Source organism: Streptomyces sp. NPDC017993, assembly GCF_044328065.1.
GTDB lineage: Bacteria > Actinomycetota > Actinomycetes > Streptomycetales > Streptomycetaceae > Streptomyces.
On sequence record NZ_JBIRGO010000001.1, the window covers coordinates 363,524 to 418,713 of the forward strand.

General features: G+C 70.3%; 57 protein-coding genes, 1 tRNA gene and 2 pseudogenes. 32 read left to right on the forward strand and 28 right to left on the reverse strand.

The genetic code is table 11. The features are described from left to right. Positions 1-309 precede the first annotated feature (309 nt). On the reverse strand, positions 310-1,086 hold the full coding sequence (locus ACH4FH_RS01750) for a GPP34 family phosphoprotein (protein ID WP_398553720.1): 777 nt from the start codon (positions 1,084-1,086) through the stop codon (positions 310-312). Between the two features lie 239 nt (positions 1,087-1,325). Here ACH4FH_RS01750 and ACH4FH_RS01755 point away from each other — a divergent pair, with 239 nt between their 5' ends. Then, entirely contained in the window at positions 1,326-4,574 is a 3,249-nt protein-coding gene (locus tag ACH4FH_RS01755) for a D-alanyl-D-alanine carboxypeptidase (RefSeq protein WP_398553721.1), read from the forward strand. Positions 4,575-4,655: 81 nt separating this feature from the next. On the opposite strand, the gene ACH4FH_RS01760 is transcribed toward ACH4FH_RS01755, so the two are convergent. Then, positions 4,656-4,844, reverse strand: a complete 189-nt coding sequence (locus tag ACH4FH_RS01760) for a hypothetical protein (RefSeq protein ID WP_398553722.1) — start codon at positions 4,842-4,844, stop codon at positions 4,656-4,658. Positions 4,845-5,096: 252 nt separating this feature from the next. Here ACH4FH_RS01760 and ACH4FH_RS01765 point away from each other — a divergent pair, with 252 nt between their 5' ends. Next, positions 5,097-6,524: a glycosyltransferase family 39 protein gene (locus tag ACH4FH_RS01765; RefSeq protein ID WP_398553972.1), complete on the forward strand. Its 1,428-nt coding sequence runs from the start codon at positions 5,097-5,099 to the stop codon at positions 6,522-6,524. Positions 6,525-6,530: 6 nt separating this feature from the next. Here ACH4FH_RS01765 and ACH4FH_RS01770 read toward each other — a convergent pair whose 3' ends face one another. Further along, positions 6,531-7,250 (reverse strand): ArsR/SmtB family transcription factor, encoded by a 720-nt coding sequence (locus ACH4FH_RS01770; RefSeq protein ID WP_398553723.1) that lies wholly within the window; start codon positions 7,248-7,250, stop codon positions 6,531-6,533. A gap of 198 nt (positions 7,251-7,448) precedes the next feature. Here ACH4FH_RS01770 and ACH4FH_RS01775 point away from each other — a divergent pair, with 198 nt between their 5' ends. Then, a complete protein-coding gene (locus tag ACH4FH_RS01775; protein ID WP_398553724.1) occupies positions 7,449-8,330 on the forward strand; it encodes an isocitrate lyase/phosphoenolpyruvate mutase family protein in 882 nt (293 codons plus the stop codon). An 81-nt stretch (positions 8,331-8,411) separates the two neighbouring features. Here the strand turns inward: ACH4FH_RS01775 and ACH4FH_RS01780 are convergent, their stop codons facing one another. Continuing rightward, entirely contained in the window at positions 8,412-8,732 is a 321-nt protein-coding gene (locus tag ACH4FH_RS01780; protein WP_398553725.1) for a hypothetical protein, read from the reverse strand. Positions 8,733-9,175: 443 nt separating this feature from the next. On the opposite strand from ACH4FH_RS01780, the gene ACH4FH_RS01785 reads away from it, so the two are divergent. The 3 genes from ACH4FH_RS01785 (at position 9,176) to ACH4FH_RS01795 (ending at position 12,851) form a co-directional block, all read left to right on the forward strand. Beyond that, positions 9,176-9,994, forward strand: a complete 819-nt coding sequence (locus ACH4FH_RS01785) for a hypothetical protein (protein ID WP_398553726.1) — start codon at positions 9,176-9,178, stop codon at positions 9,992-9,994. Continuing rightward, the gene (locus tag ACH4FH_RS01790) at positions 9,991-11,298 is read left to right on the forward strand and encodes a sensor histidine kinase (RefSeq protein ID WP_398553727.1); all 1,308 of its coding nucleotides are present in this window, start codon (positions 9,991-9,993) and stop codon (positions 11,296-11,298) included. Before ACH4FH_RS01785 ends, ACH4FH_RS01790 begins: the two co-directional genes overlap by 4 nt. 323 nt (positions 11,299-11,621) lie before the next feature. After that, positions 11,622-12,851, forward strand: a complete 1,230-nt coding sequence (locus ACH4FH_RS01795) for an RNA-guided endonuclease InsQ/TnpB family protein (protein ID WP_398553728.1) — start codon at positions 11,622-11,624, stop codon at positions 12,849-12,851. Positions 12,852-12,916: 65 nt separating this feature from the next. Here the strand turns inward: ACH4FH_RS01795 and recQ are convergent, their stop codons facing one another. Next, positions 12,917-14,983, reverse strand: coding sequence for a DNA helicase RecQ (gene recQ / locus ACH4FH_RS01800; RefSeq protein ID WP_398553973.1), 2,067 nt, complete (start codon positions 14,981-14,983; stop codon positions 12,917-12,919). A gap of 422 nt (positions 14,984-15,405) precedes the next feature. Here recQ and ACH4FH_RS01805 point away from each other — a divergent pair, with 422 nt between their 5' ends. From ACH4FH_RS01805 to ACH4FH_RS01815, 3 genes are all read left to right on the forward strand, one after another. After that, positions 15,406-17,160 (forward strand): PP2C family protein-serine/threonine phosphatase, encoded by a 1,755-nt coding sequence (locus ACH4FH_RS01805; protein ID WP_398553729.1) that lies wholly within the window; start codon positions 15,406-15,408, stop codon positions 17,158-17,160. Continuing rightward, positions 17,157-18,203, forward strand: a complete 1,047-nt coding sequence (locus tag ACH4FH_RS01810) for a B12-binding domain-containing protein (protein ID WP_398553730.1) — start codon at positions 17,157-17,159, stop codon at positions 18,201-18,203. The genes ACH4FH_RS01805 and ACH4FH_RS01810 overlap by 4 nt, the downstream gene beginning before the upstream one ends. 189 nt (positions 18,204-18,392) lie before the next feature. Further along, positions 18,393-19,337 carry a hypothetical protein gene (locus ACH4FH_RS01815; protein WP_398553731.1) on the forward strand — a complete coding sequence of 315 codons (945 nt, stop codon included), beginning with the start codon at positions 18,393-18,395 and terminating at the stop codon, positions 19,335-19,337. Between the two features lie 51 nt (positions 19,338-19,388). Here the strand turns inward: ACH4FH_RS01815 and ACH4FH_RS01820 are convergent, their stop codons facing one another. From ACH4FH_RS01820 to ACH4FH_RS01835, 4 genes are all read right to left on the reverse strand, one after another. Beyond that, the gene (locus ACH4FH_RS01820; protein WP_398553732.1) at positions 19,389-19,676 is read right to left on the reverse strand and encodes a hypothetical protein; all 288 of its coding nucleotides are present in this window, start codon (positions 19,674-19,676) and stop codon (positions 19,389-19,391) included. Then, a complete protein-coding gene (locus ACH4FH_RS01825; RefSeq protein WP_398553733.1) occupies positions 19,676-20,329 on the reverse strand; it encodes a DUF1524 domain-containing protein in 654 nt (217 codons plus the stop codon). The genes ACH4FH_RS01820 and ACH4FH_RS01825 overlap by 1 nt, the downstream gene beginning before the upstream one ends. A 447-nt stretch (positions 20,330-20,776) precedes the next feature. Continuing rightward, positions 20,777-21,742: an aldo/keto reductase gene (locus ACH4FH_RS01830; protein WP_398553734.1), complete on the reverse strand. Its 966-nt coding sequence runs from the start codon at positions 21,740-21,742 to the stop codon at positions 20,777-20,779. Positions 21,743-21,896: 154 nt separating this feature from the next. Then, positions 21,897-22,490: an isochorismatase family protein gene (locus ACH4FH_RS01835; RefSeq protein WP_398553735.1), complete on the reverse strand. Its 594-nt coding sequence runs from the start codon at positions 22,488-22,490 to the stop codon at positions 21,897-21,899. A 476-nt stretch (positions 22,491-22,966) separates the two neighbouring features. Between ACH4FH_RS01835 and ACH4FH_RS01840 the strand changes: the two genes are divergently transcribed. After that, a complete protein-coding gene (locus ACH4FH_RS01840; RefSeq protein WP_398553736.1) occupies positions 22,967-23,377 on the forward strand; it encodes a hypothetical protein in 411 nt (136 codons plus the stop codon). 709 nt (positions 23,378-24,086) lie between these two features. Then, positions 24,087-24,389, forward strand: coding sequence for a hypothetical protein (locus ACH4FH_RS01845; protein ID WP_398553737.1), 303 nt, complete (start codon positions 24,087-24,089; stop codon positions 24,387-24,389). 968 nt (positions 24,390-25,357) lie between these two features. Here ACH4FH_RS01845 and ACH4FH_RS01850 read toward each other — a convergent pair. Further along, complete coding sequence (locus tag ACH4FH_RS01850) at positions 25,358-25,819, reverse strand: NUDIX hydrolase (protein WP_398553738.1); 462 nt, start codon at positions 25,817-25,819, stop codon at positions 25,358-25,360. A 17-nt stretch (positions 25,820-25,836) separates the two neighbouring features. On the opposite strand from ACH4FH_RS01850, the gene ACH4FH_RS01855 reads away from it, so the two are divergent. From ACH4FH_RS01855 to ACH4FH_RS01915, 13 genes are all read left to right on the forward strand, one after another. Further along, positions 25,837-26,616, forward strand: coding sequence for a GntR family transcriptional regulator (locus ACH4FH_RS01855; protein ID WP_398553739.1), 780 nt, complete (start codon positions 25,837-25,839; stop codon positions 26,614-26,616). A 135-nt stretch (positions 26,617-26,751) separates the two neighbouring features. After that, a complete protein-coding gene (locus tag ACH4FH_RS01860; protein WP_398553740.1) occupies positions 26,752-27,081 on the forward strand; it encodes a hypothetical protein in 330 nt (109 codons plus the stop codon). A 2-nt stretch (positions 27,082-27,083) separates the two neighbouring features. Further along, positions 27,084-28,424 carry an FtsK/SpoIIIE domain-containing protein gene (locus tag ACH4FH_RS01865; RefSeq protein ID WP_398553741.1) on the forward strand — a complete coding sequence of 447 codons (1,341 nt, stop codon included), beginning with the start codon at positions 27,084-27,086 and terminating at the stop codon, positions 28,422-28,424. An 86-nt stretch (positions 28,425-28,510) separates the two neighbouring features. Then, the gene (locus tag ACH4FH_RS01870; protein WP_398553742.1) at positions 28,511-28,687 is read left to right on the forward strand and encodes a hypothetical protein; all 177 of its coding nucleotides are present in this window, start codon (positions 28,511-28,513) and stop codon (positions 28,685-28,687) included. A 60-nt stretch (positions 28,688-28,747) separates the two neighbouring features. Then, positions 28,748-29,467 carry a DUF2637 domain-containing protein gene (locus tag ACH4FH_RS01875; RefSeq protein WP_398553743.1) on the forward strand — a complete coding sequence of 240 codons (720 nt, stop codon included), beginning with the start codon at positions 28,748-28,750 and terminating at the stop codon, positions 29,465-29,467. Between the two features lie 15 nt (positions 29,468-29,482). After that, positions 29,483-29,671, forward strand: coding sequence for a mobile element transfer protein (locus ACH4FH_RS01880; protein ID WP_398553744.1), 189 nt, complete (start codon positions 29,483-29,485; stop codon positions 29,669-29,671). Positions 29,672-29,680: 9 nt separating this feature from the next. Then, entirely contained in the window at positions 29,681-29,836 is a 156-nt protein-coding gene (locus tag ACH4FH_RS01885; RefSeq protein ID WP_398553745.1) for a hypothetical protein, read from the forward strand. Positions 29,837-29,860: 24 nt separating this feature from the next. After that, on the forward strand, positions 29,861-30,139 hold the full coding sequence (locus ACH4FH_RS01890) for a hypothetical protein (protein WP_398553746.1): 279 nt from the start codon (positions 29,861-29,863) through the stop codon (positions 30,137-30,139). Positions 30,140-30,153: 14 nt separating this feature from the next. Then, positions 30,154-30,393, forward strand: a complete 240-nt coding sequence (locus ACH4FH_RS01895) for a hypothetical protein (RefSeq protein ID WP_398553747.1) — start codon at positions 30,154-30,156, stop codon at positions 30,391-30,393. Positions 30,394-30,483: 90 nt separating this feature from the next. Then, on the forward strand, positions 30,484-30,675 hold the full coding sequence (locus ACH4FH_RS01900) for a hypothetical protein (RefSeq protein WP_398553748.1): 192 nt from the start codon (positions 30,484-30,486) through the stop codon (positions 30,673-30,675). After that, positions 30,672-32,153 carry a replication initiator gene (locus ACH4FH_RS01905; RefSeq protein ID WP_398553749.1) on the forward strand — a complete coding sequence of 494 codons (1,482 nt, stop codon included), beginning with the start codon at positions 30,672-30,674 and terminating at the stop codon, positions 32,151-32,153. Before ACH4FH_RS01900 ends, ACH4FH_RS01905 begins: the two co-directional genes overlap by 4 nt. 2 nt (positions 32,154-32,155) lie before the next feature. Next, the gene (locus ACH4FH_RS01910; RefSeq protein WP_398553750.1) at positions 32,156-32,368 is read left to right on the forward strand and encodes an excisionase family DNA-binding protein; all 213 of its coding nucleotides are present in this window, start codon (positions 32,156-32,158) and stop codon (positions 32,366-32,368) included. Next, positions 32,368-33,492 carry a tyrosine-type recombinase/integrase gene (locus tag ACH4FH_RS01915; RefSeq protein WP_398553751.1) on the forward strand — a complete coding sequence of 375 codons (1,125 nt, stop codon included), beginning with the start codon at positions 32,368-32,370 and terminating at the stop codon, positions 33,490-33,492. Before ACH4FH_RS01910 ends, ACH4FH_RS01915 begins: the two co-directional genes overlap by 1 nt. 90 nt (positions 33,493-33,582) lie before the next feature. Here the strand turns inward: ACH4FH_RS01915 and ACH4FH_RS01920 are convergent. After that, positions 33,583-33,655 (reverse strand) — tRNA-Arg (locus tag ACH4FH_RS01920). 580 nt (positions 33,656-34,235) lie between these two features. Here ACH4FH_RS01920 and ACH4FH_RS01925 point away from each other — a divergent pair. Further along, positions 34,236-34,397 (forward strand): hypothetical protein, encoded by a 162-nt coding sequence (locus ACH4FH_RS01925; RefSeq protein WP_398553752.1) that lies wholly within the window; start codon positions 34,236-34,238, stop codon positions 34,395-34,397. A gap of 93 nt (positions 34,398-34,490) precedes the next feature. Here ACH4FH_RS01925 and ACH4FH_RS01930 read toward each other — a convergent pair whose 3' ends face one another. Then, positions 34,491-35,372 (reverse strand): helix-turn-helix transcriptional regulator, encoded by an 882-nt coding sequence (locus ACH4FH_RS01930; RefSeq protein WP_398553753.1) that lies wholly within the window; start codon positions 35,370-35,372, stop codon positions 34,491-34,493. 103 nt (positions 35,373-35,475) lie between these two features. On the opposite strand from ACH4FH_RS01930, the gene ACH4FH_RS01935 reads away from it, so the two are divergent. Beyond that, positions 35,476-36,999 (forward strand): MFS transporter, encoded by a 1,524-nt coding sequence (locus tag ACH4FH_RS01935; RefSeq protein ID WP_398553754.1) that lies wholly within the window; start codon positions 35,476-35,478, stop codon positions 36,997-36,999. Positions 37,000-37,150: 151 nt separating this feature from the next. Here the strand turns inward: ACH4FH_RS01935 and ACH4FH_RS01940 are convergent. The 11 genes and pseudogenes from ACH4FH_RS01940 to ACH4FH_RS01990 form a co-directional block, all read right to left on the reverse strand. Beyond that, positions 37,151-37,534: pseudogene (locus ACH4FH_RS01940) on the reverse strand (GDSL-type esterase/lipase family protein); the annotation flags it as partial. Between the two features lie 10 nt (positions 37,535-37,544). Then, on the reverse strand, positions 37,545-38,054 hold the full coding sequence (locus ACH4FH_RS01945) for a hypothetical protein (protein WP_398553755.1): 510 nt from the start codon (positions 38,052-38,054) through the stop codon (positions 37,545-37,547). 64 nt (positions 38,055-38,118) lie between these two features. Continuing rightward, positions 38,119-39,717 carry an ABC transporter permease gene (locus ACH4FH_RS01950; protein WP_398553756.1) on the reverse strand — a complete coding sequence of 533 codons (1,599 nt, stop codon included), beginning with the start codon at positions 39,715-39,717 and terminating at the stop codon, positions 38,119-38,121. Positions 39,718-39,730: 13 nt separating this feature from the next. Beyond that, entirely contained in the window at positions 39,731-40,651 is a 921-nt protein-coding gene (locus tag ACH4FH_RS01955; RefSeq protein WP_398553757.1) for an ABC transporter ATP-binding protein, read from the reverse strand. A 2-nt stretch (positions 40,652-40,653) separates the two neighbouring features. Beyond that, positions 40,654-41,052 (reverse strand): hypothetical protein, encoded by a 399-nt coding sequence (locus ACH4FH_RS01960; protein ID WP_398553758.1) that lies wholly within the window; start codon positions 41,050-41,052, stop codon positions 40,654-40,656. 88 nt (positions 41,053-41,140) lie between these two features. Beyond that, positions 41,141-42,229 carry a sensor histidine kinase gene (locus ACH4FH_RS01965; RefSeq protein WP_398553759.1) on the reverse strand — a complete coding sequence of 363 codons (1,089 nt, stop codon included), beginning with the start codon at positions 42,227-42,229 and terminating at the stop codon, positions 41,141-41,143. A gap of 260 nt (positions 42,230-42,489) precedes the next feature. Then, positions 42,490-43,158: a response regulator gene (locus tag ACH4FH_RS01970; RefSeq protein ID WP_398553760.1), complete on the reverse strand. Its 669-nt coding sequence runs from the start codon at positions 43,156-43,158 to the stop codon at positions 42,490-42,492. A 127-nt stretch (positions 43,159-43,285) separates the two neighbouring features. Continuing rightward, entirely contained in the window at positions 43,286-43,501 is a 216-nt protein-coding gene (locus ACH4FH_RS01975; RefSeq protein ID WP_398553761.1) for an MbtH family protein, read from the reverse strand. Positions 43,502-43,562: 61 nt separating this feature from the next. After that, positions 43,563-43,847 (reverse strand): annotated as a pseudogene (locus ACH4FH_RS01980) (ArsR/SmtB family transcription factor); the annotation flags it as partial. Between the two features lie 359 nt (positions 43,848-44,206). Then, entirely contained in the window at positions 44,207-44,605 is a 399-nt protein-coding gene (locus ACH4FH_RS01985; protein ID WP_398553762.1) for a hypothetical protein, read from the reverse strand. Beyond that, a complete protein-coding gene (locus tag ACH4FH_RS01990) occupies positions 44,602-44,781 on the reverse strand; it encodes a hypothetical protein (protein ID WP_398553990.1) in 180 nt (59 codons plus the stop codon). Before ACH4FH_RS01990 ends, ACH4FH_RS01985 begins: the two co-directional genes overlap by 4 nt. An 86-nt stretch (positions 44,782-44,867) precedes the next feature. Here ACH4FH_RS01990 and ACH4FH_RS01995 point away from each other — a divergent pair, with 86 nt between their 5' ends. After that, positions 44,868-45,584, forward strand: a complete 717-nt coding sequence (locus ACH4FH_RS01995) for a TetR family transcriptional regulator (protein ID WP_398553763.1) — start codon at positions 44,868-44,870, stop codon at positions 45,582-45,584. A 9-nt stretch (positions 45,585-45,593) separates the two neighbouring features. Here the strand turns inward: ACH4FH_RS01995 and ACH4FH_RS02000 are convergent, their stop codons facing one another. Both ACH4FH_RS02000 and ACH4FH_RS02005 read right to left on the reverse strand, forming a co-directional pair. Then, positions 45,594-46,841, reverse strand: coding sequence for a M6 family metalloprotease domain-containing protein (locus ACH4FH_RS02000; RefSeq protein WP_398553764.1), 1,248 nt, complete (start codon positions 46,839-46,841; stop codon positions 45,594-45,596). Between the two features lie 72 nt (positions 46,842-46,913). Continuing rightward, a complete protein-coding gene (locus ACH4FH_RS02005; protein WP_398553765.1) occupies positions 46,914-47,807 on the reverse strand; it encodes a rhomboid-like protein in 894 nt (297 codons plus the stop codon). A 313-nt stretch (positions 47,808-48,120) separates the two neighbouring features. Between ACH4FH_RS02005 and ACH4FH_RS02010 the strand changes: the two genes are divergently transcribed. Together ACH4FH_RS02010 and ACH4FH_RS02015 are read left to right on the forward strand one after the other, a co-directional pair. Next, positions 48,121-48,771 carry a TetR/AcrR family transcriptional regulator gene (locus ACH4FH_RS02010; protein WP_398553766.1) on the forward strand — a complete coding sequence of 217 codons (651 nt, stop codon included), beginning with the start codon at positions 48,121-48,123 and terminating at the stop codon, positions 48,769-48,771. Positions 48,772-48,959: 188 nt separating this feature from the next. Beyond that, positions 48,960-50,483 carry an MFS transporter gene (locus ACH4FH_RS02015; protein WP_398553767.1) on the forward strand — a complete coding sequence of 508 codons (1,524 nt, stop codon included), beginning with the start codon at positions 48,960-48,962 and terminating at the stop codon, positions 50,481-50,483. A gap of 118 nt (positions 50,484-50,601) precedes the next feature. On the opposite strand, the gene ACH4FH_RS02020 is transcribed toward ACH4FH_RS02015, so the two are convergent. After that, entirely contained in the window at positions 50,602-51,099 is a 498-nt protein-coding gene (locus ACH4FH_RS02020; protein ID WP_398553768.1) for a MarR family winged helix-turn-helix transcriptional regulator, read from the reverse strand. Positions 51,100-51,226: 127 nt separating this feature from the next. Between ACH4FH_RS02020 and ACH4FH_RS02025 the strand changes: the two genes are divergently transcribed. Beyond that, entirely contained in the window at positions 51,227-51,994 is a 768-nt protein-coding gene (locus ACH4FH_RS02025) for a dioxygenase (protein WP_398553974.1), read from the forward strand. Between the two features lie 42 nt (positions 51,995-52,036). Here the strand turns inward: ACH4FH_RS02025 and ACH4FH_RS02030 are convergent, their stop codons facing one another. Then, the gene (locus ACH4FH_RS02030; RefSeq protein WP_398553769.1) at positions 52,037-53,086 is read right to left on the reverse strand and encodes a questin oxidase family protein; all 1,050 of its coding nucleotides are present in this window, start codon (positions 53,084-53,086) and stop codon (positions 52,037-52,039) included. Between the two features lie 221 nt (positions 53,087-53,307). Here ACH4FH_RS02030 and ACH4FH_RS02035 point away from each other — a divergent pair, with 221 nt between their 5' ends. After that, positions 53,308-53,733 (forward strand): pyridoxamine 5'-phosphate oxidase family protein, encoded by a 426-nt coding sequence (locus ACH4FH_RS02035; RefSeq protein ID WP_398553770.1) that lies wholly within the window; start codon positions 53,308-53,310, stop codon positions 53,731-53,733. A 91-nt stretch (positions 53,734-53,824) separates the two neighbouring features. Then, complete coding sequence (locus tag ACH4FH_RS02040) at positions 53,825-54,385, forward strand: pyridoxamine 5'-phosphate oxidase family protein (protein WP_398553771.1); 561 nt, start codon at positions 53,825-53,827, stop codon at positions 54,383-54,385. 27 nt (positions 54,386-54,412) lie between these two features. Here the strand turns inward: ACH4FH_RS02040 and ACH4FH_RS02045 are convergent, their stop codons facing one another. Next, positions 54,413-55,168 carry a YoaK family protein gene (locus tag ACH4FH_RS02045; RefSeq protein ID WP_398553772.1) on the reverse strand — a complete coding sequence of 252 codons (756 nt, stop codon included), beginning with the start codon at positions 55,166-55,168 and terminating at the stop codon, positions 54,413-54,415. Between the last annotated feature and the right edge of the window lie 22 nt (positions 55,169-55,190).

Consider the following 55,190-nt stretch of genomic DNA (forward strand, 5'->3'; position numbering starts at 1 on the left):
CGGTTGGGGGGGGGGGGGGGGGGGGGGGGGGGGGCGGGGGGGGGGGGGGGGCGGCCCCCCCCCCCCCCCACCCCGCGCGTTCTTGCTGCGGCTCCCGAAGGGGACGGTGGGGACGGTGGTGCGGGCACGTTCACGCACGCGCGCCCGCACCCGCCGGCGCGCCCCCCTGTTACGGGGTGCGTGCGGCGGGTGGAGCGAGTCGTGCGGCCGTGCTCGGTGGTGCGTGTGTGCCCTGATCGATGGTGCGGCCGTGCTCGGTGGTGCACCGCGCGGGCTTGTGGTGCGCGGCGTCGTGCGCGGTGGCGTACGTCAGCGGGCGCCGACGCGCGCCATGCTGCCGTGGCCGTGCCGAGACGGGCCCGGCATACCGGCCGGTTCCGCCGTGGCCCGGGCCGCCGGCTGCCGGACGGGTCCCGGAGCTGCGCCCGCTACCGCGGCGGCCTGTGCCCGCCGTGGCTGCGCGCCCACTCCGTTCTGCACATCCATGACGGCGTGCGCGACCAGCCCGCCCATCGGGTCGTGCCGGATCAGATCCCGGAGGCGGGAGCGCGATGAACGCCCTTCGTTCCCCGGGTAGAGGTGCTTACCGAGTCCGACCGCATGGGCCAGCGCGGCGAGCGCCGCGGTCCGCGGGTCCGGTGGTACGCCGGTGCGGATCGCGTTGTCCAGCCGGGCCCTGATTTCCCGGCTGATGGCCGTCTCCGTCGCTTGGTAGCGCGTCGTCGGCAGCACCCCGCACATCTGTCCCGCCACGGCATGCACCATGCCGCACCGCTCCAGGTGCGTGAGATACGTCTGGCGCAGCCCCAGTCGGGGCCCGCCGATCCAGTGGACCGCGCGTACCGGACTGCCGCGTCGGCGCAGCAGTTCGAGTGCGGAGTCCAGGGTCGGATCTCCTGTCGGCCGTGGCATCACCACGGCGATACGATCCCCGTCTGGGGCTATCCGTCCTGCCAGAGCCAGCTCTACTAGCTGGGCCCCGGCCAGGCCGAGGTCGAGCGACTGCGGCTGCGCTGTGGTGCCCGTTGTCGGGTCCAAAGCGAGCAGCAGAAGCTCCTCCGGAATTGTTCTGCGGCTCCTGCCCATCCATGCCTCCCCGCGTGGATGAATGACAGGGTGACCCCTCTCACATTCATCTGTCGAGGGTGCGTGGGGGGTTCGATAGGGAACCGGTAGGTATGTCGTTCTCGTCTAGCACGTCGGCGACAACTTCCGTGGGGTGCGGCAGGGACTGGTTTCGCGTGGCGGCGAGGCGGCGCCACGCGTACACAGGACACTTGGGAACACTGGGCCAGGCAGCAGTGCGACGTACGAAGGAGACATCGGTGGCGGGCGAGTCCCCCGACAAGTCGGACAAGAAGCAGTCGTCGGGGGAGACGGCGCGGAGCGCACGCGATCCGCGCCTGACCGTCTTCCGCGGGGAGCCGGACGAACCGGCGGAGCAGGCGGAGGCCGAGCCGGCAGCCGGGGAGTCCGCTGAGCGCTCGAAGGGCGCCGACGATGCGGACAAGAGCGCGTCCTCGGCGAACGGCGTGTCCTCGGACGGCCGGGCGGGCGAGCAGGACGGGGCGGAGAAGGCGTCTGAGCCGTCTCAGGCGGCCGAGGGCGACGAGAGCGGCCCGGGAGGCGGCGACGACCGTCTGCGGGACGCAGTGGCTGCCTGGGTCGCACGCAAGGGTGACGAGGACGCCGAGCCGGCCGGAGAGGCCGGTCGTGCCGACGCGGACGCCGACGCAGACGCAGATGCAGGCGGAGACGTCGACGCCGACGCACGCGCCGATGTTGATGCCGAGCCCGGGTCCGGCGGCTCGGATGATGCCGGCGGTGCCGACGCAAAGGCGGGGGCGAAGTCGGGGGGCAAGGCGGATGCGACGGCGGCTGCCGCTTCGGGCGCGGGTGAGGGCTCGGGCGTGAGCTCGGGTGCGAATGTGCGTGCGAGTGCGAAGTCGGCTGCAAAGCCTGATGCCAAGGGGCAGGTGGAAGGCGGGGCCTCGGTCGCGGCCGAGGCTGAGCCCGTGGTCGAGGCGGGACCCGGGAAGGGAAAGCCGAAGGCTGGGGGCAAGGCGAAGGCGGGCGGTGCGGCGAAGTCCGGCGGTGCGGGGAAGTCCGCTCGCGGGGCGAAGGCCAAGGCCGACCCCAACGCCACCTCCAAGGCTGACCTCAAGGCCGACTCCAAGGCGGACTCCAAGGCTGGGGTCACGGGCGATGCCGATCGTGCGTCCGGGGATGCCTCCCAGTCCGAGCCCAAGGCCGAGCCCAAGGCCGAGCCCAAGGCTGACCCCGAGGCCGAGCCGGAGTCTCGAACCGGTTCTGGGTCCAAGGCTGTGGATCAGCCGACGGCTGTGTTCAAGACCGTCGGGACCCAGAAGAGCAAGAGCAGCAGCGCCGAGGGCAGCACCAAGGACAGCGCCAAGGGTGGCGACGCCAAGGGCGGCCCCAAGGGTGGTGGCACCGGCGGCGCCGACGGTGGCGACGAGGCCGAGGGCGAGGCCGAGGTCGAGGGGTCGGCGGTCGATGAGGCGACGCGTGTGTTCGCGATCGCGAAGTCCAAGGTGGCGTCCGCGGGTGACCGCGCCGTCGACCAGCCCACCACCGCCTTCAAGATCGCCCCGCCCGCTGACGGCCGCACGAGCACCGGCAGCACCAGCAAGAGCGAGGCCGATGCCGCTCTCGAGTCTGAGCCCGAGGCCGAGGCCGAGGCTGGGAGTCAGGCCAAGGGCGCAGGGGACGGCAAGGGCGCGGCCGCTGGGACGGGCGGCAGCAAGCCCGACACCGGCGACAAGAGCAGCGCCAAGGCCGCCGGTGAGACGGGCACCGAGGCCGGCGGTAAGGACAGCGACAAGGGCAGCGAAAAGGCCGGCGACAAGGTCGGCGACGCGAGCGAGGCCGGGAAGGACTCCGAGGACGAGGCCGGGAAGGACTCCGAGGCGAAGGGCGCTCGGCCGGCGGAGCGGGAAGTCGAGCGCACCAGCCAGTTCGTGGCGCTGAAGTCGACGGACGCCGGTGCGGCGGAGAAGTCGCTCGGCAAGACGGCGGACCGGACGCCTGCCCGTGCCCCGGGCAAGAGCCCCGACAAGGCCGCCGACAAGGCCCCCGAGAAAGCCCCCGACAAGGCCGCCGGGGCAGGGGTTCCGCTCCCCGCGGAGGCCGAGCCTGCCAAGCCCGCCCGCCCCAGCTCCCCGCCGACCGCGGGCGCCGCCGCGAGCACCGGAGCCACCGCTGCCCCGCCCCAGGCCGAGCCAGGTGCTCTCCCGGAGTCCGAGAGGACCCGGCAGGAGCCGCTGCCGCCGCTCGATCTGCTGGCGCGGCTGACCAACACCCCGCCGCCGCCGGAGACCCCGCTGCGGACGGTCGTACGCCGGTTCAAGATCTGGACCCCCCTGGTGATCCTGATGGGCATCATCTTCGTGGTCGCCCAGTCGGCGCGCCCGCTGCCCGCACCGGAGCTCGCCGTCGGTTCTTCGACGGCGTTCACCTTCGAGGGCGGCAAGCTGTCGGTGCCGTGGCCCGACCAGGGACAGACCGCGACGGAGGTCGTCGGTGTCGGGAGCCTGGGTACGTCCGGCAAGGCGAAGCCCGTACCGACCGCGAGCGTCGCCAAGGTGATGACCGCCTACGTCATCCTGCGTGATCACCCGCTGAAGAAGGACGAGAAGGGCGAGACGATCCGCATCGACCCCGAGGCCGAGGCCGACTCGAAGAAGAAGGACGAGTCGCGGGTGCCGCTCAGGGCGGGGCAGCAGTTCAACCAGTACCAGATGCTGCAGATGCTCATGATCCCGTCCGGCAACAACGTCGCCCGGCAGCTCGCGCGTTGGGACTCCGACACCGAGGAGGCGTTCGTCAAGAAGATGAACGCCGCCGCCAAGGAACTGGGGATGACCAACACGACCTACACCGACCCCAGCGGCCTGGACCAGGCGACCGTGAGCACCGCCGTCGACCAGCTCAAGCTCGCTGAAGTGGTGATGAAGAACGACGCGTTCCGCGCGGTCGTCGCCACCGAGAACGTCAAGATCGACGGTCTGCCGACGACGCTCTACAACAACAACAGCCTGCTGACGACGATGCCGGGCGTGGTGCGCGGCATCAAGACCGGGTCGAGTTCGCCGGCCGGTGGCGCGTTCATGTGGGCCGCGTACCGGACCGTCGGCGGCAAGGACCAGCTGCTGCTCGGCGTGATGATGGATCAGCGCACCAACAGCCCCGACTCCAACGCCCACCTCAAGCTGGTGCTGCAGAACAGCGCGAAGGTGATCACCGCGACGCGGGACGCGCTGGTGTCGGACAAGGTGGTGAAGAAGGGTCAGGTCGTCGGCTACGTCGATGACGGCCTCGGTGGCCGGACTCCGGTCGTCGCCACCAAGGACCTGTCGGCGGTCGGCTGGCCCGGGATGAAGGCCAAGTTCTCCATGAGCGACGGCGGCAAGGCCGTTCCGCACACGGCGAAGGCCGGGACGCGGGTCGGCGTGCTCACGGTCGGCAACGGCGCGAGCCTGCAGAAGGTGCCGGTGGCGCTCCAGAAGGACCTGACCGAGCCGACGTTCGGGTCGAAGCTGACGCGGATCGGGTGACCGAATGGCTCCGGGCCGCGCCGGCAGGCTCATCCGGCCCGGAGCCCCCCCGACCGCCTCGGCGATCCATTTCTCCAGGGTTCACCGCACCACCGCCCCCACCGCACCACCACCCCCACCGCACGGCAGAAGCAGCAGCCGTGCACGTCGTACCGGCTGTGCCAGTCGTACCAGCGGTGTCGGCTGTACCAGCAGCGCCGGCCGTACCAGCGGAAACCAGCAGAACCAGCAGAACCAGTACGACAGCGCCGGCCGCAGCATCACCGGCACCAGTAACCCCAGCAGCCCCGCGCCACCGGGCAGTACCGGCTGCCGACGCTCCCCGAGGCAGCAGCACTTCCGGCAGTATCTGTGGTTCCAGCGGTCCTGCCGATCCTGGCGGTCCCGCTGTCCCCGCCGTCCCCCAGCAGTGCGTCCCGTACGTGACCGGAGACCGTCATCGACGTAGCGCAGGCCCAGAAGACGTTCGCGCCCCCCGAAACCGCCCCTGGCACATGGGCGGCGCAGGGCGCCGTGGTGCTGATGCCCTCGGGGCTGATGTTTTTCCTGGGATCCTGGGGTGTGCGCCGTCAGGACGCCATATGGCGGGACGAGGTGGTCACCTACGACATGGCGCACCGCAGCCTGGCCGACCTGTGGCCGACGTTGCAGCACGTCGACGTCGTACACGGCCTGTACTACGCGCTGATGCACCTCTGGTTCCTCGGCTACGACGCCACTCTCGGCGGCACCCTCGGCGGGGCGATCGGCCTCCGGCTGCCGTCCGTTGTCGCCATGACGCTGGCCGCCGCGGGCATCGCGCTACTGGGGCAGCGACTGGTCGGACGCCGCGCGGGGCTGTGTGCGGGTCTCGCCTTCGCGCTGATCCCCGTCGTCCAGCAGTACGCGCAGGAGGGGCGCTCGTACGCGACGGTCTGCGCGCTGGTCGTCTGGTCCACCTACCTCTTGGTCCTGGCTGCCGCCCGCCCCCGCCCGCGGCTGTGGATCGGCTACACGGCGCTGATGCTGTTCGCCTGCCTGCTGCACGAGTTCGCTTCGCTGGCGCTGCCCGCCCACGGAGCCGCCCTGGTCCTCGCGCGGATGCCGCGCCGGGTCCTGCGCGCCTGGGCCCTCGCCTCCGTCACCGTACTCGCCGGACCGGCCCCGCTGGTGGTCTTCAGCACCCGGCAGTCGGCGCAGATCAGCTGGCTCATGTGGCCGGACCCCATCCAGCTGCTGACCTTCGCCGTGCTCGCGGTCCTCGGTGTCGCCTGCGCCCGCGTCCCGGTGCGCTCCCGCGGCCCGGTCGGACTGCGCGCCATCGGCATTCCGCTGCTGCTGCTCCCCACTCTGCTCCTGCTGCTCCTCTCCCACGTCGAACCGGCCTACGTCGACCGCTACGTCCTCTACTACGTCGCGGGCTTCGCGTTGCTCGCCGGCGCCGCGCTGGCCCGGTTGCTGCGCCCGATCGGCGAACGGGGCCAGACCCGCCGGCGGCAGGTGCGGTGGGCGACGGTGCTCGTCCTCGTCCTGGCCGCGCTGCTGCCCGTCAACGTCCACCTGCGCAGCCCGGACAGCCGGGTCGACGACGTCACTGCCATCGCGCGGACCGTGGGGGAGGTGGCGCGGCCCGGCGACGGTCTGCTGTTCATGCCCTCACGGCGCCGGATCTGGGCCGCGGCGCACCCGGACGGCTTCCGCGGGCTGCACGATCTCGCCGTGGCCAAGACCCCGTTGGCCTCACACACCCTCTACGGCACCGAGCGGTCCGGTGACGCGATCCGCGACCGGATGCTGGCGGCCCGCCGGATCGTCGTCGCGGGCGACCCGGACGGCCAGCCGGTCGATGCCAACGACCAGGAAATCGCCAAACGCGCCACCCTGCGCGACGCGTTCGCGGTGTGCAGCAGCCGCCAGGTCCACGGCGCGCGGATCACGGTGTACGCGCGGCCGGGGGCGTGCGGGGGATAGCCCCGTTCACACCAGGCCCGCGGCCCCGCCGTCGATGCCGAGGAGGTCGTGCAGGGCGGTCGCGCCCTCCGGGGTGAGGCGGACGGCCCGGCCGCTGCCGATACGCCGGACCCATCGTCGGTCGAGCAGCTGTTCACACAGCCGGGCACCCGCGGTTCCCGCGAGGTGCCGGCGTCGCTCGGTCCAGTCGACACACCCACGGGCCTGCGGGCGGCGGCCGCTGCGCAGTCCCGCCGGTGGAATGCCGAGGCCGTCGGAGAACCAGTCCCGACCGGCGTCCGTGAGGGCGAAGCCGCCGTCCTGGTCGAGCAGCCCGCGCCCGGTCATGGCATCGGTGATCGTGACGCCGATTCGCCCGGCCAGATGGTCGTAACACGTCCGGCCACGGGCCAGCGCCGCGGAGACGTTAGCGGCGCGCAGCCCGCTCGGCCGCGGCGCCGGCGGATCGAGGTGGGCGGTCAGCGATTCCAGCAGCTCCGCGACGCGGGGGCCCGCGAGCTGCACATAGCGGTGACGCCCCTGGCGCCGCTCGACGAGCAGTCCGCCCTCGGTCAGCCGGGTCAGATGTTCGCTCGCCGTCGAGGGCGCGACCTGCGCGTACGCCGCCAGCTCACCGGCGGTCCAGGCCCGGCCGTCCAGCAGCGCGAGGCAGAACGCGGCCCGGGTGCGGTCGGCGAGCAGTGCCGCCAACCGGGCGAGTTCGAGGCTGTAGGGCGGAGTGGTCATGAGTCCATTGTCCGCCGCGACGCTTCGGCGTTCACCGAAGCGACTCGGCTCTACGGTGCGCGCATGATCCTCTCGGAACCCTCTTCCCGTCCTGGCCCCGGCCCTGCCGCCCGGTGTGCGGGCCCTGCCGACCAGGCTGCCGACTCTGCCGGCCCCCGTGCTGCCGGGGACTCGGCGTCCCGGGCGGTCGCGCCTCACGTGGCCGCCTTCCGCGCCCTGCACCACGCCGACGAGCCGCTGCTGCTGCCCAACGCCTGGGACGTCGCCTCGGCCGCCGCGCTCGCCGACGCCGGCTACGCGGCCGTCGGCACGACGAGCCTGGGGATCGCGTCGGCGCACGGGTACCTCGACGGCCAGGGACTCGTCGAGGTACGGGAAGCGACACTGTCGCTGGCGCGACGCCTCGCGCGCCGGTTGCCGTGCCCGTACACGGTCGACATCGAGGGCGGATTCGGCGGCGAAGCCGCGTGGAGTGCCCGGAGCGGGGGGCTCGGTCGGAGCGAGCAAGTCGGTTCGCTGGCAGCCGAGTTGGTGGCTGCCGGGGCCGCGGGGGTCAACCTGGAGGACGGGCTGCCGGGAGGAGCCGGTTTGCAGGACCCTTCCCGGCAGGCGGAGTTGATCGAAGCCGTGAAGGAACGGGCCCCGGACGCGTTCCTCAACGCCCGCATCGACACACACTGGTTGACGGACGATCCGCCGCCCCTGTCGGTGACGCTCGCGCGGGCCGAGCGCTATCTGGCCGCGGGCGCGGGCGGTGTCTTCGTGCCGGGGGTGGTCGCGGACGAGGACGTGGCCGCGCTGGTCGCCGCGATTCCGGCTCCGGTGAACATTCTCTTCGCCCCGGGACGACACACCGTCAGTCGTCTGGCGGACCTCGGGGTACGCCGCATCAGCACCGGCTCGCTGCTCTTCCGTACGGCGCTGCAGGCGACCCTCGCGGCGGCGGAGTCCGTCCGTGCCGGGGCGAGGCCTCACGCGGCGGAGGGGGCGGAGGGGACGGACGAGGTGGAGCGGCCGGGCGAAAGGGCGGGCCGCGGCGTTCCCGGTTACGAGGACGTGCAGCGTCTGGCGGGACTTTGACGACACGGCCCAGGGGAACGCGTGGAGCGAACGCGCCAAGGGCGGCGGCGGGTCGCGCCGTGCGCCGATCGAGGGTTCGTGTCAGGCGCGCTGAGCGCGGCCGCTCCGCGGTGCCCCGGGGGTCGCGGTCGTGCCATCGCCCTGGCGCCGGCGGTGCAGGGCGATGCCCACGCCCGCGGCGCCCAGTACGCCCGCGCCACCGATCAGGCCCGCCTTGGGCAGTTGCCCGGCCTTCTCGGCCAGTCCGGCCAGCCCGTGGTCGGGCAGCATGATCGATGTCCGGTCGTCGGTGGGCGCGGTGGAGTCGGCGGCGAAGGCGGCGCTCGCGGGAAGCAGCAGGACGGCCAGCGCGCCGGTCGCTACGGCGGCGGTACGGATGACGGAGCGGCGCTGGGCCCGCATGGGTACTCCTCGTCGTGGGCGGCTCGGGCCGCCGATGGGGTGGTGTGCGCGACAGCGGAGCCCGAAGAGGCTCGGTCGCCGGCACGCTGAGGGAGGAACGCTACGGAGCATCCTTAACGGCGATCCATCTGTTGTGTAACAGTCAGCGAGATCTCGTGGGTCATTCGTGTGACGGTGGGGCCGCCGGAGACCCGTCGAACGGCTGATAACAGGCACGGGAAAGGCCGCCTCGTGAGTTCCCTCCACCGCCGGGCGGACACTTCGCGCAAACTGTGCAGTGATGTCCTGGTACGTCGGTCCGCGGCTCGGGTGCGTGGGTCCGCGGCTCGCCTTCCGCGGGCCTTGGCGGCGTCGCCTGCTGCGCATTCCTTGACGGAGGCGGGGTGCAGGGCTGGGTGTGGGCGCGGGTTGTGGGCTGACGGGTCGATGAAAGCGGTGGCGGCATGCGGAGGTGGCGGACGCGGACGGCGCTGTCTGCCGTCGTCGCGCTGATTCCGCTCGCCCTGGTCGCGGGGTGCGCGGGCGTGGAAGGTCTCCAGAGCGATGGGCGGGCCAGGGATGTGAAGGCGCCGCTCGCCCTGTGGCCGGAGTACTCGCCCGCGCCGCTCGGGCGGGAGGACAATCCGGCCGCCCTCGAACGCGTACCCGGCCTCGTCCCCGTCCCCAGCGGCGACATGACAGGCGTCAACGAACTCACGGTGCTGGACGCCGACCTGACGGCGGACGGGGGCTCTCCGCCGAAGCCGAGTTCCGTACGCCGCCCGGTGCTTCACGACCTCACCGACGACCGCAAACCGGACCTCATCACCGTCGTCGACATCGACCCCCGCGTCAGCGAACTGCGCGTCTACAGCGTCCAGGACAAGGCCATCACCCGGGTGCTGGCGCTGCGCGGTGTTCTGGCCGGCGTCGAGCTCGCGGCCGGGCACCTCGCCATCCGCGAGCCCACCAAGGACCCGCGCTACGTCAGCGTCACCGACTACGTCTGGGACGGTGACTCGATGGGCCTGTGGGACCTCACCCTCGACGAGGCCCGTAAACCGCAGACGCCCTCGCCCAGCGGCCGGCAGAGCCCGTCACCGGTCGCGGACGGCAAGCCGGTCGCGGAGGGCAAGCCGGTCGCCGGGAACCGGGCCGTCGTCGGAGAGGCGCCGATGGCCGGAGAGGGTCTGGTTCCGGGCGAGCCTCTGGTTGTGGGACGCGCGCCGGTTGTGCGCGATGCTCCGGTCTTCCTGCCGACGGCTGTCGGGGGCAGGGCGTGAGGCGTCCGGCGGTCTCGCTGCGGTGGAAGATCGCGCTGACCGTGACGGCGGTGTGCTGCGCGGTCGCCGCCGTCCTCGGCGTCCTCGTCCACAACGCGGTGGCCCGTCAGACCGTCGGCCAGGTCCGCAAGGAAGCCCGCGCGGACCTCGACACCGCCCTGGACCTCTACGAGTACGGCACCTCCCGCGAGGGCATCAACTCCGTCCTCGATCCACCCGAACTCCCCGGCCCGCTGGACAAGTTGGCCCGCCACGGAGAGCGCGGCAGCATGGTCGGCACCTACCACGGCCGGCCCGTGATGTGGGCGGCGGCGCCCGCGGGCGATCAGGTGATGGCCGTCTGGTCGCCGTACGGCAACACCCGGCGTTCCCTGGAGATGCTGGACACGGCCATCCTCGGTTCGGCCGTGCTCGCCGCCACCGCCGTCGCGCTCGCCGGACTGTTCCTCGCCCACCGCATCAGCCGGCGGTTGAGCACCACCGCGGCCGTCGCCCGCCGCATCACGGCAGGCGATCTCGACGCGCGGGTCGGCGACACCGCAGGTCCCAGGGCACGCGGCGGCCCCGCAGGACAGGACGAGGTGGGGGCGGTCGCCGCGGCGATGGACTCCATGGCCGGCTCCTTGCAGAGCCGCCTCCAGGCCGAACAGCGCTTCACCGCCGATGTCGCCCACGAACTGCGTACCCCGCTCACCGGCATCCTCGCCTCGGCCGATCTGCTCCCGGAGGGCCGGCCCAAGGAGATGATCAACGACCGGCTGCGGGCGCTGCACCGGCTCACCGAGGATCTGCTGGAGATCTCCCGGCTGGACTCGGGCGCCGAACACGCCGATCTCGCCGCGTACGAACTCGGTGCGCTGGTCGAACGCTCCGTACGCGCCACCGGGCTGGACACCGAGGTACGGATCGCCGCCGAGACGGTTGTCGACACCGACCGGCGCCGCCTCGACCGCATCCTGGCCAACCTCGTCATCAACGCGCACCGGCACGGCAGGCCCCCGGTCGTGGTCACCGTGGACGCGCCATCCGGCGGCCCGCCGACCATCGAGGTCCGCGACCACGGGCCGGGCTACCCCGACGACCTGCTGCACCACGGCCCGCAGCGCTTCCGTACCGACGCCCCCGGCCGCGGCAAGGGTCACGGCCTCGGCCTGACGATCGCGGTCGGCCAGGCCGCCGTACTGGGCATCGACCTCAGCTTCACCAACGCCCCCGACGGCGGTGCCCACGCGATCCTCCGCCTACCGACGCACCCACCGTCCGAGCTCCCGGACTTCGAGCGGGACCCTGAGCCCAAGTCGTGAGGCTTGGGGAGACGTCGCGGCGCGGCGGACCGTCTGCGACCCCAGGGTGCCGGATGCCGAACGTGTCGGTCCGTGAGCCTCTGCCGCAGGACGCCGGCGCGCGGACCCGGTGCCGCTTTCCACCGGGTTTCTCCGAGGATGCCCCAGCCTTCAGGCTGGGGTGGGGGTACCTCCCGCTTGTGGGGAGAATCGGATTCCTACGAGCAGGGCAGGGATAGCTGTTTCACCGCCAAGGCGAAACGGCGTCCACCCGGTGACGGGGTCAGCAGCCCACCAAGATTGTTTGGTCTCAACTGTCAGTCCTCCCGGATAGGTTGATGGGCATGACGGTCGCAGCGATGAGGGAGGATGCCGGGCATGCCCGGTGGACCTTCCGGTTGCGCGTGTCGTCGACCGCTTGTGCCGCGCTGAGGGGTGAGTGGGACCGGTGCCGGTGGGTGTGGAACGAGTGCTGCGCGAAGTCGAAACACACCCACACCAGGAACAAGACCCGCCTGGAGGGCGCGGACAAGAAGACGTGCGGTCCGGCGCAGCTCGACAAGATGCTGACCGACGCCCGCAAGGGCATGTCGTGGCTGCGTGAGGGCTCCTCGGTGCCGCAGCAGCAGGTGATCCGGGACTTCGCGAAGTCCCGTGCCAAGGCCCACAAGGACATCAAGGAGGGCCTGCCCGTGCGGCAGCGGGCTGGGATGCCGAAGTACAAGAAGAAGCGTGAGGCCCGGCCGAGCCTGAACTACACCCGGCGCGGCTTCCGCCTCAAAGACGGGCGCCTGCATCTGGCGGGTGGGATCGCGTTGACGGTGGTGTGGTCGCGGGCACTGCCCGCCGATCCGTCGTCCGTGCGGGTGTATCAGGACAGCATCGGGCATTGGTATGCGAGTTTCGTGGTGCCGGCCGAAGTCGAACCGCTGCCGGAGACCGGTCGCGTGATCGGTATCGACTGGGGCGTGAGGGAGACCGCGACCACCACATCCGACACCCACGATCTCACCCACGCCCAGCACGGCCGCACGGCCGCGCAGAAGCTGGCCCGCTACCAGCGGATGATGGCGAGGCGGAAACCCCAGCGCGGGCAGCCCGGATCGAACGGCTACCGGGCCGCGAAGAAGCTGACGGCGAAGCTGCACAAGAAGGTGGCCCGGCAGCGCCAGGACACCGGCCGCAAGTGGGCCAAGCGCGTGGTGCGCGATCATGATGCTTTGGCGGTGGAGGACTTCCGCCCGAAGTTCTTGGCCAAGTCCACCATGGCCCGCAAGGCGGCGGATGCGGCCATCAGCGCGACGAAGTCGGCGCTTGTCGAGATGGGCCGCAAGCATGGGCGGACGGTGCATCTGGTGCACCCCGCGCACACCACGATGGACTGCGCGCAGTGCGGAGCGAGAACCAAGCACGCACTGCCCCTCTCAAAGCGAACCTATGCCTGCACCGTGTGCGGAGCCGTGTCCCCCAGGGATAAGAACTCTGCCCGCGTGATGCTGGTCCGGGCTGGTCTCAACCCGGCTGGTGCTGATCGCACAAGTCCAGGCGGGGCGCTGCCCCGCCTGGCAGCGTGAGCCAGAAATCCCCACACCAGCCCCGGGAGGGTGACGAATCCCCTCCCTCCAGGGGAGGGGAGGATTCAACAATCGATGGCCTCGTCCTCCGGGCCCGGCTCGTACCGGTCGTCCTCGGGCGGCTCCTCCAAGGCCGGCGCACCGGCCGCTCCACCGCGCGCGGACCGGCCGTTTGGCGCCGCCCGGCCACCGGCGCCCGCCGAACGGGCACGCGCCGGGACGGGGGCCTCACCGGCGCCCGCCGCCGGCTCCGACCCCGGTTCACTCCGCCCCTGCGTCTTCGCCGGTCCGGCCTCCGCCTCGCGGCCCGCCAGCACGTCGAGGATCTGCTGCCCATACTTCGCGAGCTTGTTCTCGCCGACCCCGTTGACCGTGCCCAGTTCGGCAGTCGACGTGGGCCCGGCGGTGGCGATCTCCCGCAGCGTCGCGTCATGGAAAATCACATACGCGGGCACGCCCTGCTCCTTGGCCGTACGGCCCCGCCAGGCGCGCAGTTCCTCGAAGACCGGCAGGGCCTCCTCCGGGAGATCCACCGGCGCCGCACGCTTCGTCTTGGCCTTCGCCGCCCGCGCGGCCTTCTCCGGCTCGCGCCGCATCGGGACCTCGCGCCCGCCACGCAGCACCTCACCGCTGGCCTCGGTGAGCACCAGGGTGCCGTAGTCACCCTCGACGGCGAGCAGCCCCTGAGCGAGCAACTGGCGTACCACGCCCCGCCATTCGGCTTCCCGGAGGTCTTCGCCGATCCCGAAGACGCTCAGCCCGTCGTGGTCGAACTGAATGACCTTCGCCGTCTTGCGGCCCATCAGGATGTCGATGATCTGGCCGGCGCCGAACTTCTGCCCGCGTTCGCGATGCAACCGCACGACCGTCGACAGCAGCTTCTGCGCCGGCACGGTGCCGTCCCAGGTCTGCGGCGGCACGAGACAGGTGTCGCAGTTGCCGCACGGCGTGCTCTCCTGCCCGAAATACTCCAGCAGCCGCACCCGCCGGCACTGCACCGTCTCGCAGAGCGCCAGCATCGCGTCGAGGTGCGCCGAGAGCCGCCGCCGATGGGCGTCGTCCCCCTCGGATCCGTCGATCATCTTCCGCTGCTGTACGACATCCTGCAGCCCGTACGCCAGCCAGGCGTTCGAGGGCTGGCCGTCACGCCCGGCGCGGCCCGTCTCCTGGTAGTAGCCCTCCACCGATTTCGGCAGATCCAGGTGCGCCACGAACCGGACGTCCGGCTTGTCGATGCCCATGCCGAAGGCGATCGTGGCGACGACGACCATGCCGTCCTCGCGCAGGAAGCGGGACTGGTGCTCGGCACGCGTCCGCGCGTCCAGCCCGGCGTGGTACGGCAGAGCGTCGATGCCGTTCTGCACCAGGAACTGCGCGGTCTTCTCCACGGACGCGCGGGAGAGGCAGTAGACGATGCCCGCCTCCCCGGGGTGCTCGTTGCGCAGCAGGTCCAGCAGCTGCCGCTTCGGCTCGTTCTTCGGCGCGATGCGGTACTGGATGTTGGGCCGGTCGAAGCTCGCCACGAAATGCCGGGCGTCCTGCATGCGCAGCCGCGAGGTGATCTCGCCGTGCGTCGCCTCGGTGGCGGTGGCGGTCAGCGCGATCCGGGGCACCTCGGGCCAGCGCTCGTGCAGCATCGACAGGGCGAGGTAGTCCGGGCGGAAGTCGTGCCCCCACTGGGCGACGCAGTGCGCCTCGTCGATCGCGAAGAGCGAGATCTTGCCCCGGTCCAGGAGCTGGAGCGTCTGCTCCACCCGCAGTCGCTCCGGCGCGAGATACAGCAGGTCCAGTTCCCCGGAGAGGAACTCGGCCTCCACCAGACGCCGCTCGTCCATGTCCTGTGTGGAGTTCAGGAAGCCGGCCCGCACGCCGAGCGCCCGCAGTGCGTCGACCTGGTCCTGCATCAACGCGATGAGTGGTGACACGACCACTCCGACGCCGCTGCGCACCAGCGAGGGAATCTGATAGCAGAGCGACTTGCCGCCACCGGTCGGCATCAGGACGACCGCGTCCCCGCCCCCTATGACGTGCTCGATGATCTCCTGCTGACTGCCGCGGAACGCGTCATAGCCGAACACCCGGCGCAGCACCTGCACCGCCTCGTTCGTCCCCGCCGCGCCTTCCACATCCATGTCCTCGACCACTTCCACGTCCGCCAGAGCCATTCCCGAAGCCTACGAGCTTTGCGGCGGACCGTGCTGACCCTGTGGATAACTCGGACGGCGCCCGCCCGGACCGAAGCCCGCGGCCGCCACCCCGCACACCGCCCGTGCCCCGCCCGCCTGCCGATATTCGCGATCGGACGGGCGGGCGTAGCGTGGAATCGAGACAGGATCCGGGCGGCCCTCGGGCCGGTCCGGGTCCGGAGCAGACGCGGTCGGCGCCGGGCCGGGAGAAGCAGCGGCGAGCACCGGGGGCCGGAGAAGCGACGGTCAGCAGCGGGGCGGGAGAAGCGGCGGTCGGTAATGGGACTCTCGGCGAGGCGCTCACCCGTACGGTGCCCGCGCGGCCCCCGTCGACCGGGGCGGCCCGACAACGCGGCGAGCCGCCACCGATGACGCCCGGAGGCCGTGAGGAGACCTCGGTCTCGGGCGGCGCGGCGGTTCCGGCGGGCCCCGGGCCGTCGGACGCCCCCGGCGCCGCGCCCGCGCCGCTGCTGGACCTGCTGGACCAGGCCCTGGTGTGGTGCGGGGCGTCCGGGGTGGTGAGCGGCTTCAATCGTCCGGCGGCCCGGCTCTTCCCGCGCCTACAGGTGGGCGAGGAACTGGGGCCGGCCACCGCCGGGCCGATGGCGACCGCCTTCGCCCAGGGCGCGGCGCGTTTCGACGCCTCCTTCGAAGGCCGCAGGCTCGTAGGGCGCCGCGAGAACTGCGAGGGACACATGGTGTGGCTGGTGAGCGACCTCGGCGCCCAGGGGGAGGGCCGGACCGCCACGGGCGGGAACGGGCGGAAGAGCCAGGGCACCCCGGGCGACACCTCGCGGAAGGATGCGGACCCCCTGCGGGAGTGCGCGGCCGCCCTGCGGGAATGCCAGGTCACCCTGAAGACCGAGCGTGAGCACTCGGCCTTCCTGGAGCGCGCGGGAGCGCAGCTGGGCGGCTCGCTGCACCACGGCCGGACGGTCCGCACCCTTGCGCGAAGCGTGCTGCCCCTCCCGGTGGACGCGGCGGTCGCCGTACTGCCCGTACACGGCCGGCGCAGCTCCTGGCACCGAGCCGGGCCGGGCGATACCGAGGCGTCCGGACAGCTGCCGGCGGAGGTCCTGGAGCGCGTGCCCCCGATCGACGACGCGCTGTCCGGCCTGCGCCCCGGCGCGGGCACCTTCCCCGCGGACGAGCTGCGTGACCTCACCGATGTCCTGCCGCCGCACCTGACCCGCGGCGGCCAGGCACTGGTGCTCCAACTCTCCGGCAGCGGCGTCTCGGCCGGGGCACTGCTCCTGGTTCGCGGACCGGAGCGGCCGGGCTTCGCCGGCTCCGACGTCGAGCTGGCACGGCGGTACGCCGCCCGAGCCGGTCTCGCGCTCGCCACCTCCGCGCTCTACTCCCAGCAGGCGCAGACCACCGCCGTCCTCCGGGTGAACCTGGAGCCCCGTCCGCTGCCCGTCGTCCGCGGCGTCAGCCTGGGTGCGGCCTACCGGCCGGCCGCCCAAGAACTCCGCATCAGCGGCGACTTCTACGACGTGGCGCCGCACCCCGACGGGGGCGTGTCGTTCTTCTTCGGCGACGTGTGCGGCAAGGGCGCGGAGGCCGCGGTGCTCGCCGGCCTGGTCCAGCAGAGCCTGCGCACTCTCGCACTGACGGATACCGCCCCCGTACGGGACCTCCACCTGCTCAACGACGTTCTCCTGGGTGACGAGAGCCGCTTCACGACCCTCGTCACGGGCACCGCCCGCCCCGCCCCGGACCACGGCCTGACGGTGGTGACGGCGGGCGGCGGGCACCTTCCCCCACTGATCCTGCGCCACGACGGCCTCGTCGAAGAGGTCACGATCGACGGCACGGTGGTCGGCATCCTGCCCGACCCCTCCTTCGACCTGGCCACCGCCCGGCTCGCCCCGGGGGAGCTGATGCTCCTCTACAGCGACGGCGTCACCGAGGCCCGCGGCGGACCGGCCGGTTACGAGCTGTACGGCGACGAGCGGCTGGCCCGCGCCCTGGCCGAGTGCCGGGGCATGCCGGCCGGTGCGGTCGCCGAACGCGTGGAACTCCTCACCGCCCAGTGGCTGAGCGGCCGCCCCCACGACGACATCGCCGTACTGGCCCTCCAGGCCCCGCCCCGGCCCCACCCGCCACAGGACGTGCCGTGAGCCTCGCGATCACTGCGGACGCACGAGCCGCCTTCGACCGCCACCTCGCGCACGGCGACGAGGCGGCCGCCGCCGGACTGGCCGTACGCCTGGTGGAGGACGGTGTGAGCGCCGAGGACGTGCTGCTCGACCTGGTGGGGCCCGCGCAGGTGACGGTCGGTGCCCGGTGGGCGGCCGGCGAATGGACCGTTGCCCAGGAGCACGCCGCCACCCACGTCAGCGAGCAGGCGATCGCCGCCGTCAGCGCAGTCACCGCCGCCGTGCCCCATGGCCCTCGCGCCGATGGGACGGCAGGCGGCGTGCTGGTCGCCTGCAGCGACGGTGAATGGCACGTCCTGCCGGCCCGGATCCTGTCCGAAGTCCTGCGACTGCGCGGCCACGACGTCCGGTTTCTCGGCGGCCACGTCCCCGAGGCCCGGCTGGTCTCCGAACTCCATCAGACCGGACCCGACCTGGTGGCCCTGTCGTGCACCCTCCCCATGCGCCTCCCGCTCGCGCACCGCCTCATCCAGGCATGCCGACCGGTCGGCGTCCCCGTCCTCGCCGGCGGAACCGGATTTGGCCCCGACGGCATCTGGGCCCGCACCTTGGGCGCGGACCTCTACGCCGCCGACGCTCCCACGGCCGACGAGTTGCTCCGCCGCCAGTGGCCCCCGCCCCTGGCCGGCAGGCCGTCGATCGACCCCGCATGCGCCGAGGCGTACGCCCAGTTCGTCCGCCGCCGCTCCGAACTCCTGCACCGCGTCGTCGCCCGCCTGCACGAGCGCCACCCCGCCCTGCGCGACCCCACCGACCACGAGTACGACACCACCACTGCCAACCTGAGCAACCTGCTGGACTCCCTCGCCGCGGCCGTATTCGTCGACGACACCCAGCTGTTCACCGACTTTCTCTCCTTCGCCACGGCCTTCCTCACCGCCCGCTCCCTCCCGCCCGACCACCTGGGCACGGTCCTTGAGACCCCCGCCGAACTCCTGCGGGACGCACCGCTGTTCATGGGGCAACTCGACACGGGACGGGGCTGGCTGGCGAACAATGCCTGACGTGTCGTCAATCCGCCCCGGCCGGCCGGCGTCCATCCGCCCCGACCGGCGGGCCGGCGGTGCCTGGTCTCTCGTCTTTTCGGTCAAAGCGCTGACACGCTCGCGGCCGCGAGCATTAGAATTCGAGCCGATCGATCCATTGGCAGGGGGCCGGGGTCGTGGGCCGGGAAATGGGGGAATGGACCACGCATGATGCGGGACAGGTCGTACCACCGATACGAAAGAATTCGCATCATCGAGGAGTGGAGCCGCACCGGAGTTTTGGCGGAACGCCGGCGGTTGCCCATCGAGGAACAGTTCCGGGAACGCCTGGACGGCACGGGAGCCCGGCTCTTCATGCCGGTAAGTCTCACCTACTCCGACGACTCCTGGTACAACACCCAGATCTCTTACCTTCTAGAGGCTTACGACGCGCTGCCCAACCGCCCCGACATCGCTTTCGACTCGACCTGGAAAGTGTTCGAGTCAACGGCGACCCGGACGGCCCGGATGCGTTCGGGAAGCGCGCACAAAATCACGCAGTCCCTCACGTACCTGAGTGAGCACGTCGCGCTGGACGGGGCAGTTCTCGACAGTCTCCTCGGCGACCTTCCGAGTCAAACGTGCGAATACCTTTTCAAGAAGATCATCACGCACGCCGCCGACGGCGACGGGCAAAGGGTCAGAGGAAGGCTGACTGGAGTTAATGACCGCAAGGACGCGACCGGCGCGCGGATCAAGGATTTCCTTACCCTCGTCGAAGGGAAGTACCTTGTGCCGGCCGACGTGGACGCCAACCGTAAAGGCGCCATGTTGCTCCGTCGAGCGCTGGCCGGCGAAACGCTGAGCATCGAGGGAGTCGAGGTAACGCTTCCGGAGAAGGCTCGTCTACGTATCCTCATGAGCGGTCTCCTCTACACCGCAAGGAACGAGCGATACCACGGCGAAGCGTTTTCGCCCTTCTACAGCAGCGCCGCGACCCTGCGGACGTATACCCACCCGCACTACCTGTTCCTGTCGACCTATGCGCTGGTCCACCTCATGTGGTCCCGTAGCGGCGAGTCGTTCGGCCCATCGGAAAAGGCCGTGGAGCGGAACGTCATCGACAACTTCGGCGAGGCCAAGAAACTGTACGGCCGGCACTGGACGCGATGAAATGCTTCCCGCCCGGCGGGGCGGCCGAGCCGGGGCGACGCCGCGTCGCTCTCACCGCCGGCCGGGTTCGGGAACGACAGCCTCGCCACCCCGGCGTACGGCGTGCACGACGGCGGCATGCAGGACTTCCAGGCTGCCCGGCTCAACGGGCACCGGGCTGCCGGTGAGCGTGTACCACTCCTCGGCGCCGGTGTACTGGATACGCACCGCCGCTTGCCCGTCGGGCTGGAGGGTCGTGGCGAGGGTGAGGTCGCCCGTGATGACGCCGACCTCATCGGTCATCGCTCCGCCGGGACCGGCGGTCGCCGCGCCGATGCAACGCTGGGGTTCGTCGGGCATCAGGCGCAGGTGTCGAGCATCGTGACGAGCTTGTCCGCCTCGGGCGGCGTCACCGACAAGTGGTAGACGTGCTTGACGTCGGTCCAGGCCCGCGCGTAGGTGCACCAGTAGCCACGGTTCGGAGGGCTCCACTGATCCGGTGACTGATCGCCCTTGCTTCTGTTGGAGCCGGCGGACACGGCGATGAGCTGCGAGTGCTGCAGGTCATTGGCGAACTCCGCGCGCCGTGCCGTCGTCCAGTTGTCGGCCCCGGACCGCCATGCGTTGGCCAGTGGCACCATGTGGTCGATGTCCACCAGCGACGCCGACGTCAGGGTCCTGTCGTCGTAATGGCTGTGCCACGTGCCGGAGACGGCCCGGCACTGGGCGTCCTGCGTGACGTTCTGACCGTCCCGCTTCAGCACGGTCTCGCGGGTGTCGCAGGAGTTGCCCTGCTGGAGCCAGTGCGGGAACTTCGCGCGCGAGTAACCCTCCATCGAGTGTGGCGGCTCAACGGTCAGGTCCGCGAGCTCGGAGCGGGCGACATCCGCCGAAGGCGGCTCCGGCATCTCGACGGGGGCCGTCACGGCCGGAGTGGACGTGACCGGCCCGAGGACAGCGGCCAGAGCGAGGGCGACGACAGCACACAACCGTCGGGCACGTGTTTGGATCATGCGCTAGGAATATCCGACATACTGGCTGGAACGGGGCATCATGCTCCGGACGGCGGCGTGTCACCCCCTCGGGCAGTCAGGCGCCAGCCCTCCAGGCCCTCGGGCCGCGCATTGCCCACCAACTCGGTGACCGGCGCAGCTTTCATGGTCGAGCGGCGGACGTTGGTGGGCCGCGGCCGTTGGCCTGCTGTGCGTGCTCGGCGCGGGCGCGGCGGATGCGATGTCGGGGGCCTGGCAGGCGACAGCGCCCAACAGCTCAGGCGGACAGGGCTCGCCCTCCTCCGCGAGGGCGCGGTAGACCGTCACGCAGCACGAAGGATCAAGCGCGAAGGATCAAGCACGAAAGGCTGCCGACCGGGGTTTCCGCCCGGTCGGCAGCTTTCTTGAGACGGAAAGGACCGGGAGACCGAAACGACCACTCGGCCCCCCTCGAAACGATGCCCGACATCAGGAGTAGAAGTTGCGCTGCCATCGGTGCTTGGCCAGCGCGGCGAGCTGGTCGGCGGTGAGCGGAGTCCCGTCGCTCACGGCCGTGTTGCGCTCGACGTTGCGTACGGTGCGCATTCCGGGGATGACGGTGGAAACCGCAGGAGAACTCAGCACAAACCGCAGGGCGGTCTCTGCGATCTCATCGGGAGCGATGCCGAGGTCGGCGACGATCGCGGCCACGCGCTGTTCGACCTGTGCCGGGCGGTCATCGCGGAAGTAGCGGTTGCGCCAGTCGTCATCGGGGAAGGTCGTGTCGGCGGTGATCCGACCGGTGAGGCCGCCCTCGTCCAGCGCCACCCGCACGATGACACCCACACCGTGCTCCTCACAGGCCGGCAGCAGCGCGTCGGTGGGTGCTTGGTCGAAGATGTTGAAGATGACCTGCACGCTGTCCACGGCGCCACTGCGTACGAGTGCGAGTGCGCTGTCGGGCTGGTGATCATTGAGGGAGACCCCGAACAGGCGGACCTTCCCCTCCTTCTTCAGATCAGCGATCGTCTCGAGCCAGTCACCGCGGCCGACCCAGTCATCGTTCCAGACGTGGAACTGCAGTACGTCGAAGTGGTCCAGGCCGCTGGTGCGCAGGCTGGTCTCCAGACTTCTGCGAATGTGCTCGCCCGGGAACGTCTCGGCCGGGTCCAGGCCGTCGGGCGCCGGCCAAACCCCGTTCTTGGGTGGCACTTTGGTGGCGACACCGACCTCGTCGCCGACTCGCTCGCGGACCACCCGGCCTACGATGCGCTCGCTCTCACCGTAACCGCGGGCCGTATCGATGAAATTCACGCCCAAATCAATGGCGCGATGCAGGGCACGTACGGACTCGTCCTCCGTGGCGCCCACCCAGCTGGACTCACCGATGCCCCAAGCCCCGTAACCGATTTCGGACACCCGCACTCCACTGCGTCCTAGCTCGCGGTAACGCATCATCAACCTCCACGTGGGGTTGCACTCGTCCTGACCGAACCGTTCCACGGCGTGAAATACCGCCGATGGTAGGTGACTTGAGAAGCGATGGCAGGTGAGTTTCGCAGTGGCCGACGTCCCACCAGTGACGCACCGTGTTACCGGCCGGACCGCCTCATCCGTCCGTCCGGTGCCCCGACGGGCATGGCGCGGAGCCTGGCGTCCCCACGCCTTTGAAGTCCACTTCGGACGCCGGCAGCACCCGGATGCTCCGCCCGGGGAAGTCGAGGTGCCGGTAGATCTCATTGTGGTGCGCGATCGACTGCTGCGGTGCGACGTACTCGCCGGCGGCCGGCCGGCAGGACGTGGTGTGTCCGTCCGCGACCAAAACCACGTCGTATCGGTGACTCAGTGCCTGCCGCGCCGTGGTATCCACGCAGATCTCGGTCGCAAAGCCGGTGACCACCACCTCGGTGACCCCCAGCGCCTGGAGAGTCCCGTGGAGATCGGTGTCCAGGAAGCTGTCTGCGCTGGTCTTGTGGACGACCGCCTCGGAGGCGGAGGGGACGAGCTCGGGGGCGATTCGCCAGTCCTCGGTACCGGCCTCAAGCCCGGCACCCCGGTGCTGCACAGTCACGATCGGTACGCCCACGGCCTTGGCTCGCTCGCGGAGGGCGGCGATCGTGGCGACGGTTGCGGATGCTCGGTGCGAGATCGCCACCATGGCGTTCTGCATGTCGATGACGAGGAGCGCGGAGGCATGCGGCATGCGGTCACGGTAGCGCCCTCCTCCGAGCGGGGAGATGCGGGCCGAAGAGGCGGCGTGATCGAGGCGAAGTCCGAGGCCTCCGACCCGAATTGGAATGGGGCCTTCTCGGTTGCCTCTGTGCACGTCGCCCGTGTTTCCACGCCGTCCGGGTTACCGGGCCGGCCCTGCTAGTCGACGACCCGTCAAGTCGCCGTGGTGGGAATGCGGGGTTGCGGAAGGTGCGCCGGGAAAGTGTCGGAGAGTACCGAGGGAGCCGTGGAAGGACCCACGCAAGGCGGTCGCCGCGCCCCTGCCAGTGCGGGAGGCGATGAGTTAGGTGCCCCGTCGTGGAATCCTGCGTGTCGTTGGGGCGGGCGCCCGAACGGAACTACACAGAGCCGAGGTTGACGAGCCCTGAGCTGGCGAAACGGCGATTAAGCTTTTGGGATGGCCATCCGGCCGCACCCCCACACTCAGCCAACAAGGAGCACGACCCCGTGCGCATAACCCGACGCATCGTCGCGTCCCTGGGCGCCGCGGCCCTGGCCGCCAGCGCGCTGACCGCCGCCACTGCCGCCCCGGCCTCCGCCGCCACCAAGGTCTCCTTCGAGCTCGAGCGCTACGACCCCCGCGACGAGATCGTGATTTACATCAATGGGGTCGCCACCTCCAGTGTCGAGTTCCGCCACGATGGCGACAAGGTCTGCGCCTGGGACGGGGCCGCCGACGGTGGTTACATCACCGGCAGCCTCTCAAGCGGCGTCACCGCCTCCACCAAGGGCCACAACTCTCCTTACAAGGCATGCAAGTCCAAGAATGTCACCGAGGGCAAGACCCTCTATCTGCAGGCGTGCTTCAAGAAGGCCGGCTTCAGCTACTGCTCTCCCAGGTACAAGGTCTGGGCGTAAGCACCTGCATCACCGGCAGGCCCTCCCACGCACGGCGGGAGGGCCTGCCCCTCTGCAAAGCCGGCGGACTCGCACCGGGATCACCTTCTGCAAAGGATCCTTCCTGCCGCTTCGCCTTTGCCGCGATCCGTTTGTGGGCATGCGACAGCGCCCGCCTTCTCCGGTGGCCAGTGGGCCGGCTCCTGCGCGCACCTTCGCGGAACCAGTGCGTTCATCGCGACGGAGGTGTGGAGGTGCAGGCGATCCTTATCGTCGGCGATGGTGGACTCACTGCTCACTGCTCACTGCTCTCTGACCGAGGCGTGGGAGCCCTGTTGCATCGCTGTTCGCTCTGCCGCGCAGGCTTAGCCGCGTAGGGGCCATCGAGCCGGCCGGGCTGACCAGAGGCCGGTGTGGTCAACGGTGCTGTCAAAGGCCCCGGACCATGATCGGTCCGGGGCCTTTTGGCTGGTGCCCCCGGCAGGATTCGAACCTGCGACACCCGCTTTAGGAGCGAGGTGGGGCGAGTTGGGGGCGGACCTGGGGGATGGCGCCTTCGGCGACTGTTAGCTGTGGCCCCTGCCGTAGCCGCAGTTCCCCGTGAGGCCCCGCCCCATCTGGCGCGGTTGTGGCACGGGGAACTTCTGATCTCGTAGCTCTGCCAGCCACGCGGCTTCTCAGCGCCGCCAACGCACGCTGACCCGAATCGCGACTTCCATTTTACGGGCGCATGCTGGTACTGCTCGGGGACTTTCTGACCGTGGTGGGCACCATGACAGAGCCACAGACAAAGTTCCTGACGCTCACACTCGAAGTGGAGCTGGGCGACCGAAGAACCCACACAGGACGGGTAGAAGCCGCTCACCAAGCAGCGGTATCTGCTGCAGTTGAGGCTATCAAGACCGAGCTTCTCGAAGACGCTGTCGAACGGGTACAGAGCCGCATCATATGGGGGTACAGGCGGGGCGCCTTTGACCTCGACTATGTCGAAGCGTCCGGCTCCGGCGGTGAGTGGGCGCAGGACGAGACCTAGCTCCAGGTCCTGAGTCAGAGGGCTTGTTAGCGGAGCGCCGATGACGGGCTGAGCCACATCGCGGCAGCAGCTAGCTCCCCCTGAGCCACGTACAGGGTGCGGTCCGCTCGTGCTCTCGCATTCGTGACGGCGGCGGTACGGCGATCGGCCCATGCCGGCCTGTGTGCCCGGAGTGCTCGGCCGCGGCGGCCCCAGCCTCCCGTAGCCAGCCTGCTTTTGGCACCCTCGATCACTGGTTGTCGCCGACGAGTGGCGGCCACGCGTGCCATGTGACCGTAGGCGCCTGACACGCCCGTCGCTTCCATCCCACCTCCACCCCATCCACTTCCTCGCACCTCTTCGCCGCCCTCGGGCTCCGGCCTGGACTCTTGCCTCTGAGCTACCGGATGTCTGCATGACTGCTCGACGTGTCCTGATGGCGGTTGACTGCGTCGGCGCTCGTGGGCGGCGTCGACTGTGGTGTCGGGTGGTGGGATTTCTGCTCGGCCGGCGCTGCTTTGGAGGGGGCAAAGCGTGAGGTATCACCCCGGGGCATCTTCAGGTGGCGCGGGGCCGGGGGCCGGGCGGAGCGGGCCGCAGGCAGGAGCGTCGCCCGAGCCCACGAGCCCGCGCCGGCCCGCTAGGCGGGCCGGTGGGGTGTGATTCGTAGCGGCGGCTGCAAGCCGTTGACCTGCGCGCCGGATGCCGAAGGCAAGAGCACCCGCTGCCCGCTACCACCACCCGAAAGGTGTGCCGCGGAGACCGGGACGTAAGACGCGCTGTTATCGAGGTGCACGGGTTGCTGCTGTCGTGGCTTGGCTCTTCGCGGGTGGCTTCATCAGGCAGATGAGTTCCGAGCGATCGGCACGGGGAGACCGGCAAGGGAACGGCGCCCGGCGGAGCTCCGCAGAGTGCTCCCCTCCCCACCCCTCCTCCCGGCCGAAGGGCGGGAGCTTGATGAGGTAGAGAAACCTGTAACAGCTCTTGGGCTACGCGATCAGCTTGCGGCCGTCGTGGGACCGGACCTTCGGTACGTCATCCCGGAAGGCGTCAAGCACGCGGACTGCATAGACATCGCCCATGCGTGCGCTGACTTCTTCGCCCGTCAGCCACTCGACGGCCGTGGACTCGTCGGACAGCTGCTCATGCCCGCTCTCGGCGTGGCATCGAAAGACCAGCGCGACTACTCCGCGCGTCAGGTTCTTGTACACGCCGGTCAGCCGGTCGACGCGAACCTTGATGCCCGTCTCCTCGTAGACCTCCCGGCGTACGCCGTCCTCGGGAGTCTCGTTCAGCTCCAGCACGCCACCGGGCGGTTCCCACGTACCGTTGTCCGCTCGGCGGATGGTTAGCACCCGGCCGTCTTCACGGACCACCACCCCGGCGACTGAAACCGAGTGGAGCGGCGTTGACCGGGTCTGCGGATGGCTGCTACTCATGTACATGAGCATAGGAGACTAGAAGGACTATGGCGAGAAGTGGCACTGCCGCCTCAGGCAAGCCGAAGTATCTGCAGATCGCGGATGACCTTGCGGATCAAATCCGCGCGGGGACCCTCGCCCCCGGGGCGCCTGTGCCGAGCGAGTCAGATCTGATGGGGCGCTACGGAGTGGCCTCGGGCACGGTCCGCAAGGCCGTAGCCGAATTGCGTACGACGCAGCTGATCGAGACGCATCACGGCCGTGGCTCCTTTGTGAGGTCTCGCCCACCAGTGCAGCGCAAGTCGTCCGACCGCTTCCGTCGTTCCCACCGCAAGGCGGGCAAGGCCGCCTACCTGGCAGAGGCCGAGCAGTCTGGAGGCAAGCCCTCCGTCGCCGTGCTGTTCATCGGCCCCACAGATGCACCGCCCGAGATTGCCGAGCGGCTGGACGTAGCACCTGGGGCGAAGGTACTCGCCCGCCGGCGCCGCTACTTCCGAGACGGGACACCAACTGAGGAAGCAACCTCGTACCTGCCTTGGGACGTCGTGAAGGACATTCCGGAGACGTTCTCCGAGAACCCTGGCGGTGGTGGCATCTACGCCCGCCTGGAGGAGCATGGACACGACCTCGCCGAGTTTTCCGAGACCGTGCGGGCCCGCCTGGCTACCAAGGACGAGACGTCCGCTCTTGCACTGAGCCCCGGGTCGCCGGTCATCCATCTCGTGCGCAACGCCATGACGAAGTCGGGCCGGGTGGTGGAGGTGTGCGACACGGTGATGGCCGCCGACCAGTTCGTTCTCGACTACCGGTTCCCCGCCGACGACTGACGCTGCATCACTCGATTCAACCCGTCCCAAAGTTTTTTGCTGGGGCGGGTTGACTCATGTACATAAGTGCTGCACTCTTCTAGGTATCACTCATGTACATAAGTGCAGGAGTGCATCTCTGCTAGAGGAGCTGCAATGCCTTCGTTCAAGATCGACACTTCGACCGCTGTGGTGTTCGTGGCGACCGCGCCGACACCGAAGCTCGTGAACAAGCAGACCGGTGAGCGGGCTGTGGATCGGGAGTCCGGTGCGGGTCTGTCCACGGTGGGCCTTCTGATCTCTGATGAGGGGGAGGGCAACCTGTACCAGGTGACCGTGCCGGAGACGGGTCTCCCTGAGGGACTGGCGCCGGGTACTCCGGTCTCGGTGGTCGGGCTCAAGGCGCGGGACTGGGAGAACGAGTTCAACGGGCAGAAGCGCCACGGGATCTCGTTCCGCGCGGTCGCCATCACGGCGGGTGCCTGACCATGGCTGACCTGTCCACGGCGCTGGAGGTATCCGGGGCCTTAACCGGCGCTGGTGGCGTCGCCTACATGAAAGTCCGCGCTCCGCGCGCGTACTGGAAGCTGGTCGGCCTGCCTGTCACCTGGTGCCGGTTCGCCTCGCAGTACCGGACCACGATGGATGTCTGCGGGCTGACAGTCCAGCCGTCCGGCCTGCGGGCGTTCATGGCTCGCAACGTCGCCCGCAGCGAGGTTCAGCCCGTGCCGCCCAAGATCCGCCAGGTACGCGGCACGTCGACTGGTCTGCGGGTCACGCTCCGCCTTCCCGCCGGCCTGGAGCCGGCCGATATCGCGGCTGCTTGCGAGCGCCTTCGCCACGCGTGGGGCGTGTATGCGGTGCACGTGATCCCGACCAAGCCCGGCTATGTCGAACTGCGGATGACCGGGTACGACGTACTGCGTCGCGTCCAGATGCCGCGCAAGAGCATGCCCCGTGACCTGGTGGTGCCGGTCGCTCTGCGCGATGACGGCACGGTGTACGAGCGGGATTACCGGAAGGTCCCGCACGCGCTGACCCTGGGCGCGAACCAGTCCGGCAAGTCCATGTATCAGCGCAACCTGATCAAGGGGCTTGCTCAACTGCCGGTCGCGCTGGTCGGGATCGACTGCAAGCGCGGTGTGGAACAAAGCCGGTACGCGGCTCGCCTGTCCGCGCTCGCCGTGAATGCCGACGATGCCGCCTCACTGGTTGAGGTGCTCGTGGCGGAGATGGAAGACCGTTTCGACCTGCTGGCCAAGCATGGCGTCTCGGACCTGTGGGGCCTGCCGGCAGCGCTCCGTCCTGCTCCGGTTGTGGTCCTGGTCGACGAGATCGCGGAACTGTTCCTGATCTCCTCCAAGAAGGATGAGGACCGCCGCGAGCGGATCGTCACCGGCCTGATCCGGCTGTCCCAGCTCTCCCGCGCGATCGGCATCTATCTGGAGATCTGCGGTCAGCGCTTCGGCTCCGAACTCGGCAAGGGCGCCACCATGCTCCGCGCTCAGCTCACCGGCCGGGTCGTGCACCGGGTCAACGACAAGCAGACCGCCGAAATGGGCCTCAATGACGTCGCCCCCGAAGCTGTGCCGGCCGCGTCCTTGATCCCGGCTGATCGCCCTGGGCAGGCCGTTGCGGCGGACTCTTCCGGTGGCTGGGGACGGATCCGCACTCCGCAGACCAGTGAGGCCGAAACCGTGGCCGTCTGCGGCGAGTTCGCCCACCTGATTCCCGACCTTCCGGCCCTGGATCCGTTCCGCCCGACGGTCGCCCCGGTCCCGGCGCAGACCGTTCCGCCGAAGCCGACCACGGCGCCGGCAATCCCCTGACACTCCCCGCATTCCGGTTGGCGTGACCGCTACGCGCCAGGTCCCTACCCCTCCCATGCCTGAAACCAGCCGAGAGGACCACAGCCATGGCCGCATCCAAGGGCACCACTCGACGCAAGGCCCCGAAGAAGTGCACCGACTGCAGCGGCAAAGGCGAGACCAACACCGCCGTCCGCGTCGGCCCACGCGGCAAGAAGGTGACCGACCACCAGCAGGCCGCCCTATGCACCACCTGCTGGGGTACCGGCGAAAGCCCCAACTGACCACCTCCGCCGGGCGGTCACTCCCCGCCCGGTTTGCCTCGCTCGAAAGGAGGTGAACCCATGTTCCGCAACCTGCGCCCCCGCCTGGACGCGGTGCTGATCCAGGCTGTGATCGCTGGCGCCCTGTCCTTCTCCCACCTGCACGACCTTGCCTCTGCGGCTGGCCAGGACGGCTGGAAAGCCTGGGCCTACCCGGTCTCGGTGGACTTGCTGTTCGTCGCCGCCTGGCGCCGCCTGCGCACCCTGCGAGCCGACCACCATGCGGCCCGCGCCGCCTGGACCTGGTTCGTGATCGCACTGGCTGCCTCCCTCGGCGCGAACGTCGCCACCGCCGGACTCCTCGACCTTCACCACGTGCCGGCATGGCTGCGCATCCTCGTCGCCGGATGGCCCGCTCTGGCCTTCCTCGGCGGAACGCTCCTCGCCCACGCCCCCGCTCAGCCCGTGCAAGCCGACACAACCAGCGAGACGGCCCCGGCCTCGGAGCCGGTCACGGTCGAGCGTGCCCCGGATCCGCAGCAGGCAGAACTGCCCGCGCCGGTCTCTGAGGAGGTGCCCGAAGCCGTGGAGGAGCCGGCGCCGGAGCCTGTCGTTTCTTCGCCTCGGCCTGCTACGTCGGCGCTTGCGGTTCCGCCGGCCTTGCTGGATCACGCCCGCAAGATCGCCGACACGCACCACGTCACGACCGGAGCCCCGATGGCATCGGACGCGCTCCGCGCCCGCCTGGGACTGCCCGCTCCGATGGCCGACGCCATCGTCACCGAGCTCCAACTCACCTGATCAGAAAGGACAGCCATGACCGCCTACCGGCAATTCCGCGACGTCCGGCAGTTCGGCCCGGTGAAGGTCGCCAGCTTCCGCGACGGCCGCGGGCGCGACAAGCATGCCGCTGCCTGCACCGCGCCCCGCTGCGACTTCTCCGCTGAGTACGACAACCGCTCCGCCGCTGAACTCGCCGCCCGCACCCACCGCTGCAACGCCTAGGAGGCACCCATGGACGTCCCGCTCTGGCTCGCCCTGATCGTCGTCGGCATCCTCGGCGTCAAGCTCGTCCGCCCGCCCTGGTGGCTCATCACCGTACTGCTGCTCGGCGGATACCTCCTCGCCAGCAGCTTCCTCGGCCCCGCCATCGGCACGGCCCTCAAGTAGCCCGGCACCGAAGGGAGACGACCCGTGCGCTACCCCGACGCCCAGCTCCGCGCCAACCACCGCCCGGCACATCTGATCCCGCCCGGTGTCGATCCGCGCAACGTCGTCATCGTCCAGGCCCCGCCCCGCTCCTACGCGGGCCCGATTGCGCTCACGATCGCGATCGCCCTCGGCGCGTCGGTCGTCCTCATCGTGCTCGCCCACGCGTTCCAGATCGCCGCACCGGCAGCTGCAGCAGCAATGCCGACCATCGGCGGCGCCAGCATCACGCTCAAGCTCGCCCGCAAGCACCACAAGCACTGAAAGGAAGTCCCGCCATGGGCCTGTTCAGCCGCAAGAACGACGACTCCAGCCCCAGTGACCCGGCCATGACCGAACTCGGCCGCGAGTACGCCATCGCCAAGCGCCACGGCGACCGCAAGACCGCCAACCGCCTCACCCGCCAGATCGGCGGCAACGGCAGCACCGACGAGGAACGAGCCGCGTTCTGGAAGGGCGCCGACGCCTACGACGAGATCCCGCCTGCCCACTCCAAGCGCCGCAACCCCCGCCGCTAAAGGGCCCCCGGGGCGGCCTCGGTCGCCAAACTTCCGCCGCCCCGGGCGCCTGCACCCCTTCAGACCTCATCGACCCGAAAGGGACTGCTCATGATGCCCGAAAACGCCACCCGTACCCGCAGCTGCCCCGACTGCGACGACTTCCCGGCCGTCGCCATCACCACCGGCCAGCTCCTCGCCGACGGCACCCGCGAGACCGTCAACGTCTCCTGCCGCACCTGCCACGGCACGGGCACCGTTCCCGTTCGCAGCCGCGCCGCCGCCCGTGAGGTGGCCGCGTGAGTGACGCCGCCACCCTGGCGGGCCTGGACCCGACCACCCTGCGCGACGTGCTCAGGGTGGCCGGGTCCCCGGGCTTCGACCGCATCCAGGACCAGATCCGCCGCACCGGCGGCTGCTCCGACCCCATCCACCTCACCGGTGCCACCAAGACCCTTGACCCGGCCACTGGCGAGGTCCTGCACGCCTACACCACCGATGCCGAGCCGGGCGGTCGCCTCCGCGTCGCCTGCGGAAACCGCCGCGCCTCGCGCTGCCCCTCCTGCGCCTGGACCTACGCCGGCGACACCTACCACCTCATCCGCGCCGGCCTCACCGGCGACCCCAACAAGGGCACCCCACACACCGTCCGCGACCACCCCCGCGTCTTCGCCACCCTCACTGCCCCCAGCTTGGGCCCCGTCCACAACCGCCCCGAGAAACGGCCCTGCCGCTGCGGCACCCACCACCCCGACGACGCACCCGAGTTGGGCACCGCCCTCAACCCCAACACCTACGACTACGCCGGCGCCGTCCTGTGGAACAACCACGCCTCCGACCTGTGGCGCTACTTCACGATCTACCTGCGCCGCGAGATCGCCGCCCGCGCCGGCCTCACCCAGAAAGCCGCCCGCGAACAGTCCCGCATCTCCTTCGGCAAGGTCGCCGAATACCAAAAGCGCGGCGCCGTCCACTTCCACGCCGTCATCCGCTTGGACGGACCCGACGGCCCCCACACCCCGCCCCCGTCCTGGGCCACCCACGACCTGCTCACCGACGCCATCCGGGCCGCCGCTGCTCGCGTCGAAATCACCGTCCCCGCCAACGCAGAACACGGCCACCCCGGGTGGGTGCTGCGCTGGGGCAAGCAGCTCGACGTCCAGCCCATCGGCGCCTTCGGCAATGGAGAAGACCTCACCGAGCAGGCCGTGGCCTCCTACGTCGCCAAGTACGCCACCAAGGCCGCCGAGGTCACCGGAGGCACCGACACCCCGGTCCACTGCCGCGCCTGCGGGGGAACCGGCCGCTCCTCCCGCTACACCCGCCCCGGCTCTCCGCTGAGCCACTGCAGCCGCTGCAACGGCACCCGCACGAGCACAGACCTCACCACCCTGATCCCCGATCACCCCCGCCGCCTCATGGAAGCCTGCTTCGACCTCGCGCCGGCCTACCCCGAGCGCAAGCTCGCCGCCTGGGCACACATGCTCGGCTTCCGCGGCCACTTCTCCACCAAATCCCGCCGCTACTCCACCACCCTTGGCGCCCTCCGCCAGGTCCGCGCCGACTACCGCGCCCAACAACAACGCGTCGCCCTCGGCCTCCCCGACCCCGACGACCACCCCGAAGCCGCCACGCTCACCCTGGCCCACTGGAGCTACGCCGGCCACGGACACACCCCCGGCGAATCCTGGCTCGCTGCCAACATTCACCGCGACATCCAGCACAACCGCGACATGGCCCGAGAGGTGCGCGCCGAACTCAACGACGAAGGGGAGCGGTGACGATGGCCGATCGACTGCTGACCGTGCAGCAAGTGGCGGATTCACTCGGCACTACCGTGCGTTTCCCCCGACGCCTCATCGAGGAACGGAGGATCACCTTCGTCAGGGTCGGCCGCCACGTCCGCATCCCTGAGAGCGCATTGGAGGGCTACATCAACGAGCACACGGTTCAGCCGATCACTGCCCGCCGTGCCGTTCTGCGGAGGGCTGCCTGATGCCCAATGCCAAGGGGAAGCGTCGTCGTTTCGGGGCCGTTCGACAGCTCGCCTCTGGTCGCTGGCAGGCGCGCTACCGGGATCCCGCGACTGGTCAACTGCGCAGTGCTGAACAGACCTACCCGACCAAGAAGGACGCTGAGGTCGCGCTGTCCCACATTGAGGCGGACATCTCGCGTGGGCAGTGGTCAGACCCCGATGCCGGCAAGGTGCTGCTTGCGGACTATGTGGCCGCCTGGCTGCGGGACCGCAAGCTGGCCGACCGTACGCGGGAGCGGAACGAGTCCGTGATCCGGCTGCACATCTTGCCGACCCTCGGTGGTCGTCCGCTGGCTTCGATCACGACGAGTCACGTGCGGGCCTGGCGCTCTGCTCTGCTCGAAGACGTGGGGGAGCCGACCGTGGTCAAGGCCTATCAGGTCCTTCGCGCGGTCATGCACACCGCTGTGGACGATGAGCTGATCCGCCGCAATCCGTGCCGGATCAAGGGGGCCGATAGTTACGACGTGCCGGAGCGTCCGGTGCTCACCGTCGCTGAGGTTTTCGCGGCAGCGGATGCGATGACACCGCGATATCGGCTGCTCGTGCTGCTCGCCGCGTTCACCACGCTGCGATTCGGCGAGTTGGCCTCGCTGCGCCGTCGGGACATCGACCCGGAGAACAGCGTGCTCATGGTCCGACGCTCGCAGGCAGAGATGCAGACCGGAGCGCTCTTCGACAAGGCGCCGAAGTCCAAGGCGGGCATTCGCCCGGTGGCCTTTCCGACCGAACTCCTGCCGGACGTACGTGAGCACCTGGAGCACTTCGCCGGTCCCGGCCGGGATGGGCACGTCTTCGTCGGTCCCCAGGGTGGGAAGCTTCGGCGGAGCAACTTCCGAGATGACTGGATCAAGGCCCGTACCAAGGCGGGCATCACCGCGAACGTGCACTTTCACGACCTGAGGCACACCGGCAACACCCTCGCCGCTGCCGGATCGAGTCTCCGTGAGCTGATGACTCGGATGGGGCACAGCACGCCGCGAGCCGCGCTGATCTATCAGCACATGGTCAACGGCAGGGACCGTGAGATCGCCGACCGGTTGGGCGCGATGATCCGTAAGACACGGAGTGATGGGGACTCGTAGCGGGCGTTGTGGCACATGAGTGGCACGGCCGGGTGTAAGACAAAGGGCCAGTTCGAGAGGTTGTTGCCTCTGAGCTGGCCCTTCTTGCTGTGCCCCCGGCAGGATTCGAACCTGCGACACCCGCTTTAGGAGAGCGGTGCTCTATCCCCTGAGCTACGGAGGCGGGGATCTGTCGGAAAGCGTGTCGGAAAATCGGTCGAGGTGGACACGATGATCCAGCCGCCTTGCGGACAGACTGCGGTGGCCTGGCTGCGAGGCCTGGGCCACCCCGGACAGTGTAGCGGGTGGTGCTTGATCCGCATTCGGCTCTATGGCGCCTGGCCCTCCCCGGCGTGGACGGCAGGGGCAGGATCGTCATGCTGCGGGGGTGGAGTCGATCATGGGGCGGGTGACGGAGTTGCTGAGCCAGGCCTAGCCGATGTAAGTGAGCAGTGCGGCGTTCGCGCCGTAGGCCAGGACTCGCTTGTGTGGGTAGCTCTGGTCGAAGCGTGAGTGCTGGGACTCACTGCCCTGGCGGAAGGCTTTCAGGCGGCGGCCGGCGTGGGCGTCAGGGGGGACCTGTCGCAGGTGCTCGGTCCGATTGAAGCGCTGCCGCCCCGTTGACGGGTCGATTTGCCGGTCGTCTTCCGTTTCGTCGATCCGGATATGTTCTGTGTGGATAACTATTCCGGTTCCTCGGCCCCGGCACAGCGGGCACCCTCGACACGACCCTCGCCACCCCGGGCCTTTCCGGCGGGGCCGCCGTGCAGGCCAAGGACGCCTTCGTCACCGGACTGCACGCGGCGATCGGTGTCGCCGCCGCGCTCACCTTCGCGCTCGGCTTCCTCGCGGTGCGCTGGCTGCCGCGCGAGGAGCGGAGCGTGACGACCGAGCTCCCGCGCAGACAGGAGCACGCGGTGTCCTGAGTGCGTCGGTGCGCTTCTGCCGTACCTGCCGCGCTCCTCCCGTACGACGCCAAACCCTTCGCGGGCGTCGTACGGGAGCGCCCGCACGTGGATTCAGTGTTGTCCGGCCGGTGCGGTCGACTCCGGCTCGTCGGCCCGGCCGCTCTGCTGGTTCAGGACGCGCAACGCGTCCGCGGAGGTCGAGTCATTGGGGGTGTAGATCTCGACTCGATGGTCGGGGCTGTCGGGTTGGAGCCACACCTGGTAGTCCACGTTCACTGCACCGACGGTGGGGTGCTGCAGGTGCATGGCCCCGACGGTGCAGTCGGAGACGTCGCCGGTGGCCCACATCGTGGCGAAGTCGTCGCTGTGCATGGTGAGTTCGCCGATCAGTCCCGCTAGCCGGGCGTCGGTGGGGTACCGACCCGCGGTGAGTCGCAGGTAGGCGACGTGGACGCGGGCGAGCTCGGGCCAGTTGCGGTACATGTCGCGGGTGTGGGGATCGAGGAAGAACATCCGTGGGACCGACGGACGCCGCTCCGGGTTCTGTGTCGCCTCGTAGGGGATGTGCTCGGCGACGAGTGCGTGTCCGGTGCGGTTCCATGCGAGTACGTCTCCACGCCTGCCGAGAACCACTGCGGGTGTGGCCTCACCGAGTGACTCCAGGAGTGTGAGGACGCGTGGGTGAGGCTTCTCGCGGGGCGGTTCGCACAGGCCGGGCTGCACGGATTGCCGGGCCAGATTGTGCAGGTGGACGGTCTCCACCTGATCGAGCCGAAGCACCCGGGCGAGCGCGTCGAGCACCTGTTCGGAAGCGGTGTCGGCCTGCCCTTGCTCCAGGCGCGTGTAGTACCCCGCACTCACTCCGGCGAGCTGGGCGAGCTCTTCACGCCTGAGGCCGGGGACTCGGCGAGAGGTGCCGTAGGTACGCAGACCGATCTCGGCCGGGGTGACCCGGTCACGGCGTCGCTTGAGGAACGTTCCCAGGCTCTCCATGAACCCGAGCCTAGGATGCCGGCCGGACCCGTGGGTGTACCTGTCGGGTGTACCCACGGCACAGGGATGGTTGTCGACCGCGCTGTGCCGGACCGTCGACAACATGACTCAACAGCGTGCGCACAACGCACCCGGCCTGCGAGCATGGCTCGGGCTCGCGGTGATCCTCGGCCCGGTCCTCCTCGTCTCCATGGACGGGTCGATCCTCTTCCTGGCGATGCCGAGGATCAGCCAGGCCCTCTCGCCGACCGCCGACCAGGCGTTGTGGATCCTGGACATCTACGGCTTCGCCGTCGGCTCCCTGCTGGTCGCCTTCGGCAGCATCGGTGACCGCTACGGCCGGCTGAAGCTCCTGATGATCGGCGCGACAGTGTTCGGACTGGGGTCCGCCGGGGCGGCGTTCGCGCCCAACCCGGAACTCCTCATCGCGTGCCGGGCGCTCATGGGGGTGGCCGGCGCGACCCTGCTGCCCTCGGCGCTGGCCGTGCTGAGCGAACTGTTCCCCGACGCCCGGCGCCGGGCGCAGGCCATCGGAATCTTCGCCGCCGCCTTCGCAGCCGGGTTCGCCATCGGCCCGATCGTCGGCGGCACCCTCCTCGGGCAGTTCTGGTGGGGCTCGGTCTTCCTCGTCAACCTCCCCGTCATCGTCGTGTTCCTGCTGTTCGCGCCGGTCCTTCTCCGCGAGGTCCGGGCGACCGGGACAGGCCGCATCGACCGGCTCAGCGTCGCGACCTCCGCCGGAGGCATGCTGCTCACGATCTACGGAATCAAGCACCTGGCCGCGGACGGGATGTCGGTCCTGCCGATCGCGACGATGCTCCTCGGCATCGCAGTGCTGACGTTCTTCGCTCGGCGTCAACGGCACCTCGAACACCCGCTGATCGACTTCTCCCTCTTCCGCGACCGCGTCTTCACGATCGCGATCATCACGGGCCTGCTGCCCCTGGCCGCGTGGTCGGCGACGGCTTACCTGGCAGGCATCTACCTCCAATCCGTACTGAACCTGAGCGTCCTGCACTCGGCACTTCTGGCGCTCCCCGGCGCGGCGGTTCTCACGATCGCCTGCATCGTCACGCCGGCCGTCGTCGACCGCATCGGCAAGAGGGCCGCGCTCATCACCTGCCACTTCTCCATCGCCGTGGGCCTGTTGCTGCTGCTTCCCACCACGATCAGCGGCGGGATCGGTTGGTACGTCGCGTCGACTGCGATCGCCGGCCTGGGGTACGGCATCTCCTTCAGCGTCGTCGCGGACACCGCGGTCGGGGCGGTCCCCGCGGAGCGAGCGGGGTCGGCCGGCGCGATCGCCGAGACCAGCAACGAGATCGGCAACGCCCTCGGCATCGCGATCCTCGGCTCGCTCGCCGCGCTGCTCTTCCGCCTCCAGGGCCCGGACCTCGCCCCCACCCTCGATGAGACCCTCCAACTCCCGGCTCTCGTACCGGCAGTGGCCCAGGACGCCAAGACCGCCTTCGTCACCGGCCTGCATGTCGTCGTGGTGGTGGCCATCCTGCTGCACGCCGCACTCGGAACCGTCGCCCTGCGCTGGCTCCCCAGGGCGGCATCCGACGAGCCGGGCGCCGGCATCCACGGCGAGCCCACGAACGACCGGGTGGCGTGCACGTCGTGAGGGTGCCGGGGTGAATGTGGACGGCGCTGTGGCTCGTTCCGAGCGGGCGCTGTCGGACGAGCGCCCCGACCAGGGACGGGGGACGCCTGGTCGGTGCAGTCTGTGGGGTGGGGGAGCAGGGTCGGAGGGCAGTCAGGTCGACGGCGGAGGCCATGGCCAGGTAGCCGGCGTCGCTGGGGTGGAGGCCGTCCTGGGAGATGTAGCCGGGGCGGGGCCTGGTGGGGTGGGCGGGGTCGGTCAGGACGCGGTCGGCGTCGAGGACGGCGTCATAGGTGGGGCTGGTGCGAATCCAGTGATTGAGCTCCCGGCGGATCTTGTCGCCGGCGGGGGTGGTGAACGGGAAGACGGCGCTCGTGATCGGCAGGATCGTCACCCCGATCGCTTTGATGCCGTGGGCGTGGGCTTCGCGTACGAGGGCTCGATGGCCGTCGATGAGTTGCCGGGCGGTCACCGGGGGACGGTTCTTCGTGCAGGGGTCGTCGGGCTGGGCCTGGGCGAGGTCATTGGCGCCGAGGTGGATGAAGACGGTGCGCAGGGCGGCACGGTCAGCGCAGCTCCTTGGCGAGGCGGGCGGCGCCCTTCTCGCCGAAGCAGGGGGAGTCGTGCAGCAGGGGGTCGCCCGCCAGGCCGGCGTTTGCCATGCCCTGGGGGCGGCCGGCGGCGATGAGGCGTTCGGCGAGTTTGTCGGAGAAGCGGTTGTCGGTGTCGGGGCTGGTACCGACGCCGTCCATGAGGGAGTCGCCGAAGACCATGACGGAGCCGTCGGAGGACGGGGGCTCTTCGGTCACATCGACGGCCGTCAGGTAGTACCAGGCGTGCGAGGTACGGCGGTTGAAGTCGTCGGCGGTGGCGCTGCGGAGCCGGTCGCCGGGGGCGCGGTAGGACGTGGCCGTGGTGAAGCGGTGCATGGTGGCCGGGCCGGTGGGGGTGGTGAAGTGCAGGGTGACGGTGAGTTTTTCCAGGTTGGCGGTCGGCATGGCCAATGCGTCGCTGAGGGCGTCACGGCCGGCGGGGATCTTGAGGGTTGGCGCGTTGTGGAAGGTGAGGGCGCGCACGGTGCCGGGGCGCGCCTTGGCCTCGCCGTCGGACCTGGCGACGGTGGCGCCGGCGATCGGTCGGTCAGTCGCGGCCGAAGCGGCGGAGTACGCCGGTCATGAAGACGACGGACATCAGGGCCGCGGAGACCGCGATGGTCACCGACGGCTGTGCGGTGGCCAGCTCGCTGCTGTCGCGCAGCGCGCCCATGAAGTCGAAGATGGGCAGTCCGTTGGCGACGCTGTACCACAGCGGCAGGTAGACCGCCTGGAAGAGACGGTGGGTCCGGCTGAGCGTGCCCAGGGTGAGGGCCAGGGACGGGATGAACAGGGCGCCGCCCACCCAGCCGGCCAGGCCGAGCCAGTCCGCGGCGGCCACCAGCCGGATGAGGGGGCCGATACCGGCCACGACGGTGATGGTCAGGCCCGCAGCCCATTCGGCGAGGATCCGGCGGCGCACCGAGGGGTAGGCACTCAGCATGCCGTCGACGTGGTACTCGTGGCGCTGGGTGCCCAGCCGCGACCAGATCAGCATCGGCCAGATCCAGGCCAGGGGCAGCATGACGCGGACGATGCCATGGATCTCCGGGGAGGCAAGCGCGCAGATCATGAGGAACGCGGCGCCTGTCCACCACCACCAGCGCACACCCTGCAGCAGGATGCGGACCTCGCCGGCCCAGAGGCGCAGGGTCACCGAGCCAGGCTCCGGGCGGGTGCGCAGCACCGTGGCGACGGTGGGCCGGGACGGGCCGGAGTAGGGGCCGACCTCGTCGATGAAGACCGGCTGGACGAGGCCGTCAGCCGGGCCCTGCTCGGGGGCGCGCGCCTTGGACTGGCGGGCCCGTGCGGGGTCGAACCGGCCGAACCACAGGGCGGGGAGCATGCAGATGGCGACGGCGATCAGCAGCAGCGTCACCCGGCCGAGGACATAACCGGCGGTGGGCGTGAAGCCGTCCCAGGTGAACAGTCCGAGGGGCTTGTCGAGGTAGGTCAGGCCGAGGCTGAACGACCCGTCGACCTCGATGTGCTGGGCGACCATGTCGGCGTACATCGACCGCACGACGCTGTTGACGCCGATGCCGTCGAGGGGCAGCCCGGGGCCCTGTCCGGCCGTGGAGACGACCATCCAGATGCAGAACCACAGGATGTTGCCGAGGCCGGAGCGCAGCAGTGGCAGCGATTCGAAGAGCAGGGCGAGGGCGGCGGTCAGCGCGACGAGGGGGAGCGCGATGAGGACGAACGGCTGCCAGAGCGCGATCAGGTCGATGTCGTGCGACTCGCCGCGGGCCAGTTGCATGACCAGGGCGGTGACCGCGAGCACCACGAGCATGGAGGACAGCAGCATGAGGTTGCTGAGGAACTTGCCGACCATGTAGGCGGAGGTGCGCAGCGGGGTCGCGGCGAGCAGCTGGCCGACGCGGGTACTGCGGTCGCGTTCGATGGAGTTGCGGACGATGTAGAAGCCGCCGAGGGTGATCCACAGACCGCTGGCCAGGGCCGTCACCATGCCGACATAGGCGCTGTTGTAGACGCCGCGGTGATCACCGATCTGCATGATCATCCATTTGGCGTCCGAGTCGGGCACCGCCACGTATCCGAGGGCGACGGCAGAGGCCAGGATGACGAAATAGGCCGGGCGGCGTACCCGGTCGCGGAAATCGGCTGCCGCGAGGCCGGTGAGCATGCGCATCATTTCCTCACACCGCCCGGGCCTGGAGCGGCCGTTCGCCGAAGCCCCGGCCGGCCGGGCCGCCGGCCGCTCCGCGGATGATGGCGAGGTAGGCATCTTCCAGGTCGGGGGTCAGCTGCACGGCGCCCTCGTACGGCAGATTCCGCGACAGCAGCCGGATGCGGACGCCCTCGGTCGTACGGACCAGGCGGCTGACGGTGAATTGCGCCTGCACCGCCGGTACGGAGGCGGGGTCGACCAGCACCTCCCACACCTGGCCGTCCACCGAGCGCAACAGTTCCTCGGGGGTACCCCGGCGCTGCAGCCGGCCGCCGGCCATCACCGCGATGTCGGAGGCCACCGATTCGACGTCGGAGACGATGTGGGTGGAGAGCATTACGACCTTGTCAGCTGCCAGATCGCTGAGCAGATTGCGGAACCTGACACGCTCCTCCGGGTCCAGCCCCGCGGTCGGCTCGTCCACGATGATCACCTGGGGGTCGGCGAGCAGCACCTGGGCGATGCCGACCCGGCGCAGCATGCCGCCGGAGTACTTGCCCAGGGGGCGCTTGACCGCTTCGGTGAGATTGACGAGCTCCAGGAGTTCATCGATACGTGCCTTGGCGGTCTTTGCCGAGACGCCCTTGGCGGCCGCCAGGTACCGGAGGAATTCGCGGGAGGTCAGGTTCGGGTAGACGCCGAAGTCCTGGGGGAGGTAACCAAGGGCCCGGCGCAGTGCGTTGGGCTTGGCGACCGCGTCCTCGCCGTGGAAGAGGACCTTTCCTCCGGTGGGGCGGGTGACCGTGGAGGCGATCCGCATCAGGGACGACTTGCCGGCGCCGTTGGGGCCCAGCAGGCCGAGCATTCCGGGCTCCAGACGCAGCGTCAGGTCGTCCACGGCATGCTTGCCGCCCTTGTAGACCTTGGTGAGGTTCAAGAGGTCGAGCACGGTCAGCTCTTTCCGCTCAGGTCGGTCTTCTTGCCGTCCTTGGTCACGGCGATGCCCTTGGGGACCTCGACCTTGAACTTGGCGTCGCAGATGGCGATGCCGCTGCAGCCCGCGTCGATGTCGAGGGTGTCGCCCTTGAGCGTCCACTTCAGGTGCTCGGATCCCGCGGCCGAGTCGAACCAGCGGGTGACCTTGATGTCCTGGCGGTCGGCGGCGACCACCTTGGTGGCGACCTCGTGCGTCGTCAGCTTCAGGGACTTGCCGGCGTACGCGAACGACTTCGACTCGGGCTTGGCCGCCGAGGCGTCCACGGAGCAGCCGCTGAGGCCGAGGGTGGCGGCGACGGCCGCCACCGCGACGACGAGAGTGGCGGGCCGCTTCGAGATGGTGCCTGAGAACATCGGTTCCTCCAGAGTTACGGGGTGGTGCACTCCTCAGAGGATTCCGGGCCCGGGTGGCCGGCACATCTGCCGAACGGCAGATATCCGGTCAGCGGATCGCGGGCGCCGGCAGCAGGCACCTGACCCGCCACCCGTGCTCGGACGGGCCTGCCTCCAGCGTGCCGCCCAGGGCGCTGACCCGTTCGGTGAGGCCCACAAGGCCGGTACCGCCGTGTGAGCGTCCCCCCTGCCCCGCAAGAGACCGGGGGAGGGTCTCCGCGGGCGCCTCGGGGCCGGCGTGGTCGGCGACCGAGACCTCCACGGCCCGGTCGGCGGTCCGGCCGGCGAACACCTGGACACGGCCGGCCCGGGGTGCATGCCGGCGGATGTTGGTCAGCGATTCCAGCACCACGCGGTACGCGGTGTCCTCGGCTTCCCGCGAGAGGGTGCCGGCCACCTCCTCCTCCAGGGACAACGCCACCTCGGCGACGGCCATCGAGGAGAAGCGGCCGACGAGTTCGTGCAGATCGGCCAGGCCGTAGAGCCGGGTGGGCGGCGGCTCGCCCCACTTGCGGCCCTCCGCCTCGCGCAGCGCCGTCACGGTCTGGTCCATGGAGTCCAGCGCCCGTAGCCCGGCCTTCTCGATGCGTTGCAGAAGGGCGCGGTGTTCCTCGGGCGCGGTGTCCTCACTGAGCTGTGCGGCCTGGGCCTCCAGCACGATGCCGGTCACCTCGTGGGCGACGAAGTCATGGAGATCGCGGGCGACTTCGAGGCGCTGTTCGCGCCGCGCCAGCGCCACGGCATGCGCGCGGCGGTTGTCCAGCGACCGCAGATAGAGCCCGACGCCCATGGCGCAGGCGGCCGGGACCAGGGCGAGCGAGGCCGCGAAGACCGATTCCTTGAGCCCGGTGTCGGGGGCGTGCAGCGTGAAGCGCAGCGGCAGCAGGATCGCGGCGGCGCCGGTCAGCGGGCCGACGATGCCCACCTGGCGGCTGGGCACATGGCGTACCACCCGCTCCAGGAGAACGAGCAGTGCGACCGTCTCGAACGGGTACCAGAGAATCACCAGGCCGGGCTGCCCGAAGTAGCCGATGTCCGCGGCGAGGGAGAGCACCGCGACCCCGCCCGCCGCCTGGGCCAGGGAGATCCGGCCGGTCGGCCAGGCGAGAATCGATGCAGCGAGCGTCAGTGCGGCCATGACCGCCAGCAGGCTTGCACTCGGCGGCGCTATGACGGCGGGGGCGAGCATCATTGCCGCGGCAACCCCGCACCACCGGCGGCGCTTTCGCCGGGGAGGAACGTCGCAATCCATGAGGGCGAGGCTACGCAAATAACTCGGGTTGCGCGGGGGAAAGCACAGCGCCGAATCTTCCGCATCTGCCGGACGGCAGATTTCTGTGGAGTGGTATCGGGGGTTTCCGCCGGTTGGCCATCCGCCCGATGTCATCCACGGGGATTTCAGCCCGGGGTCTGCCCGGTGGCATACCCGAGTTCCCATGCCCGCACCGCGACCCCGACTCGATTGCGGACCTGCAACTTTCGCTGAATGCTCGCGACATGGGTTTTGACCGTGCCGGCGGAGATGAACAACTCGCGGGCGATATCCGAATTGGTCTTGCCCTCGGCGACCTTGCCGGCGATCTCCACCTCCCGCCCGGTCAGCACCGAGTCACGGCGCCGGGGGCGGCGGCCTTCCGTGGGGCCGGTGACGTGCTGCAGCAGCCGTACGGTGATCGACGGGCTGATCAGGCTGTCACCGGCCATCGCCGCCCGGACCGCCTCGATCAGCAGCGTCGGCCCCGAGCGCTTGAGCAGGAACCCCGAGGCGCCGAAGCGCAGCGCGGGATAGACGTACTCGTCGAGGTCGAAGGTCGTCACGACGACGACGCGGACCGGATCGACCGCGGTGGGGCCGGCCAGCAGTCGGGTCACCTCCAGGCCGTCCATCCGCGGCATCCGGATGTCCACCAGGGCCACATCCGGGGTGAGCGTGCGCCCCATCTCCACCGCGTCCACGCCGTTCGCCGCCTCGCCGACCACTTCCATGTCGGGCTGGCTCTCCACGATGCGGCGTAATCCGCGGCGGACCATTTCCTGGTCGTCGGCGATCAGTAAGCGAATAGTCACGGGCAGGAATTCTGCCGTATGGCGGGGGTGGGTGAGGCTTCTTCTCCGGGACCGGCTGTGAACTTTGAGAAGGCTCCGCCTGACCCGGAGAAACCGCCGGCGAACAAGCCCGGCCCAAGGCCGGTTTCTAAGCCCCCTCCATCGCCCGGACCAGGCTACGCGGCCGCATGTCGGTCCAGTGCTCGGTGATGAAGTCGAGCGCCACTTGGCGGTCGGTTTCCGCCAGGGCCACCGTCCAGCCCTGGGGCACCTCGGCGAAGGCGGGCCAGAGCGAATGCCCGTCTTCCTCGTTGACCAGCACCGGATAGGTGCCGTCGGGGTCGTCGAAGGGGTTTGTGCCCACTGTTGTGTCCTCCCCTGTCAGGGGTGCCGGAAGTGGTGGCGGCGGCCGTCCGCGGGGGCGGTCAAACCGCCGCTCGGTCGGTGCCGTTGAGCCGTGAGGGCCCCCTACGTTGCGCCGGTACGCGCGCTACCGCCCCGGGGGGCGGTGAGATGAAGAGTTCGCTGCTGCGGAGCAGGGCGGTGCAAAGAGGGGTGAGCGCGTGCAGCGCGGTGTTGCGGTTGCGGGATGTGGCCACCAACCCGGATCTTCGCAGCACGGCGGCATGCTTGCCGGCTCCCGCCGGTGAGATCCCCAGCCGGTCGGCGAGTTCACCGGTGGAGCAGCCTTCGGCGAGCGCTTCGAGGGCGGCCGCCCTGGTGTGGCCGACAAGTTGGGCCCGTGGCGCATCTCGAGAACCGGCGCCCGCCGGCGGACCTTGGGGTGTACGGAGCCATCAGCCGCTCGACGCCGTGGGAGATGGCCACCCGGCCCCAGCCCTCGCGGGCTCCGTCGAGGTGACTGCGGATCAAGCTCCAGTGCGGCAGCACGGCCACCCGACACAGGTCGGCCAGCAGCCTGGCGCCGCGCCGCTCCTCGCCGGGCGAGACCACGTCGGGCACATGCAGCATGGCCGAGCGGCCGAGTGTCTGTCGGCTGCTCGGCCGCTGGGGTACGACTCGCTCACGTGTCACGAGCCTGCCCGAAGGGCGGGGGGTGGGCGGTGTGTCAGCCGCCGATGTGCCAGCTGACGGTGCCGTCCGTGGTGACGAGGGTGAGGAGGATCGCCAGGTCGATGACGCCGAGGGCCATGCCCAGGAAGGCGCGGCCGCGGCGGTTGGTGTGGTGGGCCAGGGCGAGGCCGCCGAAGATCAGGGCGCAGGGGCCCAGGACGACGTTGCCCACCAGGGTGCCGAGCAGGCCGAAGATGAAGGAGGCCACGGCCATGCCGTCGGCGCGCGAGCGGGACGGCTGTGCGGCGGCCGGCCTTGTGGCCTGGTCGTGCGCGGCTTCCGTCGCGGGGGCCTGTTCCGGGTCCTTCGTGGCCGGGGTGGTTGCCGGCTCGTGGGTGCCCGTGGTTCCGGCCGCTCGGGCGCGCTCGGTGTGGGGCTTGGTGAGGGTGTTCATCGGGTGGTCCCTCCAGCCTTGTGGCGGTGTTCGCGGATGGCGAAGATCAGCAGCCAGCCGGCGATGGCGGCGGCCGCGGCGAGGGCTACGGGGACCGGGAGGTGTGCCGCGGTGCCCAGCAGTACCCCCAGTAGGAGCAGGGCTGCGACGAGGAAGAGCATGATCTGCCTTTCCAACTCAGAGGACAGTTGTTCACTCAGTTATCGAGTCTACGGGCACCCAGGGGTGGATGTGGTCGGAGAACGGTTGTTTACTGGATGACATGAGTCACACCCTTGGGGTCCGGCAGGCCCAGAAGCAGAAAACCCGCCAGGCGTTGCTCGACGCGGCGCTCGGCCTGTTGGAGGAACAGAGCCTGAGCAGCCTGGGGTTGCGGGAGGTCACGCGCATGGTGGGCATCGCCCCGACCGCGTTCTACCGGCACTTCCGGGACCTCGGTGAGCTGGGGGTGGCCCTGGTCGAGGAGGCGTTGGGCAGTCTCCATGTCATGGTGCGCGCGATCCTCGCCGAGCAGGCGGCGGCCGAGGAGCGGATAGACCGTACGGTCGCGGTGGTGGAGCGGCATGTGCGTGAACACCCCGCCCATGTGCGGTTCGTGGCGCGCGAGCGGCATGGCGGGGTGCGGGCGGTCCGGCTGGCCATCGCGGCCGAACTGGAGCGGTTCGCGACCGAGGTGGCGGCCGCGCTCAAGACGCAGCCGGTGTCGGAAGGGTGGACCGACGACGACGTCCGGATGCTGGCGGAGCTGTATGTGGACCGGCTGGTGACGACCGCCGCGGAGCTGCTCGACGCCGAGGACACCGCGGCGCTCGCCGCCGCCGCCGAGGCGGCCGAGGGGCCCGAGGGGGGCGGTGCGGACGCCGGTTCGGGCGGCGACGGTGCGCCCGCCACGGTCGAGAGGCAGCGCGAGCGCGTCGTGCGGGTCGCGCGGCAACAGCTGCGGTTGATCAGCATCGGCCGTCGTCACTGGCGGGAGTGACCTACCGGCCTATGTGCGCGCCGGGGTGACGCGTATGCGGTAGGTGCCGTCGGGGTTTTCGGTGAGGACGGAGACGCCGGCGCCGCTCTTGCGGTCGTGGTAGGTGGCGCCGGGGCGGAAAGTGGCGTCGGTCAGCTCGGCGTTGACGTACTTGTCCTTGGCGAAGCAGCCGCCGCTGCGCGGTGTGGCGTCCACGACGCGCAAGGGGCCGTGGCCGGAGGTGACGTGGGTGGCGACGCGGTAGACGAGGACGCCGGGCCGGCAGACCGCCGGATCGAGGGGGCCGCGGGTGCGCGCCTCGACGACGAGGGCGGTGCGCGGGGAGGTCGGTATGACGACGATCTTCGTGCCACCGCGGGCCGGGGTCGGTGTGAGGAGGTGCTCGGTGGGCGTGCCGTGGCGTGGGGCGCAGCGCACCTGACCGGCGGAGAGCCAGCCGAGCTTCCACTTGTGCCAACCGAGGAAGTCGTTGGTCGGGCCCCAGTCCTCGTCCATCGGGTCCCAGTGGCCGACCGCGGGCGTGGAGCTGCGGCGGTCGGTGTAGTAGAGGTCGGGGAGCCCGAAGGAGTGCGCGTTCTCGTGGTTGAGGACGCGGAAGGCGCTGTCACCGGTCTGCCGGCTCCAGATGAAGGACGCGTTCCGGAACGGCACGCCGTCGGCGGTTCGCAGGCCCATGTCGCCGCCGCTGAAGGTGACCGACAGGACGGTACGGGTCGCGGGCGGGCCCGCGTTGGGTGCCGCGAGGACGTTGATGACGTCGTAGTCGCGGAAGTCGACGGCAGGGTCGACGGCGCGGACCACCTCCCGGGACAGGGCGTGATAGCCGGTGTCGGACGCGGGGTCGAAGGTGCCGCCGCGGGCGATGCCGTAGGCCGCGAGGGGGCGTGCCATCCGGATCCACTTCAGCAGCGGCTCGGGCCGGTAGTCGAGCTTCCCGTAGGAGCTGGCGCGGAAGTAGTCGGTCGCGGCCGGGAAGAACTCGGCGAAGCGGGCGGCGGGTGTGATCTCGGCGCGGGCGTCGGGGAAGTCGATGAAGAGGGTGAGGGCCTTCACGGTGCCGCGCGAGCGTGCGTAGCCGGTGGGGGTGGCGGCGGCTTCGGCGACGTTGTTCTCGATGCCGCGCAGTGCGCACGGTCCGGTCGGCTGCCTACCGGCCTCCGGGGGGTTGGCCGCGGCGGTGGGTGGCGAGCCCAGCGCTATGGCGGCGGCCGCAGTGGCCGCGCCGGCGGCCAAGACCGCGGATATCTTCTGCTTCATAGTGATCACCCTGTGTCGCTGGGTGACCGCTCGCGCGCCGGGTTACGTCATCTGGAGTCATGAGGCCGGAGGTCACAGGGGCGGCGGGGGTGCAGGGGGAGAGGGGGCCGGTGGCGATGCCGAGGGGTGGGGGGCCGGTGGGGTGGCCGCGCTCCAGGTGTCGGGCCGGCGGCGGACGAGGGGGTAGCAGGCGAGTCCGATCAGTACGGACGCGAAGTGGCCGATGTCGGTGAAGGAGGGGTGGCCGGTGGCCAGCGGAGCGGCGTAAAGGGCGAGGATGCCGGCGGCGTAGAGGTGGCTCCAGGGGCGGGGGAGTCGGTAGGTGAGGACTGCGATGATCCCTGCGAGGGCGTAACTGACCCCGACGTCCAGGGTGTTGACGGCTGAGCGCGGGGCCGCGCCGGCGTCGATGGCGAGTGCCAGTACGCCCTCGCTGAGGTAGGTCGCGCCGATGTGGGCGGTGCCGAGGACGGCCAGCCAGAGCTTGGTGCCGAGCCAGCGCTCGGCGGGGACGTGGAAGACCTGGTAGAGGACGAGGTAGCGGGGCCAGCCGCCGCCGTCGAGCCAGAGGGCGCTGGTGAGCAGCACCCGGCCGGGTGAGAGCAGCAGGTTGTGGATGTTGGTCGAGCGGTGCTGCAGAAAGCCTTCGAGGAAGTCCGGGGCCTGCTGATGTATCACCGCCGAGGTCGCGAGCAGGATCGCGAGCCAGGCGTGGGTGCCGGGGGCCCGGCGGACGTATGCCACGGTGCCGGACAGCAGGGCGGAGGCCGCGGCGGAGGGCCAGGAGGGTGGCGGGTCGGCGGCTCCGGAGAGGGGCCGGGCGGCGGGGCGGGTGGAGGTCGGAGCCTGAGGTCGGCCGGAGGCCGGAGCCGGGGGTCGGTCGGAGGTCCGGGTGCGGGCTCGGATGGCGGTCCTGAGGGCGGTCCAGGCGGTGCGAGGGGCGGCGAGCCGGGGCCTTCGGCGCATAAGGGATAAATTAGCAACGTCGGTGCGGGAGTGGCGTGAGGGGGTGCCGCTCGGTGGGTGAGAGTCGCTGTGCGCGCCCGGTGTGGCGGATGTGCCGCATGGGGGCATTGAATGTGGCGCAGGTCACATATCCTCGCGAAATATCCGGGGAGGGTCTCCCCGTTTAACGAGACGTTGGCATGAAACGGGGAGCAGGTCCCCGGTTCGTCCCGGCGTCGTGGACGGCCATCCCGCCGGCCGCGGCCGACCGTCCCGGACCGCCCGGTCCGCCGTAAGGCCCAGGACGTCCGAGAAGTGAGAGGAGTGTGCCGCCGTGACCGCCGCCGACAGTCGCACGAAGCCCCCGCAGCCGCGTCTGCGGGCAGATGCCCTGCGCAACCGGGAGCGGATCATCGCGGCCGCCCGCCAGACGATGGTCGAGTTCGGGGCCGAGGTCTCGCTCGATGACATCGCTCGACGGGCCGGCGTCGGCAACGCGACGCTCTACCGTCACTTCCCGGATCGCCTGGAGCTGATCCATTACGTCACGCTCTCCGTCATGTCCCGCACCGCGGACTGCGCGGAGACCGCCCTTGCCGAGGAGCCCGATGCCTTTCAAGCGCTGAGGCGCTTCGTCCACGCCGCGGTGGAGGAGCGCATCGGGGCGCTGTGCCCGCTGCTCTCCGACGGCGTGGATCTTGACCATCCCGAACTCCGCGCGGCCCGGGGACGCCTGGAGACGGCCATCGAGGCCGTCATGCGCGCCGCGCGCGACAGCGGCCAACTGCGCACCGACATCGCCGTCGGTGACCTGATGGTCGCGCTCACCCAGCTCACCCGCCCGCTGCCGGGCAGTGGCTGTATCGACTTCGACAAGTTCGTGCACCGGCATCTGCAGCTGTTCCTGGACGGCCTGCTGGCGCCCGCGCGCTCCGAACTTCCCGGCGCCGCGGCCACCCTGGAAGACCTCAGGCACCGGCCGTGAGCTGAACCCCAGCTTTTCCGGCCGCATGTTCAACAGGTAGCTCCTCGCGGGCCTTCGGCCGTCCAGCCGTCCCGCTCGCCGGCCGTTCGCTCCTGCGGTCGAACCCGACCTCACCAGATCCGACCGTTCCGTCTCTCCGTCGCCCACGTCCCGTTATTCGCTCACCGCACCAATAGGTGGACTTCGCCATGCCTGAAACAGCCCCGTACGTCGATCCCCGGCGCTGGAAAGCGCTCATATTCATCGCCCTCGCGCAGCTGATGGTCGTCCTCGACGCGACCATCGTGAACATCGCGCTGCCCTCCGCCCAGGCCGACCTCGGCATCACCGACGCCAACCGGCAGTGGGTCATCACCGCCTACGCCCTCGCCTTCGGCGGTCTGCTGCTCTTCGGCGGACGCATCGCCGACCTGTGGGGGCGCAAGCGCACCTTCATCATCGGCCTGGTCGGGTTCGCCCTCGCCTCGGCGATAGGTGGCGCCGCGGCCAACCAGGGAATGCTGCTGGGCGCGCGTGCGCTGCAGGGCGTCTTCGGGGCGCTGCTGGCGCCGGCCGCGCTGTCCCTGCTGGCGGTGACCTTCACCGAGGCCAGGGAGCGAGCCAAGGCGTTCGGGATCTTCGGCGCGATCGCCGGTGGTGGCGGCGCCGTGGGCCTGATCCTCGGTGGCGTGCTGACCGAGTACATGAACTGGCGCTGGACCTTCTTCGTCAACATCCCGTTCGCCGTGGTCGCCGCGACCGGCGCGGTCCTGGTCATCCGCGAGCCCTCGGAGAGCCGTAACCCCTCCCGGCTGGACGTCCCCGGCGTCATCCTGGCCACGCTCGGCCTGGTCTCGCTGGTGTACGGGTTCACCCGCGCCGAGTCCGACGGCTGGCTGGCCGTCCCGACCCTGGGCCTGTTCGTCGCGGCCGCCGTGCTGCTGCTGACCTTCGTGCTCGTCGAGTCCAAGGTGAAGGCGCCGCTGCTGCCGCTGCGGGTGGTCGCCGAGCGCAACCGCGCCGGTGTCTACGCGTCGCTGGGCCTGGCCATCATCGGCATGTTCGGTCTGTTCCTGTTCCTGACCTACTACCTGCAGATCGTGAAGGGCTACACCCCGGTCGTCACCGGCCTGGCCTTCCTCCCGATGATCGTGGGCATGATCGTCGGCTCGACGCAGATCGGCGCCCGGCTGATGACCCGCGTCCGGCCTCGGCTGCTGATGGCGCCCGGCTTCCTGACCGCCGCGCTCGGCATGCTGGTGCTGACCCGGATCGACCTGGACACGTCCTACCCGGCGCTGATCCTGCCCGGCTTCCTGCTGCTGGGCCTCGGCATGGGTACGGCGTTCATGCCGGCCATGTCACTGGCCACGCACGGCGTCCAGCCGCGTGACGCCGGTGTCGCGTCCGCGATGGTCAACACCTCGCAGCAGGTGGGCGGTGCGATCGGTACGGCCCTGCTGAACACCATCGCGGCGAGTGCCACCACGGCGTACGCCACGTCGCACGCCGCTGGTGCGCGCTCCCTGGATCTGCTCAAGCTCCAGTCGATGGTGCACGGCTACGCCACCGCCATCTGGTGGGCGGTCGGCATCCTCGTCCTGGCGGCGGTCATCGCCTTCACGTTCATCAACACCGGCCACCAGGGCGGCAGTTCTGCGGTCGGTTCCTCGGGTGACGGCGAGTCCGCGGCCGAGGGCGACGAGGTGCGGATGCCGGTCATGGCGCACTGAGGCGGCGGCGGGGCGGCGGCGCGGTAAGCGCTCCCGTGCCGCCCGGCACGTTGAAGACCTCGAACGCGGCAGGCGTCGGCCTCCCCGCTCCCCTGGTGCCTCCGATGCGTCGGAGGTGTCAGCGGAGCCAGGGGAGGTCGGCGCCTTTCGGCTGCAGTCCCGCGGCCATCACCCGGCAGATCTCGGCGAGTTGGCCGATCTGCTCGGGGGAGAGGCGGTCGAACATGGCGGCCCGGACGGCGGCGACATGGCCCGGTGCGGTCTTCTTCAGAACCCGCAGTCCCTCGTCCGTGAGGTGGGCGTTCTGGCCCCGCTTGTCCGACGGGCAGTCCTCGCGGCGCACCCAGCCGTTCTTCTCCAGGCGGGCGACGGCGTGGGAGAGCCGGGAGCGGGTGATCTTGGCGTTCTGGGCCAGCTCGGTCATCCGCATGCGGCGCCGCGGGGCGCGGGAGAGCTGGACGAGCAGGCCGTAGTAGACGTGCGGCATCCCGGCGTCGCGTTGCAGCTGGCGGTCGAGGTGGTCCTCCAGGAGCGTGGTGGCGTGGAGGTAGGACTGCCAGGCGTACTGCTCCTCGTCGCTGAGCCAGCGGGGCTCGGCTGCGGGTTCGTTGCTCATAGCACCCATTCTCTCACCGTTCCCCCAGTTATTGAAGTTTTAACAAAAGGTGAGCTATGGTGGAGTTAGCTTGAACTTTCAAGCAACTGTCTCGCACGTGTGACGATGTGGAGCTGCCATGTCCGTGATGCCGGCCCTCTACCTCAGCCACGGCGCACCGCCGCTCGCCGACGACCCGTTGTGGCCAGGACAGCTCGCCGCCTGGGCCGCGGACCTGCCCCGGCCCAAGGCCGTGCTCATCGTCTCCGCCCACTGGGAGGAGGCCCCGCTCGCGCTCGGTGCCACCGAGACGGTGCCGCTGGTGTACGACTTCTGGGGCTTTCCCGAGCACTACTACACGGTGCGGTACGCCGCCCCGGGCGCTCCCCGGCTCGCCGACCGCATCCGGCGGACGCTGCGCACCGCCGGTACGCCCGTGCAGGACATCCCCGACCGCGGGCTCGACCACGGCGCGTACGTGCCGCTCGTCGAGATGTTCCCGGCCGCCGACATCCCCGTGCTCCAGATCTCGATGCCCACCCTCGACCCGCGCCGGCTGTACGAGATCGGCCGCAAGCTCGCCCCTCTGCGCGAGGAGGGTGTGCTGATCGTCGGCAGCGGCTTCTTCACCCACAACCTGGCGGCGCTGCGGCACCGCGGGGACGGCCCGCCCGCCTGGTCGGCGGAGTTCGACGACTGGGGGCGGCGGGCGCTGGCGGCCCAGGACCTCGACGTGCTGTTCGACTTTCGCCACAAGGCCCCCGCCGGGCAGCTGGCCCATCCGCGCACCGAGCACTTCGCGCCGCTCTTCGTGACGCTGGGAGCCGCCGACGCCCAGGGACAGCTGGACAGCGGGCGCAGCGTCGTCGACGGATTCTGGATGGGGCTGGCGAAGCGGTCCGTGCAGTTCGGGTGAGGCGGGTTCGGCCGGGGGCCGGTGCCCTCGGCCGCGTCCGTCTCACACGTCCTGGCGGATCAACTCCAGGGAGCGCAGGGCGGCCGCCAGGGCGCGGTCGTCGCCGTCCGGTGTCCAGGAGGCGACGTCCAGCGCCGTGTCGGTCAGCTTGATCGCGTGCTCGTCGCCGTGTGCGGCGGCCCGCGCGAAGACCTCTTCGGGTTCGAGCGCCCCGGTCCGCAGTGCCGGCAGCGGCTCGTCAGGGGTGTAGACGGCGGTGAGCGCGGCACTCGCCGCCCAGGCCGCGCCCAGCGAGGGTGCCCACAGCTCGCGGGGGAGCGCCGGAAGCGTGCGCAGCACGGCGTTGGGGGCGGTGGCGGCGTGCACGAGCAGCACCTCGTCACCGTGTCCGTAGTCGAGATAGCGGTGGGTGGCGGCCCGTACCAGCGCGGCCAGTTGCGCGCGGGCGGCGTCCGGCTCCTGCGGGGCGTCGACGGCTTCCGCGGCGGTCTGCCAGCCGTCGGTTCCGGGCAGCTGGGCCAGGCCCTTGAGGACGCCGACCCGCTGGTCGGCGACGTGCGGGAGGGCGGCCAGCGCGTCGGCGGGGGAGGCGGTGCCGGTCGGCCGCACGGTCACCGGCAGCGGCGTGTGGCGCGCGGCCCAATAGCCGAGGGCATGCGCCAACTCGGCGATCCGCGGCGCCTCCTCGCCCTCGTCCAGCAGTGTGCGGACGGCGTGCCCGACGCGGATGACGGGATGCGTCGCGGCGCCCGCGATGCCGGGCAGCAGCTGCGGCCACCACTCGGCCAGCACCTCGCGCCAGGGACGTTCCTCGACCTGGCGCGCCATGTAGAGGGTCCAGTCGGTGACCCGGCGCGGATCCCCCATCGCCTGCTGCCAGTTGGCGTCGGTCAGGGGGGACTGTGGGCTGGGGACGTTCTCCAGCTTGGTGGCGTAGTGGTCGACCCAACGGTGGACGGAGCCGGCCTGACCGTGCCGGACCAGGGCCTCGACGGCCATCGGACCGTGATTGCTCAGGAAGCCGCGGAACTCGGGGCCGGTGGTGTGCAGGCGCTCCAGGGCTTCGTCGAGGGTGCCGCTCGTCGTATCCATGATTCGAGGCTAGGACGGCGGGCCGTCGCGGCGGAACGGTCGGCGGCCCTACGCCGTAGGTCGCACGCGTCGTAGGTCGGCGGGGTCGGGCGCCCGCGGGCACGGCCCTGCTCGCGACGGGGTCGGTGCCGGTCCGGTGGGCGAGCGGCGGGCGGTATCGGGTGCCCTGTGTGAGCGTGGGAGGGCGGCCCCGGACGCCGAGACCTCACGAGGAGTGTGCGATGTCGCTGACTGTGGAAGAACGTGCGCAGTTCTTTGCCGAGCCGCTGGTCGCCGTGCTGTCGGTCGCGGCGGGCAGCGAGCGTGGGCCCGTGACCGCGCCGGTCTGGTACGCCTACCGGCCGGATGGCGACGTCATGCTGTTCACCGGCCGTGCGTCCCGCAAGGCCCGGCTGATCGAGCAGGCCGGTCGCTTCACCCTGACGGTGCAGCGCACGTCGCCGTCCTACCGCTATGCCGCGGTCGAGGGGCCCACCGCCTTCGTCGCCGTCACACCCGAGCTGGTCGAGAGGGTGGCGAGCCGCTACCTGCCGGCCGACGAGGTGCCGCGGTACGCGCGCGACGTGCTCAGCCGTGGCGAGGAGCTGATCGCCATCCGCCTGCGGCCCGAGCGGTGGAACGCCGCGGATCTGGGGCCGTCGCACTGAAGCCGGCCGGGCGCCTGCGGAACTGCCGGGAAACCGGACAGCAGGCGTCAGGTATGGGCGGCAGGGTGGAGCCATGACGAGTGGTGGAGCCATGACGAGTGAGAAGACCGGCGGGCCCGAGGGGCGCGGGAGCGGCGGCGAGGGGGACAGGCGTGGCGGGGCGGCGTGGTCGGAGATCGTGTCGGCGGAACCGGATTTCGCGGCACAGGTGCAGGAGCGCTTCGGGGCGTTCACGCACCACGTCCTGGGCACCCTTCGCAAGGACGGCTCACCGCGACTGACCGGCCTGGAGGCCGACTTCCGCTTCGGTGAACTGTGGCTCGGGATGATGCCGGGCTCACGCAAGGCGCTCGACCTGCGCCGCGACCCCCGCTTCTCGCTGCACGCCAACCCCGGACCGGGCACGGACATGGCGGGTGGTGACGTCCGGGTGTCGGGGCGGGCGGTCGAGGTGACCGACCCCGAGACGGTCGCGCGCTACGCCGCCGCGGTGCAGCCCCCGGAACCGTTCCACCTGTTCCGGGCGGAGCTGGCGGAGGTGGTGCGTACGTCGATCGACGATCCGTACATGGTGCTGGAGACCTGGCGGCCGGGCCGGGGGCTGCGCGCCGTGCGGCGGAAGAGCGATGACTCGCCGGCAGAGGTGATGTGAGACGCACTGCGGATCAGCCCGGAGCGCCTATTCGTGGGGGCGTTGCCAATCGGCTTCCTTCCTTGAAAGTACGGCGACCATCGCCGCGGCGATCAAGAGCAAAGCGATGGCGAGGAGCAACGGAGCGCGCACATCGCCAACCCGAAGGAGAAGGCCACCGCAGAACGCGCCGAATACCACTGTCAGTACCGACACCACCCCGCTGGTCACACCCCGGCCCCTGCCACCGGCCAGTTTCGAGTCGGCGGCGACAGCGGTGAAGGTGAGCGTGGCCACGATCGTTCTCATGTCCTTCAAGTTGACCTGCCGGGTGAGCGCCGCTTGAAAGCCCATCCCGCACGCCAGGGCGGCGATCGCGGCCCAGCGTCGGGCCGACGGCACTGTCCCTCCCTCGTCCACTCCCCACAGCAGGGCGACTGCCACAACGACCGGTACCACCACGACTGTTGCGCTTCCGCACAACAACCACCCCCGGTGGTGGGCCAACGATTGAACGGCCCTGCCACCGGCGACACAGCCGACGAGAAATGCCCCGATCGCGACAGCGGACGGGGTCACCGCTGTCCCCACTGCCGACAGGCCGAATCCGACGAAGATGAGATTGCCGGCCATGTTGGCGACGAAGACTTTGCCCAGCACGAGATAGCTGACCGAATCCACCAACCCGGTCACCGTCGTCAGCAACAACAAGAGGGCGGGAAGGGGGCCGTCGGAGCCGCGAAAGAGAGTCCGCAGGGGATCGACCCTCTCGGGAGGGCCGTCATCGCTGTGAACCGCTGCCACGGCCTGTCTCCCACCAGCTACT

Coding starts and splice junctions, on each gene's coding strand:
- ACH4FH_RS02025 (WP_398553974.1), top strand. CDS start 51,227: ATGCCGGCCCTCTACCTCAGCCACGGCGCACCGCCGCTCGCCGACGAC.
- ACH4FH_RS02015 (WP_398553767.1), top strand. CDS start 48,960: ATGCCTGAAACAGCCCCGTACGTCGATCCCCGGCGCTGGAAAGCGCTC.
- ACH4FH_RS01915 (WP_398553751.1), top strand. CDS start 32,368: ATGCCCAATGCCAAGGGGAAGCGTCGTCGTTTCGGGGCCGTTCGACAG.
- ACH4FH_RS01900 (WP_398553748.1), top strand. CDS start 30,484: ATGATGCCCGAAAACGCCACCCGTACCCGCAGCTGCCCCGACTGCGAC.
- ACH4FH_RS02035 (WP_398553770.1), top strand. CDS start 53,308: ATGTCGCTGACTGTGGAAGAACGTGCGCAGTTCTTTGCCGAGCCGCTG.
- recQ (WP_398553973.1), bottom strand. CDS start 14,983: ATGGATGTGGAAGGCGCGGCGGGGACGAACGAGGCGGTGCAGGTGCTG.
- ACH4FH_RS01875 (WP_398553743.1), top strand. CDS start 28,748: ATGTTCCGCAACCTGCGCCCCCGCCTGGACGCGGTGCTGATCCAGGCT.
- ACH4FH_RS01850 (WP_398553738.1), bottom strand. CDS start 25,819: ATGCTCATGTACATGAGTAGCAGCCATCCGCAGACCCGGTCAACGCCG.
- ACH4FH_RS01780 (WP_398553725.1), bottom strand. CDS start 8,732: ATGCGGGCCCAGCGCCGCTCCGTCATCCGTACCGCCGCCGTAGCGACC.
- ACH4FH_RS01830 (WP_398553734.1), bottom strand. CDS start 21,742: ATGCGTTACCGCGAGCTAGGACGCAGTGGAGTGCGGGTGTCCGAAATC.
- ACH4FH_RS01865 (WP_398553741.1), top strand. CDS start 27,084: ATGGCTGACCTGTCCACGGCGCTGGAGGTATCCGGGGCCTTAACCGGC.
- ACH4FH_RS02020 (WP_398553768.1), bottom strand. CDS start 51,099: ATGAGCAACGAACCCGCAGCCGAGCCCCGCTGGCTCAGCGACGAGGAG.
- ACH4FH_RS01910 (WP_398553750.1), top strand. CDS start 32,156: ATGGCCGATCGACTGCTGACCGTGCAGCAAGTGGCGGATTCACTCGGC.
- ACH4FH_RS01825 (WP_398553733.1), bottom strand. CDS start 20,329: ATGATCCAAACACGTGCCCGACGGTTGTGTGCTGTCGTCGCCCTCGCT.
- ACH4FH_RS01845 (WP_398553737.1), top strand. CDS start 24,087: ATGCTGGTACTGCTCGGGGACTTTCTGACCGTGGTGGGCACCATGACA.
- ACH4FH_RS01835 (WP_398553735.1), bottom strand. CDS start 22,490: ATGCCGCATGCCTCCGCGCTCCTCGTCATCGACATGCAGAACGCCATG.
- ACH4FH_RS01935 (WP_398553754.1), top strand. CDS start 35,476: ATGACTCAACAGCGTGCGCACAACGCACCCGGCCTGCGAGCATGGCTC.
- ACH4FH_RS02000 (WP_398553764.1), bottom strand. CDS start 46,841: ATGAAGCAGAAGATATCCGCGGTCTTGGCCGCCGGCGCGGCCACTGCG.
- ACH4FH_RS02005 (WP_398553765.1), bottom strand. CDS start 47,807: ATGCGCCGAAGGCCCCGGCTCGCCGCCCCTCGCACCGCCTGGACCGCC.
- ACH4FH_RS01795 (WP_398553728.1), top strand. CDS start 11,622: ATGACGGTCGCAGCGATGAGGGAGGATGCCGGGCATGCCCGGTGGACC.
- ACH4FH_RS01965 (WP_398553759.1), bottom strand. CDS start 42,229: ATGGCCGCACTGACGCTCGCTGCATCGATTCTCGCCTGGCCGACCGGC.
- ACH4FH_RS01805 (WP_398553729.1), top strand. CDS start 15,406: ATGACGCCCGGAGGCCGTGAGGAGACCTCGGTCTCGGGCGGCGCGGCG.
- ACH4FH_RS01885 (WP_398553745.1), top strand. CDS start 29,681: ATGGACGTCCCGCTCTGGCTCGCCCTGATCGTCGTCGGCATCCTCGGC.
- ACH4FH_RS01815 (WP_398553731.1), top strand. CDS start 18,393: ATGATGCGGGACAGGTCGTACCACCGATACGAAAGAATTCGCATCATC.
- ACH4FH_RS01820 (WP_398553732.1), bottom strand. CDS start 19,676: ATGCCCGACGAACCCCAGCGTTGCATCGGCGCGGCGACCGCCGGTCCC.
- ACH4FH_RS02040 (WP_398553771.1), top strand. CDS start 53,825: ATGACGAGTGAGAAGACCGGCGGGCCCGAGGGGCGCGGGAGCGGCGGC.
- ACH4FH_RS01950 (WP_398553756.1), bottom strand. CDS start 39,717: ATGCTCACCGGCCTCGCGGCAGCCGATTTCCGCGACCGGGTACGCCGC.
- ACH4FH_RS01855 (WP_398553739.1), top strand. CDS start 25,837: ATGGCGAGAAGTGGCACTGCCGCCTCAGGCAAGCCGAAGTATCTGCAG.
- ACH4FH_RS01860 (WP_398553740.1), top strand. CDS start 26,752: ATGCCTTCGTTCAAGATCGACACTTCGACCGCTGTGGTGTTCGTGGCG.
- ACH4FH_RS02030 (WP_398553769.1), bottom strand. CDS start 53,086: ATGGATACGACGAGCGGCACCCTCGACGAAGCCCTGGAGCGCCTGCAC.
- ACH4FH_RS01985 (WP_398553762.1), bottom strand. CDS start 44,605: ATGAACACCCTCACCAAGCCCCACACCGAGCGCGCCCGAGCGGCCGGA.
- ACH4FH_RS01960 (WP_398553758.1), bottom strand. CDS start 41,052: ATGTTCTCAGGCACCATCTCGAAGCGGCCCGCCACTCTCGTCGTCGCG.
- ACH4FH_RS01895 (WP_398553747.1), top strand. CDS start 30,154: ATGGGCCTGTTCAGCCGCAAGAACGACGACTCCAGCCCCAGTGACCCG.
- ACH4FH_RS01770 (WP_398553723.1), bottom strand. CDS start 7,250: ATGACCACTCCGCCCTACAGCCTCGAACTCGCCCGGTTGGCGGCACTG.
- ACH4FH_RS01870 (WP_398553742.1), top strand. CDS start 28,511: ATGGCCGCATCCAAGGGCACCACTCGACGCAAGGCCCCGAAGAAGTGC.
- ACH4FH_RS01765 (WP_398553972.1), top strand. CDS start 5,097: ATGCCCTCGGGGCTGATGTTTTTCCTGGGATCCTGGGGTGTGCGCCGT.
- ACH4FH_RS01880 (WP_398553744.1), top strand. CDS start 29,483: ATGACCGCCTACCGGCAATTCCGCGACGTCCGGCAGTTCGGCCCGGTG.
- ACH4FH_RS01750 (WP_398553720.1), bottom strand. CDS start 1,086: ATGGGCAGGAGCCGCAGAACAATTCCGGAGGAGCTTCTGCTGCTCGCT.
- ACH4FH_RS01930 (WP_398553753.1), bottom strand. CDS start 35,372: ATGGAGAGCCTGGGAACGTTCCTCAAGCGACGCCGTGACCGGGTCACC.
- ACH4FH_RS01995 (WP_398553763.1), top strand. CDS start 44,868: ATGAGTCACACCCTTGGGGTCCGGCAGGCCCAGAAGCAGAAAACCCGC.
- ACH4FH_RS01785 (WP_398553726.1), top strand. CDS start 9,176: ATGCGGAGGTGGCGGACGCGGACGGCGCTGTCTGCCGTCGTCGCGCTG.